The organism is Streptomyces sp. NPDC059788, from assembly GCF_042732265.1.
In the GTDB taxonomy this organism is placed as follows: Bacteria; Actinomycetota; Actinomycetes; order Streptomycetales; family Streptomycetaceae; genus Streptomyces.
The window spans coordinates 45,432-86,979 of record NZ_JBHWHY010000045.1 but is presented as its reverse complement, the minus strand read 5'-3'; the positions used below and the strand labels follow the sequence as shown (position 1 = coordinate 86,979).

Below are 41,548 nucleotides of genomic sequence, written 5' to 3'. Positions count from 1 at the left end.
GCCCTTCGCTGTGTCCTTGGACACAGGCACTGCCACAGGTCTGCGCCGCAGGTCAAGCGCGAGTTGACGGGCCCAGCGGACCGTGGTGGACTGCCGGAGCCATTCGGCGACAGATGAGGAAGTCCGGTGAGAATCCGGCGCGGTCCCGCCACTGTCACCGGGGAGCGCCCCTCCATCAAGGGCCACGGTCCGCGTCCGGGACGCAGGTCGCCGTAACGGGCTGGAAGGCCGGGGGAAGCGCCGATCCGGGGAGCCAGGAGACTCTCGTCGCCGTACCCGTCGAACCAGGGCGCGGACCCTGAGTGAGGACCTACCGCCATGTCCGGCCGCAGTTCGAGATCTCCTGGACGTACCCCTGTGCTGCCCCTCCGAGGCGCGACGGCGGTCTGATCCGATGCGTGCCGAACACGCCGGCTACGCGTGCGGCGCGGCCCTCGGCTTCCTCGGCGACCTGGCCCTGGGCGATCCCCGGCGCGGCCATCCCGTGGCCGCCTTCGGGCGGGCCGCTGCCGCCGCGGAGCGCCGCCTGTGGCGCGACGACCGTGGGCGCGGGGCCCTGCACACCGCGCTGTGCGCGGGCGGTACCGCCGTCGGCGCCGCGCTGCTGGACCGCGCCGTACGCCGCTCCCCCGCCGCCTTCCCCGCGTCCGTCGCGCTGACCGCCGCCGCCACCTGGGCCGTCCTGGGCGGCACGTCGCTGGGCCGCGAGGCGCGGGCCGTCGGCGGCGCGCTCGCGGCGGGCGACCTCGACGTGGCGCGCGAGCGGCTGCCGCACCTGTGCGGACGCGATCCGCAGGCCCTGGACGGGCAGCAGATGGCGCGCGCGGTGGTCGAGTCCGTCGCCGAGAACACCTCGGACGCGGTGGTCGGCGCCCTCGTGTGGGGCGCGGTCGCCGGGGTGCCGGGGCTGCTGGCCTTCCGGGCCGTCAACACTCTGGACGCGATGGTGGGTCACAAGTCGCCGCGCCACCGGCGCTTCGGCTGGTCCGCGGCCCGGCTCGACGACGTGGCCGGCTGGCCCGGCTCCCGGCTGACCGCCGCGCTGGCGGTCCTCGCCGGGCCGGACCGGCGGGGCGCCCGGCGCGCCTGGCGGCAGGACGGCCCGTCCCACCCGAGCCCCAACGCGGGCCCGGTGGAGGCGGCGTTCGCCGGGGCGCTGGGCGTACGGCTGGGCGGCACCCTGGCGTACGGCGGCCGGATCGAGCACCGGCCGGTGCTCAACGGCGCCGCCGGCCGGCCCGTCGCGGTGCCGGACATCGAGCGGGCCGTGACGCTGTCGCGCCGGGTGAGCGCGCTGGCGCTGGCGGCCACGGTCGCGGGCCGGCTGGCGGTCGGTGCCGCGCGGCGGTGCCGTACGGCCGGGAGGGCCAAGTGAGCAGCGTACGGCGGACGGCGAGGAGTGCCACGTGAACGGACCGGGTCAAGCGTCGCTCGGCGGCGGGCTGCTGGTGGCGGGCACCACGTCCGACGCGGGCAAGAGCGTGGTGACGGCGGGCATCTGCCGCTGGCTGGCCCGCAAGGGCGTCAAGGTGGCGCCCTTCAAGGCGCAGAACATGTCGCTGAACTCGTTCGTGACGCGCGAGGGCGCGGAGATCGGGCGGGCGCAGGCCATGCAGGCCGCCGCGGCGCGCGTCGAGCCGAGCGCGCTGATGAATCCCGTGCTGCTGAAGCCGGGCAGTGACCGCAGCAGCCAGGTCGTGCTGATGGGCAAGCCGGTGGGCGAGCTGAGCGCGCGCGGCTATCACGCGGGGCGCCAGGAGCAGTTGCTCGGTACGGTCACGGACTGCCTCCAGGAGCTGCGCCGTACGCACGACGCGGTGATCTGCGAGGGCGCCGGCAGCCCGGCGGAGATCAACCTGCGGCGTACCGACATCGTGAACATGGGCATCGCGCGGGCCGCCCGGATTCCGGCGGTGGTGGTCGGCGACATCGACCGGGGCGGCGTGTTCGCCTCGTTCTTCGGCACCACGGCGCTGCTGTCGCCGGAGGACCAGGCGCTGGTCGCGGGCTACCTGGTCAACAAGTTCCGCGGCGACGTGACGCTGCTGGAGCCCGGTCTGGAGATGCTGAAGGAGCTGACCGGGCGGCCCACCCTCGGGGTGCTGCCGTTCGCGCACGGCCTCGGCATCGACGAGGAGGACGGCCTGCGGGTGTCGCTGCGCGGCGCGGTCCGCGAGAGCGTCGTCGCGCCGCCGCACGGCGCCGACGTGCTGCGGGTCGCCGTGGCGGCCGTACCGCTGATGTCGAACTTCACGGACGTGGACGCGCTGGCCGCCGAACCGGGCGTCGTGGTGCGGTTCGTGGACCGCCCCGAGGAGCTGGCCGACGCCGACCTCGTCGTCCTGCCCGGCACCCGTGGCACCGTCCGCGCGCTCCAGTGGCTGCGCGAGCGCGGCATCGCCGACGCGGTGCGGCGGCGGGCCGCGGAAGGGCGCCCGGTGCTCGGCATCTGCGGCGGCTTCCAGATGCTGGGCGAACGCATCGAGGACGAGGTCGAGTCGAAGGCCGGGACGGTGGACGGGCTGGGCCTGCTGCCCGTACGCGTACGGTTCGCGGCGGAGAAGACCCTGGCCCGGCCGGCCGGGGAGGCGCTGGGCGAACCGGTCGAGGGATACGAGATCCATCACGGCGTGGCCGAGGTCGTCGGCGGGGAGCCCTTCCTGGAGGGCTGCCGGTCCGGGGCGGTCTGGGGCACGCACTGGCACGGCTCCCTGGAGAGCGACGGTTTCCGGCGGGCGTTCCTGCGGCGGGTGGCGGCCGACGCGGGCCGCGCGTTCGTCCCGGCGCCGGACACCAGCTTCGCCGGGCTGCGCGAGGAACAGCTCGACAAGCTGGGTGACCTGATCGAGGAGCACGCGGACACGGAGGCGCTGCTGCGGCTCATCGAGGACGGAGTGCCGGCGGGGCTGCCGTTCGTGCCTCCGGGAGCGCCGTCCATACCGCAGCCGTCCCGCACCCCGGCGGCAGCCGGCCCCGACGCACCACGCGCGGCCTCGCCCGCGCCCGCACACCGCACGTCCCTCGAAGGGGGTACTCCTTAATGGCATCGGTCCCTTATCCGTTCACCGCGGTCGTCGGCATGTCCGACATGCGGCTGAGCCTGCTGCTCAACGCCATCTCGCCGGCCATCGGCGGGGTGCTCGTCCGCGGCGAGAAGGGCACCGCGAAGTCGACGATCGTGCGGGGCCTGACGGCGCTGATGCCGGACGTCCCCGTCGTCACCGGCTGCCGCTTCTCCTGCGACCCGGCCGCGCCGGACCCGGCCTGCCCGGACGGCCCCCACGAGGCGGGCGGCTCGGAGGAGCGCCCGGCCCGCATGGTCGAACTGCCCGTGGGCGCCTCCGAGGACCGGCTCGTCGGCGCGCTGGACATCGAACGGGCCCTGTCGGAGGGCGTGAAGGCGTTCGAGCCCGGCCTGCTGGCGGACGCGCACCGCGGCATCCTGTACGTCGACGAGGTCAACCTCCTCCACGACCACCTCGTGGACCTGCTGCTGGACGCCGCCGCCATGGGCGCCTCCTACGTGGAGCGCGAGGGCGTCTCCGTACGGCACGCCGCGCGCTTCCTGCTCGTCGGCACCATGAACCCCGAAGAGGGGGAGCTGCGCCCGCAGTTGCTGGACCGTTTCGGGCTGACCGTGGAGGTCGCCGCGTCCCGCGAGCCGGACCAGCGGGTGGAGGTCGTGCGGCGGCGGCTGGCGTACGACGGGGACCCGGCGGGTTTCGCGGCGCGCTGGGCCGCCGAGGAGGGCGAGCTGCGGGAGCGGATCGCCGCCGCGCGGGCGCTGCTGCCGGACGTGGCCCTCGGGGACGCGGTGCTGCGGCAGATCGCCGCGGTGTGTGCCGCGTTCGAGGTGGACGGTATGCGCGCGGACATCGTGATGGCGCGCACCGCCTGCGCGCTGGCCGCCTGGGCGGGCCGTACGGACGTCCGCGAGGAGGACGTCCGGCAGGCCGCGCTCCTGGCGCTCCCCCACCGGCGCCGCCGCAACCCGTTCGACGCCCCCGGCCTGGACGAGGACAAGCTCGACCGGACGCTGGAGGAGTTCGCCGCGGACGAGGACGACGACCCGGAGCCCGACCCGGACCCGGACGGCGGCCCGGACGACGGCCCCGACGGACCGGGCGGCGGGCAGCCGCCACAGGACGGCGACGGCGGTACGGACGGGCCGCAGGGCGAGGACGCCCCGGCCCCGCACGACCAGCCGCAGCTGCCCGAGCAGTCGCAGGCGCCGGAGCAGGACCCGGCGCCCGCCGACCCGAAGGCGCAGGCCGAAGGCCCGGAGGAGGACGCTCCCGGCGGGGGCGGCGAGAAGGCCGCCGTCGGCGCGGGCGAGCCGTTCCGTACGCGGCGGCTGGATGTGCCGGGGCTCGGCGAGGGCGCGGACGGCCGCCGTTCGCGGGCCCGTACGGCCCACGGCCGTACCACCGGCGCCCGGCGCCCGCAGGGCACCCTGACCAAACTGCACCTGGCCGCGACCGTGCAGGCCGCCGCGCCGCACCAGGTGGCGCGCGGGCGCAGCGGCCCGGGGCTCGTCGTACGCCGGGACGATCTGCGCGAGGCGGTGCGCGAGGGCCGCGAGGGCAATCTCGTGCTCTTCGTGGTGGACGCGTCCGGTTCGATGGCGGCGCGCAAGCGGATGAGCGCGGTCAAGGGCGCGGTGCTGTCCCTGCTGCTCGACGCCTACCAGCGGCGCGACAAGATCGGCATGATCACTTTCCGTGGCGCGGAGGCCGAACTGGCGCTGCCGCCCACCTCGTCGGTGGAGGCGGGCGCGGCCCGGCTGGAGTCGCTGCCCACCGGCGGCCGGACCCCGCTGTCCGCGGGGCTGCTCAAGGCCCACGAGGTGCTGCGCGTGGAACGGCTGCGGGACGCCTCGCGCCGCCCGCTGCTGGTCGTCGTCACCGACGGCCGGTCCACCGGCGGCCCCGAGCCGCTGGTACGCACGTCCCGCGCGGCGCGGCTGCTGGGCGCTGAGGGCGTCGCCTCGGTGGTCGTGGACTGCGAGGCGGGTCCGGTACGGCTGGGACTGGCGGGCGAGCTGGCCCGGGATCTCCAGGGCACCGCCGTCACCCTTGACGAGCTGCGCGCGGACAGCGTCTCCGCGCTTGTCCGCGACGTGCGCGGACAAGGCACCAACCACACCATCAGGAGGGCCGCGTAATGCCACAGGGACAGCCGTCCGTCGTCCCGGACGACGGACTGACCACACGCCAGCGCCGCAACCGCCCGCTGGTGCTGGTGCACACCGGCCCCGGCAAGGGCAAGTCCACCGCCGCCTTCGGGCTGGCGCTGCGGGCCTGGAACCAGGGCTGGCCCGTCGGGGTGTTCCAGTTCGTGAAGTCGGCGAAGTGGAAGGTGGGCGAGGAGCGGGCGCTGCGGGTACTCGGCGAGACCGGCGAGGGCGGCACCGTCGCCTGGCACAAGATGGGCGAGGGCTGGTCGTGGGTCCAGCGCGACTCGCAGTTCAGCAACGAGGAGGCGGCCCGCGAGGGCTGGGAGCAGGTCAAGCGGGACCTGGCCGCCGAGACGTACAAGCTGTACGTGCTCGACGAGTTCGCGTACCCGATGCACTGGGGGTGGGTGGACCCCGCCGAGGTGGTCTCCGTCCTGCGCGACCGGCCGGGCACCCAGCACGTCGTCGTCACGGGCCGCAACGCGCCCCAGGAGCTGTGCGACTACGCGGACCTGGTGACCGAGATGACCAAGGTCAAGCACCCGATGGACGCGGGCCAGAAGGGCCAGCGGGGCATCGAGTGGTGACGGCGCCGCCGGACACCGCAGCGACGCGAGCAGCAGCACCAGGAGCATTCGAGCAGTGAGCATCATCCCCCGGCTCGTCATCGCCGCACCCGCCTCGGGCAGCGGCAAGACGACCGTCGCCACCGGCCTGATGGCGGCCTTCACCGAGGCCGGGCTGACGGTCTCCGCGCACAAGGTGGGCCCGGACTACATCGACCCGGGCTACCACGCGCTGGCGACCGGCCGGCCGGGCCGCAACCTGGACGCGTACCTGTGCGGCCCGGACCAGGTGGCGCCGCTGTTCCTGCACGGCGCCGCCGGTGCCGACCTGGCGGTGGTCGAGGGCGTGATGGGGCTGTACGACGGCGCCTCCGGGCTCGGCGAACTGGCCTCCACCGCGCACGTCGCCAAGCTGCTGCGGGCGCCGGTGGTACTGGTCGTGGACGCCTCGGCGCAGTCCAGGTCGGTGGCCGCGCTGGTGCACGGCTTCGCGTCCTGGGACCCCGGGGTGCGGCTGGCCGGAGTGATCCTGAACAAGGTCGGCTCGGACCGGCACGAGGAGCTGCTGCGCGCGGCGCTCGACGAGGTGGGCGTGCCGGTGCTGGGCGCGCTGCGCCGGGCGCCGCAGGTGCAGACGCCGTCACGGCACCTGGGGCTGATTCCGGTCGCCGAGCGGCAGACCGAGGCGGTGGAGTCCGTACGGGCGCAGGCCGCGCAGGTACGGGAGGGCTGCGACCTCAAGGCGCTGCTGGCGCTGGCGCACAGCGCGCCCGAACTGCCGGGCGAGGCCTGGGACCCGGCGCGGGCCGTCGCGCGAAGCGCCCGGGGCGACGGGGACGAGGCGGGCGCGGTGCCGGACGCCGCCGCCGGCACGGGCGCGGTGACCGGCAAGCCGGTGGTGGCCGTCGCGGGCGGCGCCGCCTTCACGTTCTCGTACGCCGAGCACGCCGAGCTGCTGACGGCGGCCGGCGCGGAGGTGGCCGTCTTCGACCCGCTGCGGGACGAGCGGCTGCCGGCCGGGACGCAGGCGCTGGTGATCGGCGGCGGCTTCCCCGAGATGTACGCGGCCGAGCTGTCCGCCAACGAGCCGCTGCGCCGGGCCGTGGTGGACCTGGCGGGCTCCGGCGCGCCGGTCGTCGCCGAGTGCGCGGGGCTGCTGTACCTGTCGCGGAGCCTGGACGGCAGGCCAATGTGCGGGGTGCTGCCCGCCGACGCGCGGATGTCGCAGCGGCTCACGCTCGGCTACCGGGAGGCGGTGGCGCTGGAGGACAACGCCCTTGCGGTGGCGGGCACACGGGTGCGCGGCCACGAGTTCCACCGTACGGTGCTGGAACCGGGCGCGGGCCCCTCCCCCGCCTGGGGCATGACCCACCCCGCGCGGCGGGTGGAGGGCCACGTCCAAGGCGGGGTGCACGCCTCGTACCTGCACGTCCACTGGGCGGCCGAGCCGTCGCTGGCCCGCCGCCTGGCCGCCAACGCCGCTGTCCGCCCGCCGCTGGAGGCACCCTGTGGCTGACGCCGTACTGGACCACCTGGTCCTCGCCACGCCCGATCTGGAGGGCACCGCCGCCGAGGTCGCCGCGCTGACCGGTGTCCGGCCGGTGCCGGGCGGCGGCCACCCGGGCCGGGGCACCCGCAACGCCCTGCTGGGCCTCGGCGGCGGCGCCTATCTGGAGATCATCGGCCCCGACCCCGCGCAGCCGGCCCCCGAGGCGCCGCGCTGGTTCGGCATCGACGTGCTGCGCGGGCCCCGGCTGGCGCACTGGGCGGTCCGGGTGCACGGCATCGCCGGGCACGTGGCGCGGGCCCGCGCGAGGGGCTACGACCCGGGCGAGCCGGTGGCGATGTCGCGCCGTACGCCGGACGGCGGCACCCTTTCCTGGACCCTGACGCCGCCGCGTACGGGCGGCGGGCTGGTGCCGTTCCTGCTGGACTGGGGCGATGCCCCGCACCCGGCAGCCGGGCAGGCGCTGCCGGTCGTACCACTGCGGGCGTTCTCCGGCACGCACCCCGACCCGGGGACGATCCGCGCCGAACTGGCCGCCCTGGGCGCCACGCTCACCGTCGAGGCAGGCGACGAGCCGGGGCTGTCGGCGGTCCTGGAGGGGCGCAACGGGCCGGTCTCCATAGGGGTGGGAGCCGGCGCGCCGTGACCGTCGTTTCCGGCGCCGGGCCGGCCGGCCGTGCGCTGCCCGTTCAGCCCGCGATGCCGACCACCAGCCAGATGAACGCCACCCCCGCCACGGTGCACAGCAGCGTGGACAGCGCGGGATGGTCGTGATGTGCCTCCGGGAGGATGTCGGAGGTCGCCAGGTAGAGCAGGACGCCGCCGAAGAAGCCCAGGTAAATTCCGAGCCACTGCTCCGGAAGGGTGAACAGCAGCGTGGCGGCGGCGCCGGCCAGCGGGGCGAGCGCGTCCGCGCCGAGCATCAGCAGCGCCCGGTTGCGGGCGTTCCCGTACAGGCTGGTGATCGTGTACGTGTTGAAGCCGTCCGCGAAGTCGTGGGCGATGACCGCGAGCGCCACGGCCACCGCCATCTCGCGGCCGACCTGGTAGGCCAGGCCGATCGCGAAGCCGTCCATGAAGCTGTGCACCACCATGGCCGCGGCGGCCGTCAGGCCCACCTGCGGCACCCGTTCCTCCGGGTCCATGCCGTGCGCCGCCTTGCGGACCGCCAGCAGCCGTTCCACCGCGTGCGCGGCGAGGAAGCCGAGGACGAAGCAGAGCAGCGCGGCCGGTACGCCGTGCACCTCGCCGCCCGCCGCCTCCAGCGCCTCGGGCAGCAGGTCGAGGCCGACCACGCCCAGCATCAGGCCGCCGGCCAGGCCCAGGACGAGGTGCCGGCGGTCGGTGACGCGGTGGGCGACCCAGCCGCCGACCAGGGTCATCAGGAACGCGCCCAGCGCGATGACCACCGGCACGGTCTCACCCCTTCCCCGGGGTTCCGGCACCCCTCACTCCTGCTTACTGACCGGCCGCGCATCCCGCATGTCCGGGCCGCCGGGCGGCCGCGGTGAACGCGGCACCGCTGGTCGTCGGCGTCGGCGCCCGCCGGGGCGTCCCGGCCGCCGAGGTGCTGGCGCTGGTCGCCGACAGTCTCGCCTCGGCGGGCCTGGCGCCGGACGCGGTCACCGCGCTCGCGACCGTGGACACCAAGGCGGCGGAGCCGGGGCTGACCGGGGCGGCGGAGCGGCTGGGCGTGCCGCTGCTGGTGTTCCCGGCGGCGGTGCTGGCCGCCGTGCCCGTCCCGCATCCGTCCTCCGCGCCGCTGGCCGCCACTGGTACGCCGAGCGTCGCGGAGGCCGCGGCGCTGGCCGGCGCGGGTGCGTGGCCGGGGGGCGCCGGGCCGGGGGGCGCCGGGCCGAATGGCGGGGCTGGGCTCCACCTCCTCGTGGGCAAGCGCAAGTCGGTACCGGGGGCGCGCGCCACCTGCGCCGTCGCGCGCGCCCGCACTTCACCCCCTCTGCTCCAAGGAGACCTCGTGACCACCCCGCCGACCGCCGGTCCCTCCGGCATACCCGGCCCCCACCTGCACGAACCGGACCTGCGCCACCACGGTGACGCCGAGGTGCGCGGCGCGGACGCCGGACTGACCGATCTCGCGGTCAACGTGCGCGCCGGTACCCCGCCGGCCTGGCTCAAGGCGCGCATCGCCGCCTCGCTGGACGGGCTCGCCGCGTACCCGGACGGCGGCCCGGCGCGCCGGGCGGTGGCGGCGCGGCACGGCCTGCCGCCGGAGCGGGTGCTGCTGACGGCGGGGGCGGCGGAGGCGTTCGTGCTGATCGCCCGTGCCGTACGGGCCCGCCGGCCGGTCGTCGTGCACCCGCAGTTCACCGAGCCGGAGGCGGCGCTGCGCGACGCCGGGCACACGGTGGAACGGCTGCTGCTCACCGAGCGGGACGGCTTCCGGCTGGCCGCGGACGCGGTGCCCGCGGAGGCCGACCTCGTCGTCGTCGGCAACCCCACCAACCCCACCTCCGTCCTGCACCCCGCCGAGGAGATCGCCCGGCTGGCGCGGCCCGGCCGGACCCTGGTCGTGGACGAGGCGTTCATGGACGCGGTCCCCGGCGAGCACGCGTCGCTGGCGTCCCGTACGGACGTTCCGGGGCTGGTGGTGCTGCGCAGCCTGACCAAGACGTGGGGCCTGGCGGGACTGCGGATCGGCTACGTACTGGCCGCCCCGGAGATCATCGCCGGCCTGGAGCGGGCGCAGCCGCTGTGGCCGGTGTCGGCGCCGGCCCTCGCCGCTGCCGAGGCATGCTGCGAGCCCGCGGCGCTGGCGGAGGCGGCGGAAGCGGCCCGGCGGATCGCGGCGGACCGGGACCATCTGCTGGCCCGGCTGGCCCAGGTGCGCGGGCCCGACGGCCAGGGGGTGCACACGGCGGCCCCGGCCGAGGGGCCCTTCGTACTGATCCGGCTGCCGGACGCCGCGGCCGTACGCGGCCGGCTGCGCACGCTCGGCTTCGCGGTGCGGCGCGGCGACACGTTCCCGGGGCTGGGCACCGAGTGGCTGCGGCTGGCGGTGCGGGACCGGGCGACGACGGACCGGTTCGCGGTGGCGCTGGAGAAGGCACTGACGGGCTGACCCGGCGGTTTCGCTTCTCGCTACCTCAGCGCATCAGCGCGCCGCCGTTCACGTCGTACGTGGCACCGGTGACGAACGTTTCCTGCGACGCCAGGAACACGGCGACGCGGGCGACCTCCTCCGGGGTGGCGATCCTGCCGAGCGGCACCTGCGCGGTGAGCGCGGCGAGTGCCTCGGGCGAAACGGACCGGACCATCGGTGTGTCGATCATCGCGGGCGCGACGGTGTTGACGGTGATGCCGTCACCGGCCAGTTCGGCGGCGAAGACCCGGCTCAGCGCGATCAGCCCGGCCTTGGAGGACCCGTAGGCGGCGCCGGTGGGACGGGGCGTCTGCCCGGCGATCGAGGCCATGTTGACGATGCGTCCGCGGCCGCGCTCGCGCATGTCCCCGGCGACGGCCCTGGTCAGGAAGAAGACGGCGCGCAGGTTGACCGCGAACACCTCGTCCCACTCCTCGGGGGTGATCTCCCACAGGGGCTTGGCCAGGGGCCGGGCCGCGTTGTTGACCAGGACGTCCACGGGGCGCCAGGCGCGGACCGCGCGGTGGGCGGCCTCGACGGCGGCGAGGTCGCCCAGGTCGGCGTGGACCGCGCGGACGCGGTCCCCGTCCGGGTCCAGGCTCGCGGCGAGCGCGCGGTTGGCCGCGTCGTCGACGTCCAGGGCGGCGATGTACGCGCCTTCGGCGTGGAAGGCGCGGACGAGGGCGGCGCCGAGGCCCTGGGCACTGCCGGTGATCAGTACGGTGCGGCCGGCGAGGCCGGTGTCGAGCACGGGGTGCTCCTTCCTGGGGGACGGGCGGGGGCCGGGGCGATCACTCGGTGCCGAAGAACAGCGGGCGGCCGGGGCGCGCCTCGACGCGCAGGTAGCGCCACAGGCGTACGCCCCCGTCGCCCACCTCCGTGTCGCGCACGATGCCGCAGATCCGGGACACGGTGTCCAGGTCGGGCACGTCGGCGAGGATGTACGAGGTCCAGGGCCAGGCGGTGGACGCGCCGACCATGAGCTGGTCGTCGTCGAGGGTACCGAGCACGCGGACGCCGAAGCGGTCGGCGAGCCGGTCGAAGGCGGGCGGGATGGCCGCGGCCACGGCGGCCCGTTCCTCGTCCCCGGCGTTGAAGAACTCCTGGGTGACGCCGATGCAGAAGAGCGTGCGCAGCGGGGCGTCGGGGGTGTGCGGTGCGGTGGCGGGCATGGCGGGACCTCGTCTCGTACAGCGGCGGGAGGGGCGCGCGGCGCATGGCGCGGCGACTTGCTTCGCACAAACACTTAGAGGATCGTCGAAGCATCGACCGTTCCGGACCGTATCACCCACTTAGAAGACTCTCGAACCATGCCTCTCACGGAGACCGCCACATGACCCCCGCGGAGACCGCCCCCACCAGCCACCCCGCCGGCTCCCCCGCGGCCGACCCCGACCAGCCGGACACCTCCGCCATCCGCCTCGGCCCGCTCCTCCAGGCGTTCGGGGACCCGCTGCGGCAGCGCATCGTGCGGCGGCTCGCGGCGGACGGCGAGGCGGGCTGCGGGGACATCGACCTGCCGGTGACGCGGGCCACCGGCTCGTACCACTTCCGCGTCCTGCGGCAGGCGGGCTGGACCCACACCCGCCGGATCGGCCGGGAGCGCTACATCTCGCTGCGCCGGGAGGACCTGGAGGCGCGGTTCCCGGGGCTGCTGGCGGCACTGCTCAAGGCCGCGGAGGCGGAGCACGCCGACTGACGGCGCACGCCGCCGCGTCGTACGGTGCCGCGTCGTACGGTGCCGCGTCCACCATCCGAAACCCGTTGTCCCGTACACGCAGCCCGGCGCTAAGGTGCCGCCGTGCCCACCGAACAGCTGCGCCAGCACCCCGCTCCCACCGGCGACCTGCCCGCCTCCGACCGGGCGGCGCGACGGGCCGTCACCGTCTTCCCGCTGCTGGTGATCGCGGCCGGCGCGGTCGGCCTGCTGTGGCCCGCGCCGTTCACCGGCTGGGCGCCCGCGGTGCCGTGGCTGCTCGGCGTGGTGATGTTCTCGATGGGCCTGACGCTGACGCCGCCGGACTTCACCGCGGTCGCCAAGCGCCCCTGGGCGGTGGGCCTGGGCCTGGTCGCCCACTACGTGATCATGCCGGGCCTGGGCTGGCTGATCGCGACCGTCCTGGACCTGCCGCCGCAGCTCGCGGCCGGCGTCATCCTGGTCGGCTGCGCGCCCAGCGGGACCGCCTCCAACGTCGTGACCTACCTCGCCCGCGGCGACGTCGCCCTGTCCGTCTCGGTCGCGACGGTCTCCACCGTCCTCGCGCCACTGATCACACCGCCGCTGACGCTGCTGCTCGCCGGGCAGTTCCTGGACGTGGACGCCGGGGTCATGGTGACCGACATCCTCAAGACGGTGCTGCTGCCGGTGCTCGGCGGCCTGCTGGTCCGGCTCGTCGCGGGCCGCTGGGTCGACCGGACGCTGCGCGCGCTGCCGTGGCTGTCCGCCGCGACGATCGCGGCGATCGTGCTCGTCGTGGTGTCCGGCAGCGCGGCGCTCATCAAGGACGCGGCGGCGCTGGTCATCGTGGCGGTCGTCCTGCACAACGGACTGGGGCTGGCCCTCGGCTACGCGGCCGGCCGGCTGGCCAGGCTGGGCCGACCGGCCGGGCGCGCGATGGCCTTCGAAGTCGGCATGCAGAACTCCGGCCTCGCGGCGTCCCTGGCCACCGCCCACTTCAGCCCGGCGGCGGCGCTCCCGGCAGCGGTCTTCTCCGTCTGGCACAACATCTCGGGCGCGCTGGTCGCCGCCTGGATGGCGCGCGGCGCGGTCAGGGGCGGAGGGCGGAGTTTCGACGGCCGGTGACCGGCCGAGCACCGTGGCCGACTCACGGCCCGTGCCGGGTGGCGCACCCCGCACCCGAGTACGGGGCCGGTCCTCCGGACTCCGTCCTGCGGCCCACCCCCTCCCGCCAGTACGGCGAACGACGGCCGGTGGGGGCAGACGTCCCCACCCACGTACGTGTCAGCCAACCGCGCACGGGAGGGCCCGGAACCGTAGGACGGAGTCCGTAGGGGCCGGACCCGCGCCACCCGCACCGGGCCGGGAGTTTCGACGGCCGGTGGCCAGCCAGACGCCGTGGCCGACTCGCTGCCCGTGCCGGGTGGCCCCCGCCGGGAGCCGGGTACGGGGCCGGTCCTCCGGACTCCGTCCTGCGGCCCACCCCCTCCCGCCAGTACGGCGAACGACGGCCGGTGGGGGCAGGCGTCCCCCACCCACGTACGTGTCAGCCAACCGCGCACGGGAGGGTCCGGAACCGTAGGACGGAGTCCGTAGGGGCCGGGCCCGCCACCGGCACCGGGGGAGCCACAAACGGCAAGGCGGGGAGGGGTCAGCCCACCACCCGCCCCCGTAGCACCACCCGTCGCGGCGCCGCCAGCACCCGTACGTCCGTGCGCGGATCGCCGTCGTAGACGACGAGGTCCGCCGGAGCTCCCTCCTCCAGGCCCGGCCGCCCCAGCCACCGCCGCGCCCCCCACGTCGTCGCCGCGAGCGCGTCCACCGCGGGGATGCCCGCCTTGGTCAGTTCGGCGACTTCCTGCGCGATCAGGCCGTGTGCGAGCGAGCCGCCCGCGTCGGTGCCGGCGAAGATGGGCACCCCGGCGTCGTATGCCGCGCGTACGGTGTCGTAGCGGCGCTCGTGCAGGCTCCTCATGTGGCTCGCCCAGGCGGGGAACTTCTTCTCACCCCCGTCCGCCAGGGTCGGGAACGTCGCGATGTTCACGAGCGTGGGGACGATCGCGACCCCGCGCTCGGCGAACAGCGGAATGGTCTCCTCGGTGAGGCCGGTGGCGTGTTCGATGCAGTCGATGCCCGCTTCGACCAGCGGGGCGAGGGTTTCCTCGGCGAAGCAGTGGGCCGTCACCCGGGCTCCGAGGCGGTGCGCCTCGGCGATGGCCGCCGCCACGGCGCCGCGCGGCCAGCAGGCCGACAGGTCTCCGGTCTCGCGGTCGATCCAGTCGCCGACCAGCTTGACCCAGCCGTCGCCGCGCCGCGCCTCCCGCGCGACGTACGCGACGAGGTCCTCGGGCTCGATCTCGTGGGCGTAGTTGCGGATGTAGCGGCGCGTACGGGCGATGTGCCGGCCCGCCCTGATGATCTTCGGCAGGTCCTCGCGGTCGTCGATCCAGCGGGTGTCGGACGGTGAACCGGCGTCCCTGAGCAGCAGTGTTCCCGCCTCCCGCTCGGTCAGCGCCTGTTTCTCGCTGGTCGCCTCGTCGACCGGGCCGTGGGCGTCGAGCCCGACGTGGCAGTGGGCGTCGACCAGTCCCGGCAGCGCCCAGCCCTCGACGGTCGTCACCTCCCGCGCGGCCGTCGGCCGTTCGTAGGTCACCCGGCCGCCGACGACCCAGAGTTCGTCGCGCACGTCGTCCGGCCCGGCCAGGACCCTCCCCTTGATGTGCAGCACCACGCTCTCACTCATGGCCGCACTGTATGACGCGCGGTACGCCGGACGGCACGGGGTCCGGGGGGCGGGGCCGCACAGGGGGGGCCGCCCGCCGGCCGACCCGCCCGTCACCCGTTGTCCGCACACGGTCCGTACGGCCGTACCGAGTCCCTTCCGTCCCATCCGGTGATCCGCTTCACGTAAACACCATGGACGTCCCGGCTTTTCTCGCGGTACACCTATTACCGGCGAATTCCCAATTCTTCAGTGCGCAGCTTCCCGTATTCTTCTGCCCGCTTTTTCGCAGCTCAAACGCCAAGATTTCGCTAGCGTCGGAGCAGGTAATTCCGTCGGGCCTCCAGGACGTTACGGAGCTGTGACCGACCACACAAGCTGTCTACTTCGCCCCATATTTTCCGGGCAAACCGGTACATCGTGCAGCCGTCTCGCGCGCTCGTGCGCTCCCGCGCGTTAACACAAGACCCCTTCTCCACGTAACCCCTCCTCGCGATGCATTTTCCTTTTTCCCTGGGTAAATTGAATTCGCATGACCGCCGCACAAGCAGACCATGCAGGTGCCCGAAGCGATATCAGAGAAATGCCGGAGGGTTTCAAGCTCGACACACCCCGCGTGGAGGACGGAGCCGCGATCTGGCGCATCGCCCGCGACTCCGGGACGCTCGACCTCAACTCCTCCTACAGCTACCTGCTGTGGTGTCGTGACTTCGCCGCCACCTCCGCCGTCGCCCGCGACGGCGAGGGCGAGCCGGCCGCCTTCGTCACCGGCTACCTCCGCCCCGAGTCCCCACAGACGCTCTTCATCTGGCAGATCGCCGTCGACGAGGCGCACCGCGGCCACGGCCTGGCCGCCGCCCTCCTGGACGGCCTGGTCGCCCGAACCGCCGGAGAGCTGGGCGTATGTCGCCTTGAGACCACCATCACCGAGGACAACGCGGCGTCCAACCGGCTCTTCGCCTCGTTCGCCGAACGCCACGGGGCGTCCGTGATACGCGAGGTGCTCCTCGACGCCGGGCTCTTCCCGGAGCAGGGGCACGAAGCAGAGGTGCTCCACCGCATCGGCCCGCTCGGTCCCCCTGCCGGGCACCGGCCCTGACCGCCCCCGCATCCCCCGCAGACTTCTCCCCGCTCACGCCACTCATCTCCCAGGAGCATGTTGTGACCATCACCCAGCCCGACCTGAGCGTCTTCGAGACCGTGGAGTCCGAGGTACGCAGCTACTGCCGCGGGTGGCCGACCGTCTTCGACCGCGCCCAGGGCAGCCACATGTACGACGAGGACGGCCACACCTACCTCGACTTCTTCGCCGGCGCCGGGTCGCTCAACTACGGGCACAACAACCCCGTACTCAAACGCGCCCTGATCGACTACATCGAGCGCGACGGCGTCACCCACGGCCTGGACATGTCCACCACGGCCAAGCGCGCGTTCCTGGAGACGTTCCAGAACACCATCCTGCGGCCCCGCGACCTGCCGTACAAGGTCATGTTCCCGGGCCCGACGGGCGCCAACGCCGTGGAGGCGGCGCTCAAGCTGGCCCGCAAGGTCAAGGGCCGCGAGTCGATCGTGTCCTTCACCAACGCCTTCCACGGCATGTCGCTGGGCGCCCTCGCGGTCACCGGCAACGCCTTCAAGCGCGCCGGTGCCGGCATCCCGCTGGTGCACGGCACCCCGATGCCGTTCGACAACTACCTCGACGGCACCTACCCGGACTTCCTCTGGTTCGAGCGCCTGCTGGAGGACAGCGGCTCGGGCCTGAACACGCCGGCCGCCGTGATCGTCGAGACGGTGCAGGGCGAGGGCGGCATCAACGTCGCCCGCGCCGAGTGGCTGCGCGCCCTGTCCGAGCTGTGCAAGCGCCGCGACATGCTGCTGATCGTCGACGACATCCAGATGGGCTGCGGCCGTACGGGTGCCTTCTTCTCCTTCGAGGAGGCGGGCATCGTGCCGGACATCGTCACCGTCTCGAAGTCCATCAGCGGCTACGGGCTGCCGCTCGCGCTCACCCTGTTCAAGCCGGAGCTGGACGTGTGGGAGCCGGGCGAGCACAACGGCACCTTCCGCGGCAACAACCCGGCCTTCGTCACCGCCGCCGCGGCCCTGGACACCTACTGGGCCGACGGCCAGATGGAGAAGCAGACGCTGGCCCGCGGCGAGATCATCGAGTCGCATCTGCGCGCCATCGTCGAGGAGCACCCCGACGCCATCGCCGAGTACCGCGGCCGCGGCATGGTCTGGGGCCTGGAGTGCTCCGACAAGCCGCTCGCCAACAAGATCGCCAAGCGCGCCTTCGAGCTGGGTCTGCTCATCGAGACCTCCGGCCCGGAGAGCGAGGTCGTCAAGCTGCTGCCGGCGCTGACGACCACCCCCGAGGAGCTGGACGAGGGTCTGCGCATCCTCGCCCGCGCGGTCCGCGACTGCGCCTGAGCGCGCCGCAGGACCGCACCCCTCCTTGTCCGCACCACAGAAAGGTACGAGAACACCGTGATCGTCCGATCCTTCAAGGACATCGAAGGCACCGACCGCCACGTCAAGGCGAAGTCGGGCACGTGGGAGAGCAAGCGCATCGTGCTCGCCAAGGAGCGCGTCGGCTTCTCGCTGCACGAGACCACCCTGTACGCGGGCACCGAGACGTCGATGTGGTACGCCAACCACATCGAGGCCGTGCTGTGCGTGGAGGGCGAGGCCGAGCTCACCAACGACGAGACCGGTGAGAAGCACACCATCACCCCGGGCACGATGTACCTGCTCGACGGGCACGAGAAGCACACCATGCGCATCAAGAAGGACTTCCGCTGCGTGTGTGTCTTCAACCCGCCGGTGACGGGCCGCGAGGACCACGACGAGAACGGCGTGTACCCGCTGCTCACCGAGCCCGAGCCCGAGACCGCCGGCCAGTCCGGCTGACGCGCTCGGCGCGAACCCCTGCCCCGTCCGGCAGCTGAGGAAGGCGCGAGAAGGAAAGCACGTACGAGAGGAGAGGAAGGCAACACCATGACCACCGCACCCGAGCGCACCGCCGACCTGTACCCGACCCGGGGAGCCACCGAGGTGATCACCCCGCGGCAGGACCCGGTGGTGTGGTCGCAGCCCGGCACGGAGGGACCCTTCCAGCCGGCCGAGCTGAGCGACTTCGAACGCGACGGTTTCTTCGCCATCGGGGAACTGCTGACGGCGGAAGAAGTCGCGGTGTACCGCGCCGAGCTGGACCGGCTCGTCAACGACCCGGCGATGCGGGCGGACGACCGCTCCATCGTCGAGCCGAAGTCCCAGGAGATCCGGTCCGTCTTCGAGGTGCACAAGATCAGCGAGGTGTTCGCCAAGCTGGTCTCCGACCCGCGCGTGGTGGGACGCGCCCGGCAGATCCTCGGCTCGGACGTCTACGTCCACCAGTCCAGGATCAACGTCAAGCCGGGCTTCGGCGCCTCCGGGTTCTACTGGCACTCCGACTTCGAGACCTGGCACGCCGAGGACGGTCTGGCCAACATGCGGACCGTGTCGGTCTCGATCGCGCTGACGGAGAACTTCGACACCAACGGCGGCCTGATGATCATGCCGGGTTCGCACCGGCACTTCCTCGGCTGCTCCGGTGAGACGCCGCGGGACAACTACAAGAAGTCGCTGCAGATGCAGGACGCGGGCACGCCGTCGGACGAGGCGCTGACCAAGCTGGCCGACGCGCACGGCATCAAGCTGTTCACCGGCAAGGCCGGCTCGGCCACCTGGTTCGACTGCAACTGCATGCACGGTTCCGGCGACAACATCACGCCGTACCCGCGCAGCAACGTCTTCGTCGTGTTCAACAGCGTGGCGAACACCGCGGTGGAACCCTTCGCGGCGCCGGTCCCGCGCCCGGAGTACATCGGCGCGCGTGACTTCACTCCCGTGAAGTAGCGCCCACGCCGTACGGTGCCGGCGGGGCACCACGGCACGGCGTCACAGCCAGGCCAGCGACGTGGCCGTCTCCAGCAGCCGCTGCGAGGCGGCCGCGTCGCCCGCCTGGCCCCGCGCGATCTCGTCCGGGTCCTGCCGCCCGCCGATGAGCAGCAGGAAGTCGGTGGCCTCCAGGACCAGTTCGGCGGCGATCGGCTCGGCGTCCGAGCCGAGTACCCAGTCGCCGCCGGCCTCGCCCTCCACCGACAGCAGCACCGGCCGGGCGTCCGGGCCCAGTGCCAGGTCCAGGATGCGCACCGCCAGCCCGAGGAACCTTTGCAGGTGCACCGGCAGTGGTGACGGTACGGTCCGGCCCAGCGCCCGCCCGATGTCCCGGGTGTGCACCCAGGTCTCGAACGCGCGGATCACGTAGTGGTCGGCGACCGGCAGCCGCAGGCCCATCAGGGTGGTGGCCAGGGCCGCCAGCTGCTCGTCGCCCGCCTCGGGCAGCGCCAGCAGCCCGTGTGCCTGGGTCCGCCACGCCTCCCGGGTCTCGGCGGGCGGCCGGGTGTGCTCGTAGGCCACCACCTCGTGCGTACGGGCCGCCCAGCGCAGCTCCCAGGGCGCGCCCGCACCGGCCGCCCGTCCCGCGGCCGGCCCGCCCGGCCCCGTACCGGCCGATGGCCCGAAGCCCTCCGGCCCCGCCCCGGACACCGGCCCCAGCCCCGTGCCCGCCTCGGTCACCGGTGCCAGGCCCAGCCGCTCGGCCAGCACTTCGTCGGCCGCGACCAAGTGCGCGACCGTGCCCTGGACGTCCCAGTCGTGCACGACTGGCGTACCCCAGCGGGCCGGGTCGCCGTCCAGCTCCCGCAGCAGCGCGTCCAGGCCGGCCACCGCGCCCGCGTACGGGGCGGCGTGCGCGGCCGGCAGGCCCTGGCCCGGTCGCGCGGCGCGGGCCGCGGCCATCAGCCGGCCGCGCGCCATGCCCGCGTTCGCCTTGCGCCCGGTGCCGCCGGGCGCGGGCTCGTCCAGCAGCCGTACGGTCTCCCGCAGCCGCCGTGCCTCGGCCGCGCACGGGGCGCAGTCGTGCAGGTGGCCACGGACCCGCGCGTCGTCGCCCGGCATGTCGGCGCCGAGCGCCCACGCCGCGAGCAGGGCGCTGACCTCCTCGTGCGCGGCGGACGGGCCGTCCGCCGCGCCGGGCCCGCCGAGGCTCTCGGGTCCGGCCGGGCCGCCGGGGTCCTCCGGCCCGCCGCCGCCCGGATCGCCCGTACCGCCCCCGCCGTTCATGCCGCCCGCAGCCATCGCACGCCCCTTCCCGCTGTCCCGCCGCCCGGCCGGGCCGCGCGCCCGCCGTGTCGCTTCCCTTGCTGCCCGCGGCCGCCGCCCGGCATTCAGCACTCGTCCCGTGCTTCGTCGGCCGGGCTGCCGGAACCGGTGGGCGGCCCGGCCAGCCGGTCGGCCAGCCCGTCGAGGGCGTTGCGCAGCCGGGCGGTGGCCGCCGCCTCCGGAATGCCCAGCTCCACCGCGACCTGACGGTACGTCCGCCCGGCGAAGCACGCCAGGTGCAGGGCCTCCCGCTCGGGCAGGGGCAGTTCGGTGAGCGCGGTGTGCAGCGCCGTCCGCGCCTCCTCGGCGGGGTCCGGCACCGCCGCCTGCGGGTCCGTACCGGCCGCCGCGGCCTCCCGCGCCCGGACCACCGCGCCGTGGTGCCCGCGGATGCTCAGCCAGGCGCGCAGCGAGCCGTGTCCGGGCTCGAAGGCGTACGGGCACGTCCACAGTTCGGTGAAGACGCGCTGCGTCACTTCGTCGGCGACCGCCGCGCTGCCGGTCACCCGCCGGGCCACCGCCCGTACCAACGCGCCGTAGGCGTCGTACGCCTCGCCCAGCGCGGATTCGTCTCCGTACACCAGCCGCCGGTGCAGCTCCCGGTCGCGCGGCGGGTACCTGGTTGTCCCGTCCACCGGCACCACCTCGTGAGTGTGTGGTGACATTCCTAGCCTTTCGCCCTCCTTCGCGGTAGCCGTCCGTCCGGCCGAATTGCGCGGCGCCCGGCGGGTGCCGCACGATCCGGAGGGCGTCCGAGGGGCGCGGGGTTCGAGAAGAGCGAGGAGCGTACATGAGCGTCGAGCGACTGCCCGGTGTCGTGCTGACCGATCACTTCCTGGACGTGCCGCTGGACCACGGCGCGCCGGACGGCGAACGGCTGACGGTGTACGGGCGCGAGGCCGTCGCCCCCGGCCGGGAGCACGAGGCGCTGCCCTGGCTGGTCTACCTCCAGGGCGGTCCCGGCAGCGCGTCGCCGCGCCCGCTGGGCCGGGACTCGTGGCTGGTGCGTGCGCTGGACCACTACCGGGTGCTGCTGCTGGACCAGCGCGGCACCGGCCGCTCCGCGCCGGCCAACCGGCAGACCCTCGCGCTGCGCGGCGGCCCCCGCGAACAGGCCGCCTACCTGGCGCATTTCCGCGCCGACGCGATCGTGCGGGACGCCGAGCTGTTCCGCCGCGAGCTGGCCGGCCCCGGTGAGCGGTGGAGCGTCCTGGGGCAGAGTTTCGGCGGTTTCTGCGCCACGACCTACCTCTCGTACGCGCCCGAGGGCCTGCGCGAAGTCATGATCACGGGTGGTCTGCCGGGGCTGCGGAGCAGCGCGGAGGACGTCTACCGGGCCGCGTACCCACGGGTGGCCCGCAAGAACGCCGCGCACTACGCGCGCTACCCGCAGGACATCGAGCGCGCCCGCCGGATCGCCGCGCACCTGCGCGAGCACCCGGCCCGGCTGCCCGGCGGCGGGCAGCTGACGGCGGAGGCGTTCCAGGCGCTGGGTCAGATGCTGGGCAGCGGCACCGGCTCGTACGTCCTGCACTACCTGCTGGAGGGCGCGTGGGTGACCGGCCCCGCCGGGCCCGAACTGGCGGATTCCTTCCTCCAGGCCGTGCAGGGCCATCTCTCCTACACCGCCAATCCGCTGTACGCCGTCCTCCACGAAGCGATCTACGCGCAGCGGTCGGTGTCCCCGAAGGGCACCGGCTGGGCAGCCCAGCAGGTGCGCGCCGAGTTCCCCGAGTTCGACGTGGACACGGCGCTGGACGGCGGGCGTCCGGTGTACTTCACGGGCGAGATGGTTTACCCGTGGCTGTTCGACACCGACCCGTCGCTGCGCCCCCTCGGGGAGACGGCACGGGAACTGGCCGAACACGCCGACTGGCCCGATCTGTACGACGCCGGCCGGCTGGCGGCCAACGAGGTCCCGGCGGCCGCCGCCGTCTACGCCGACGACATGTACGTCGACGTCACCCACTCCCTGGAGACCGCGCGGGAGATCCGCGGTCTGCGCACCTGGGTCACCAACGAGTGGGAGCACGACGGCCTGCGGGTCAGCGACGGCGCGGTGCTGGACCGGCTGACCCGGATGGTCCGCGGAGAGCTCTGACGCGCGGCCCCCTGACCGGCCCGACGAGCCGCACCTGCCCGGCCGGCCGCGCCGGCCCCACCGGCCGCACCCGCCCGGTCAGCCGCACCTGCCCGACGGGCCTCACCCGCCGATCACCTCCAGCAACCGGTCCACGTCGTCCGACGAGTTGTAGAGGTGGAAGGCGGCCCGCAGGTTGCCCGCGCGCACGGCGACCCGTACGCCCGCCGCCTCCAGCCGCTCCGCCGCGTCCGCGAGCCCCGGTACGGACACGATCGCCGAACCGGGCGCGGGCAGCGGGGTGCGGCCGAGCGCCGCGATGCCCGCGCGGTAGCGGTCGGCCAGCGCGGCGTTGTGGGCGTACACGGTCTCGACGCCGATCTCGTTCAGCAGGGCGAGGGAGTGCCGGGCGGCGGCGTACGCGTAGTTGGCGTGCGGCTCGTCGTAGCGGCGGGCGCCGGCCGCGAGGTCCCGGATCGGCCCGTAGTTGGCCTCCATCGGGTCGGCTCCGGCCACCCACCCCGCGTGCAGCGCTTCGAGCCCGCCGCCCGCCGTCCCGTCGTCCGCGCAGACCAGGAAGGAGGTACCGCGCGGGCTCAGCAGCCACTTGAACCCCCCGCACACCACGTAGTCGAAGTCACCGGCCCGCAGCGGCAGCCAGCCCGCGGCCTGGGTGACGTCCAGGAGGGTGCGCGCGCCGTGGGCCCCGGCGGCGGCCCGTACGGCGTCCATGTCGGCGATCCGCCCGTCCCTGGCCTGCACGGCGCTGAACGCGACGAGCGCCGTACCGGGCCGCACGGCGTCGGCCAGCTCCGCGAGCGGCGCGGTCCGCAGCCGCAGCCCGGACCGGGCGGCGAACGGGTTGACCAGCGAACTGAACTCCCCCTCGGGTACGAGCACTTCGGCCCCCGCCGGGAGCGACCCGGCGATCAGCGCGGTGTGCACCGCGACCGCGCCACCGATCGCGACCCGCTCCGGCGGTACCTGCACCAGTTGGGCGAAGGCCTCCCGGGAGGCGTCCGACGGCCCGAAGTAGTCCCGGCCCATGCTCCCGTAGGAGAGGGACTCCTCGACGGCCGCACGCAGGGCGGCGGCCGAACGGGCCGGGAGCAGGCCGCTGGACGCGGTGTTCAGGTACGTGGTCGAGGGGGCGAACTCGTCCCCGCCGAGTGGCTCGATTCGCTGCATGGCCCCACTCTGGCGGCCCGGCCGTCCGCCGTCCATGGCGAATCTCTTTGGAGCGCCGGCAAGCACTCCTTATTCACGCAGGTCAGCTGCGTGCCACGGCGGCGGGGCCGTCGGCCTCAGCTCCCGGGCCCGGGCACACAGACCCCGTCGCCGCACCCGTCCGCGTCCCCGGCCGCCACCGGGGCCTCCTCGGCCCGCTCCTCCCGCGCCCGCTCCAGCGCCTGCCGGAACACCTCGGCGGGCTGCCCGCCGGAGATCCCGTAGCGCCGGTCGATGACGAAGAACGGCACGCCCTGCGCCCCCAGCTCCGCCGCCTCCCGCTCGTCGGCCCGCACGGCCTCGGCGTACGCGGTGCCGTCCGCCAGCACCCGGCGCACGTCCTCTGCCGCCAGCCCCGCCGCGACCGCGACGCCGGTCAGCTCCGCCACGTCCCCGAGCGGCCGGGCCTCCGCGAAGTTCGCCCGGTACAGCGCGCCGAGCAGCGCGTCCTGCACGCCGCGCTCCTTGGCCAGGTGCAGCAGCCGGTGCAGGTCGAAGGTGTTCCCGTGAATCCGGTCGGACCGGTACCCCAGCCCCTCCCCCGCCGCCGCCTCGGCAACCCGGGCCTCCATCGCCTCGGCCTGCTCCCGCGACACCCCGTACTTGCCCGCGAGCATCTCCAGCACCGGCACACCCGCGGCCGGCGCGGCCTGCGGGTCGAGCTCGAACGACCGGTGCACCACCTCCACCTCGTCCCGGTGGGCGAACGCGGCCAGGCCCTTCTCGAAGCGTGCCTTTCCGATGTAGCACCAGGGGCAGGCGATATCGGCCCAGATCTCGACGCGCATGACAGGTGTTTCCTCTGAAGTTTCGGTGCGAAGGGGGACAGGAGCGGACAACCGTGCGCGGCCGGTGGCTATTCCCGGGCACGGTGACAGGTGCGGGTGTGCGGCATCACATGGCGGCACGGACGCTCCGCAGGACATGGAGAAGCCCCGCCGCCCCGTTACGGGGACGGCGGGGCCTTTGGGCCGGTCGGCCAAGGTCAGACAGCGGCCTGCCGGGCGAACCGGATCAGCCCACTGAATTCGTCACCAGTGAACTTCAGGCACGGCCCGTCCGGAAACGCGCTGTCCCGGACCAGATACTCACCAGTGGCCACGGCGTGCTCCGGCGCCCACTCGATGCACTGGCCGCCTTCGCCACCGCTGTGACTGCTCTTGACCCACTGCGTAGCGCGCATGGGGCGTGGGGTGCTGCTCATCTGGTGTATTCCTCCGCAACGCTGGGAACGGCGGGGTTTCTGGGCCGGTCGGCCGGGTCAGACTGCAGACTGCCGGGCGAACCGGATCAGCCCGGTGAAGGCCTCACCGGTAAGCGTCAGGTGAGGGCCACCCGGAACCTTGCTGTCCCGGACCAGAAACTCCCCGGTGGCCACCGCGTGCCCCGGCGCCCACTCGACGCATTGGCCTCCGTCCCCGCTGCTGTAGGTGCTCTTGACCCAACGGACGGACTTCGTTTGCTTCATCACGCGTACTCCTTGATCGCTTCGCGTAGTGCGCGGAGTGACTGCTCCGGGGACAGCGCGTCCGCGCGCAGCCGTTCGAACCTGCTCGTACCCGTGGCCACCACGGACGCCGAATCGATGACGCGCCCCAGTCCCTGAGCTTCCGAGTAGAGCACCGGTGGCGAGCCATCATCGAACGTCAGCAGCGTAAAGGTCTGCAGAACGCCTATGACCAGGAACGGCGAGAAGTCGAGAACTTGCGCCGCCTTCTCCTCCATCAGCAGGTACGGCACGAACCACTCGGGGTGCCCGTGCTGCGAGATCCGGGTACGCATACGAGCGAAGTACCCGGAGGTGTTGAAAAACCGGTCGCATCCTTCGGCGAAATGCGGGCTGGCAAGAGCCTTCCCCTGCTTCACCTTCGTCACGTACGGAGCCTTGTAGCCTGTCGCGTGGGCCAGTTGCCGCTGTGCGGCGCCGTGATGACGAAGGGCCTCCTCCAGCTCTCGCCCGAACCACTCAAGGCCGTTGCGCGGTTCGGGTCGTGGCGCGGAGGGGATTTCGCTCATGCGTACAACTCCCTGTTTTTCCAGCCGTCTTGGAAACTCTCCGGCCCTGTTGATCCTACGCCCGGCACGGCAGCCTGTGCGCAGACAGTCGCGCACCGGATGAAGGGCTCAGCAGCACATGCCGAACGGTCCACCGGAACACGTACCGCCGGTTCAACCCGATCACCACCGCCCACCCGGCATCGTCCACCGACGCGCTTCCAGAAACGGTGAACCCACGTGACCAGCCCCGGGCCGGGAGCACTTCTCCCGTCTCATGCGCTCACACGGACACGCAGGCGTGCTCCATCTGCGTACCAGTGATGGCAGTGCCGCTGCTCTCGACAACCCACAACCCGAAGGCCGGACCATGGCAACACCCGCCCCCACTCCGACGCGCATGGCAATCCAGATCACCGGCATTCGGAAACACGTCGCCGAATGCGTGACCGAAACCGGCGGTGAGACGTGCGGTATCCGCTCCAGCGCCTGGGACACCCCGGCACAGTTGAACACTTGGATTCGTGCGCACGCGGACGAGACCGGACACACGAAGTACAAGAAGCACACGGAAGAGCCCGTCAACACCTTCTCGAAGCGCGCCACAGCAGCAGATCGCTGATCAAGGCGGGGTCACTTCAAAAATCCAATGCGGAGCTTGAGCAAATAATTACTACGCGGGAACGCTATCTGCACCAGCGCCCAGCGCCCTTCATTGGTCCGTACACATAGACTTTCATCATGCTTGAGTGACGCTGCACGCAACAGACCCGCGAAAAACTCCGCCCGCGTCGAACAGTACGGTATGTCGGCGTCGTTGATGACGCCGATCTTCGATCCCGTGTCGCTCCCGCTCTTCAGCGGGTGCTTCGACACGAGGCCCGCGAGGTGGGTGATGTCGGTATCTTTGTTCGCGTAGGCCGTTACGGCCCTTCCGTCAACGTCCAGCGCCCCTTGGTGCGGCAGGGATACGTTGTAGATGTCCGTCATGAAGTCATCGTTCGCCCGAATGTCGGCAGTCGGACTCGGAGAGCCGGCCGACGACTCGCCGCTGCCCGGCGACCTGCCGGACGCAGAACCGGGTGATGTTCCTGCGGGGGACGGGCCGGAAGGTCCTGGTTCCGAGTCGTTACCCGTGATGAGCAGCGGAATGACTATCGCGACCACGGCCACTGCATTGGCCACCCAGCCGATGAACGTCGGCGAGCGGAACAGTCTCCTCCGCGGCGCCCCGCTTTCCCTCTGATCGCTGACCGCGGCGCCGTGATCGCTGGAATCGCCACCACCCACCTCCATTGACCACCCCCAGACCTTCCGCACATCAATGTGCCCATCGTGACGATGCGCCAACGCCGCCCACCGGACTTTGCGGGACTGTTACTTGGGGCGTGCCGCGATCAGTGCCCCCGGATGCGGCACGTCGCGGAAATGAGCGGCTGCCCGCCCCTTCCGGGGTAACTTCCGTTCATGGAGATGCGCCAGGAGGCACGGGAGTTCTGGGAGGGCGCGGGGGCCGCCAAGACGTTCACGCATCCGCTGGATGCGGGGCTGCTCGACACGTACGTGCCGCGTGATGTGCCGGTGCTGGACCACGGCTGCGGGTACGGGCGGCTGACCGCCGAGCTGGTGGCGGCCGGGTACGCGGACGTGCGTGGGGCGGACGTGTCGCGGGCGCTCGTCGAGCGGGGCCGGCGGGAGCATCCGCAGGCGCGGCTCGCGCACTGTCCGGCGCTGCCGCTGCCGTTCGCGGACGGGAGTTTCGGGGCGGCGCTGCTGTTCGCCGTGCTGACGTGTGTGCCCGGGTCCGGGGCGCAGCGGGAGATCGTCGCGGAGCTGGGGCGGCTGGTGCGGCCGGGCGGGGTGCTGTACCTGAGCGACATGCCGTTGCAGAGCGACCGGCGGCACGTGGCGCGGTACGAGGAGTTCGCGGGCCGGTACGGGACGTACGGGGTGTTCGAGACGCCGGACGGCGGGGTGTTCCGGCACCACGAGCCGGACCACCTGCACGGCCTGGTCCGGGCGCACGGTTTCGTGGTGGAGGCCGAGCGCAGGGACACGGTCGCGACGCTGGACGGGCACACCGCCGAGCGGCTTCAGCTCATCGGGCGGCGGCAGGGGTGAGCGGCAGCACGAGGTCGAGGTGGGTGGCGTCCGGTGCGGGGCGGCGGGCGGTGTCCGGCTGCCAGCCGTGCCGGGTGTAGAAGGCGCGGGCCGGCCGGTTGTGCCAGTAGACCTCCAGATGGGCGGTGGCGGCGCCGGCCGACCGCCAGCCGGCCTCGCAGGCGCGGTGCAGGGCGGTGCCGATGCCGGCGCGCCACCGGTCGGGGTCGACGTGGAGCTGGAGGAGCTCGACGGTGCCGGCGGGGGCGCCGCCCTCGCGGCGGTAGGAGGCGACGCCGACGACGGCGCCGTCCCGCTCCGCGCACAGCACGGTGGCGTCCGTACGGGCGAGCGTGTGTGCCCAGCCGTCGCGCCAGCGGGCGCGGCCTGCCGGGTCGTCGAGCTGCGCTTCGGGGACGCGGCCGCGGTAGTACCTCGCGCGGGCGCGTACGTGCAGGTCGGTGATGGCTTCGAGGTCGGCGGCCGTCGCGTTGCGGATGTCCGTGGCCGCCGGGGTCCCGGGAGCCACAGGGGTCCCGGGAGCCACAGGGGTCCCGGGTGCCGGGATCTGCGGGAGCGTTCGGGGTGCGGGGGCGTCCGGTGCGTGGGCCATGGGTGCGTACGTCATCCTTCGGGGCGGCCGTCGACGCGGCGGGGCAGGCGCAGCGGGTTGTCCTCGCGCAGTTCCGGCGGGAGCAGGGCGGGCGGGGTGTCCTGGTAGACGACCGGGCGCAGCCAGCGTTCGACGGCCGTGCCGCCGACGGAGGTGCTGGTGGAGGTCGTGGCCGGGTAGGGGCCGCCGTGGTGCTGGGCGGGGGCGACGGCGACGCCGGTCGGCCAGCCGTTGACGAGGACCCGGCCGGCCAGTGGGGTCAGCGCGGCCAGCAGCCGCGCGCCGCGCCCCGTGGCGTCATCGTCTCCGCCCGCGTCCGCGTTCCCGGCCCCGTTCCCGTCCCCGCCTGCGTTCCCGTCCGCGCCGGGCAGCGCGTCCCCGTCCGCCCCGGGCCCCGCGCACTCCGCCGCGCCGAGCTGGAGCGTGGCGGTGAGGTTGCCGGGCAGCCGGGCCAGTACGGCGCCGATCTCGGCGTCGTCGGTGTAGCGCACGAGGACGGTGACCGGCCCGAAGCACTCCTCCAGCAGCAGGTCGTGGGTGCCGCCGTCCTCGGCGAGCCGGGCCGCCGGGACGGTGAGGAAGCCCGCGCTGACGGTGTGCTCGCCGCCCGCGCCGGGTGTCACCGGCGCCTGCACGTCCGGCAGCGCGGCGCGCTCCCGTACGCCGTCGATGAAGGCGTCCCGCATCCGGTGGTCCAGGAGGACTCCGGCCTCGGTGTTGCCGACGGCGTCCGTCAGGGAGCGCACCAGGCGGTCGCCGGCCGGGCCGGCCGGCGCGAGGACCAGTCCGGGTTTGACGCAGAACTGACCGGTGCCGAGGGTCATCGACCCGGCGAGGCCGGTGCCGATCTGCTCGGCGCGCTCCTCGGCGGCGGCCTCGGTGACCACGACCGGGTTGAGGCTGCCGAGTTCGCCGTGGAAGGGGATCGGGCGGGGGCGGGCGGCGGCCTCGTCGTACAGGGCGCGTCCGCCGCGTACCGATCCGGTGAAGCCCGCGGCGGCGACGAGCGGGTGCCGGACCAGTTCGATGCCCGCCTCGAAGCCGTGCACCAGGCCGATCACGCCTTCCGGTACGCCTACTTCGGCGGCGGCGCGGCGCAGCAGGGCGGCGCTCAGTTCGGAGGTGGCCGGGTGGTCGGGGTGGGCCTTGACGACGACCGGGCAGCCCGCGGCGAGCGCGCTGGCGGTGTCGCCGCCGGGCACGGAGAAGGCGAGCGGGAAGTTGCCGGCCGCGTAGACGGCGACGACACCGAGCGGGATCTTGTGGCGGCGCAGGTCGGGGCGGGGCGGGGTGAGCGCGGGGTCGGCGTGGTCGATCCGTACGTCGAGGAAGGCGCCGTCCTCGACCACCTCGGCGAACGCGCGCAACTGGTACGTCGTGCGGGCGAGTTCGCCGGTGAGCCGCCCGGGTCCGAGCGCGGTCTCCGCGTCGGCGGCCTCGACGATCCGCTCCCCGGCGCCGTCCAGCAGATCGGCGGCGCGGCGCAGCAGGGCGGCCCGTACGCCGCGGTCGGCGAGCGCGCCGCGGGCGTCGTGCGCGGCCCGTACGGCGGCGTCGACCCCGGCGGCCGTGGCCTCCACCGCAACCTGCTCGCGCCGCTTCCCGGTTCGGGGGTCGGCACTCCAGACTGGTGCTGCTGCCACCGCGCATTCCTCCCAGCGAACTGTTGCCGCGCCCAGGATGCCGTTCGGTATGCTGAACGCTGTCCCAGGTGGTGAATGTGATGTCCGCTGGGACTCTATGGCTGTCCGAACTGAGGGGTCAAGGCCGATGTCCGCTGCCGAGACCACCGGAGCGCAGGTCAAGTCCGCTGTGCGCACGGTGGAGTTGCTGGAGTACTTCGCGGGCCGCCCCGGTATGCACAGCCTCGCCTCCGTACAGGAGGCCGTGGGCTACCCGAAGTCCAGCCTCTACATGCTGCTGCGCACCCTCGTCGAACTGGGCTGGGTGGAGACCGACGCCACCGGCACCCGGTACGGGATCGGTGTGCGCGCCCTGCTGGTCGGCACCTCGTACATCGACGGCGACGAGGTCGTGGCCGCCGCCCGCCCCACCCTGGACCGGCTCTCCGACGACACCACCGAGACCATCCACCTGGCCCGGCTGGACGGCACCAACGTCGTCTATCTCGCCACCCGCCAGTCCCAGCACTACCTGCGCCCGTTCACCCGCGTCGGCCGCCGGCTGCCCGCCCACTCCACGTCCCTGGGCAAGGCGCTGCTCGCGACCTACACCGACGAGCAGGTCCGGGCGCTCCTCCCGGAGAAGCTGGACGCCCTGACCGAGCACACCATCACCGACCGCGAGCAGCTCATCGGGGAACTGCGCCTGGTGCGCGAACAGGGCTACGCCGTGGACCGCGAGGAGAACACGCTGGGCCTGCGCTGCTTCGGCGTGGCGATCCCGTACCGCACCCCGGCGCGGGACGCGGTCAGCTGCTCGGTGCCGGTCGCCCGGCTGACCCCGGGGCACGAGCAGCTGATCAAGGACGCGCTGTTCGACGCCCGCGACCGGCTGACCCTGGCCACGCGACGCCTCTGAGGCCGGACGGGACGCGAAGCCGGGCCGCACGCCCGGGCCGTACGCCGTACACCCGGCGCCGTGCGCCCGGGGCTTCGCGCCCGGCAGACGGCGGCAACGGCGGCCCGCCTCCCCCGCGCGGCGGAGGCGGATCGTCGTCAGGGCCGAGGCCCCGGCGTACGGAGGCCGCGATCCTGGGGGCATGACCGACCACCGCCCGTCCCGCGCGGCACCCGCCCGGAAGCCGTCCGCGCCGCCGACGGGCCTGGCCTACGCTGTGCGGATGATCGTCGGGATGCTCCCCGCCCGCACCGGCGCCACCCCGCGGGCGGCGCGATGCGGGTGACCCTCCGCCGCTGGGTGCACCTCATCCTCGGCGGCGCCCTGCTGATGCCGTACTTCCTGCTGATGACGGTCCTCGTGCCGCTGCTCTTCGACGGCGTGGACCCGTTCTCCGACTTTCCGTGGCAGTTCATCGCGTTCGGCGCGGCGCTGCCGCTCGTCGCGCTCAGCGCGCTGCTCTTCCCGCTGCTGCGCACGCTGGAGTCGACCGCGACGCGGTCGCTGTGCGGCCTGCCGCCGGACGTGGCGGCCGAACTGGCCGAGGAGCCCGCCGACTCGTGGGCCGCCCGACGCCGTACGGCCCTGTGGTTCGTGGCGCACCTGACCGCCGGCGGCATCGTCAGCGGCATGACGCTGGCGGCGCCGCCCGCCGCCGTGATGCTGCTCCTCCTGCCGTTCGCGGACCCGCTGCGGCACGAGGAAATCGGCTGGCCGGCACTGGCGGGCGGCGTACTCGCCCCGCTCCTCGGCCTCGCGCTGCTCGCCCTGGTGGCGGGCACCTCCTGGGCGGCCGGGGCGCTGCTGGCCCGCCTGGCGCCCGTACTGCTGGGCCGTACGCCCGCCGACCGGCTGGCCGCCGCCGAACGCCGGGCCGCCGACCTCGCCTCCCGCAACCGGCTCGCCCGCGAACTGCACGACTCCGTGGGGCACGCGCTGAGCGCGGTGACCCTCCAGGCAGGCGCGGCCCGCCGGGTGCTGGACTTTGACCCGGAGTTCGCGCGGCAGGCGCTCGCCGCCATCGAGGAGACCACCCGCGGCGCGGTCGCCGAACTCGACACCGTTCTGGGCCTGTTGCGGGAGGACGGCGACGGCCGCCGCACCGCGCCCGCGCCGACGCTGGACGGCCTGGACGGGCTGCTGGACCGTTCCCGCGCCGCCGGGCTGCGGATCGGCGCGGACGTCGACAACGGGTGCGGGCGGCTGCCGCCGCTGGTCTCACGGGAGGCGTACCGAATGGTGCAGGAAGGTCTCAGCAACGCGCTGCGGCACGCCGGTGCCGTACCGGTCCGGCTGCGGATCGCCCTGGAAGCGGACGAGTTGAGGATCACGATGGAGAACCCGATGGGGGACGTAGTGGGCGATGCGATGGGGGACGCAGTGGATGATGTGGTGGAGAGCGCGCGGGTGGAGGCGCCAAGCGGTACGGGCGCGGGCGCGCCCCGCTCCGGCGGCGGTCGCGGCCTGCACGGCATCGCCGAACGCGCCCGTCTGCTGGGCGGCGAGGCGCGGGCCACGGGCCGGGACGGCGTATGGCGGCTGGCCGTACGGCTCCCGCTGGGGGCGGCCCGGTGAGCGGCCCGGACGAGGGGCGCCCGGCCGCCCGTACCGGCGACACCTCAGGGGCCCCCGCTCCCCCGCTGCGTATCGTCCTCGCCGACGACGAGCGGATGGTGCGTACGGCGCTGCGCGCGATCCTCGGCGCCGAGCCGGACATGGAGGTCGTCGGCGAGGCGGCCACCGGCGCCGAGGCCGTGCCGATGATCCGCGAACTGCGCCCGGACATCGTGCTGATGGACGTGCGGATGCCGGAGATCGACGGTATCCGCGCGACCGGGCAGGTACTGGCGGGCATGGCGGACCCGCCCCGCGTCATCGTGGTGACGACCTTCGAGAACGACGCGTACGTGTACGACGCGCTGCGCGCCGGCGCCAGCGGCTTCCTGCTGAAGCGGGCCGGAGTGGAGGACCTGGTGCAGGCGGTACGGATGGTGGCGCGCAGCGACTCGCTGCTGTTCCCGGCGGCGGTACGGGAGCTGGCCGCCCGGTACGCGGGGGCGCGGACCGCGCGGGAGACGGCGCGGGCCCTGCGGGCGCGCCTGTCCGACCGCGAGGCGGACGTGCTGCGGCTGATGACCAAGGGCCTGACGAACGCGGAGATCGCGGAGCGGCTGGGGGTCGGCCCGGCGACGGTCAAGACGCATGTCGCGGGGGTGCTGGCCAAGCTGGGGGTGCGGGACCGCACCCAGGCGGTGATCGCCGCGTACGAGAGCGGGTTCGTCCGGGCGGGCTGACGCGGCGGGGCGCGGGGCCGGGTTCCGGCTCCGGGCGCCGCCCGTGCCCCCGTACAGGCGTACCGAGCGCCGGACGTTCACCCGTCCGGACACCCTGCGTCACACCCGATCGCGCAGCGTCACCAGCACATTCCGCGGGAAAAATCCGTCACCCGTTCAACCCAATGCGCCACGTCACCGAACGTCACCACCACCTCCCGCCTGACCTGCTGAAACGTAACCGATCATGCGCGACACGCCGAAGAGGTACGGGAGTTCTGACATCGCGTCAACAGGCTCCCGGCGCGCCCGGCCGCTTACCTCGGAATCAGGAAGCGCGGAACTCCCCCAACTTCCTTGCGGCGCACTGGTGTGCCGCGGCCGCGCTTCGTGGAGGTTCGTGACATGCGTTCCACTCGCGTTCTCACCGGTGCCGCCCTGTCCGTCGCCGCCCTCGGCCTGACCGCGTGCCCGGTGTTCGCCGGTGACTTCGGCAAGATCGAGATATCGCCCAACCCGGTCCAGGCCGGCAAGTCGGTCAACCTCAACAGCAGCGACTGCGGCAAGAACGGCTCGGCCAGCGTCGACGCCAGCACGCTGGGCGCCGGCACGGTCACGCTGACCTCGAAGGGCCAGACCCACACCGAAAACGTGCAGGGCTCCCTGCGGGTGCCCGCCAGTACCAAGCCGGGCAACTACGGCATCGGCGGCAAGTGCGCCAACGGCCGGGAGATCACCGGTACGGTGCAGGTCACCGCGGGCACCACCCCGCACGGCAAGACCAAGACGGGCCTGGGTGCCACCAGCGAGGACGCCAACACCACGGAGATCCTCGCGGGTGCGGGCGTGCTGCTGGCAGCCGCTGCCGGTGGCGTGTGGATGGTGCGCCGCCGGCGCGCGGACGGGTCGGCCTGATCCGGTACGCCCCACGGCCCCGGCCGGCACCGGCACAGCCCGGTCCGCCGGCCGGCGGCCCCGGCCTCCCGGACGCGCCTGCCGTACCCGGGACGCCGGGGGGCCGGGAGCAAGCGCCCGGCCGCGGCCCCGGCCCGCGTGCCGTGCGCCGCGTCCCGCCCCCGCAGCCCGCACCCGCGGTCCGCAGCCCACGGCACGCGGTCCGCAGAAGACCCGGAGGCACGACAGCCATGGGACACACCTCCCGCTCCCGCGGCGACCAAGGCGTCATAGCCCTGCTCACCGCGGGCGCGATGGGCACCGGCATCTGGCTGATCGGCCACGGCGCCCAGGCCCAGGCGCCGCCGCCGCAGCCCTCCGCCGACCAGGGGTTCGCCGCCGGCCCGCCGGGCTCCCGGCCGTCCGCGACGCCCGCCCCGCCGCCCCCGCCGATGCCGGCCTCGCGGCCCCTGCGCGTACGCATCCCCTCGATCGGGGTGGACGCGCCGCTGACGGGCCTCGGCCTCGACGAAAGCGGCGGCCTGGCGACCCCGCCGGAGGAGGACAAGAACCTCGCCGGCTGGTACAAGGGCGGCAACACCCCGGGCACGACCGGCACTTCGCTGATCGCCGGGCATGTCGACAACCACGCGGGGCCCGCGGCCTTCTACAATCTCGGCTCCCTGAAGAAGAACCACAGGGTGGAGGTCGTCCGCGCGGACGGCCGGACCGCGGTCTTCTCCGTCGATGCCGTCGAGGTCTACGACGGCGACGACTTCCCGGACAAGAAGGTCTACGATCCGGCCTCCCGCCCCGAACTACGGCTGATCACCTGCGGCGGCGGCTTCAACAAGTCCCGTCAGGAGTACCTGGGCAACGTGGTGGTCTTCGCCCACCTCACCGCCACGAAGCGGGAGCCGGCCCCGCGCCGCGGCGGCTGAACCGCCCGGCGAAAGGCCCCGGCCCCGGCACCTCAGCCCGGAATGCGGTTGCCGCGCCCGTTGAGCGCCATCCGGTTCCAGGTGTGCCGCCGGCCCCGGACCGCCACGGAGTAGGCGTAGAGCAGTTCCGGATCGCACATGCCCGGCAGGAATGCGTCCCCGAAGTGGTGCGCGTCCACACCGATCTCCTTCGCGGTCAGCGCCAGTCGGGGCACGATGTCGGTGTGCGCGCCCTCCTGGCTCGTACCGATCGCGCCCATCACCACCGCGCCCGCGTCCTGGACGGCGGCGACCGCCTCGGCGGCCCGCTCCTTGGTGAGGCCGGGCATGGTGCCGGGCAGCGGCAGCACGACGCCGTCGGCGCCCGCGTCCACCAGCGCCGTCAGCCGCCCGGTGGTGATCCGCTCGGGGTGTCCGGCGTGGTGCATCTTGCCGGACCACAGCGCCACGTCGTCGCCGAGGCCCCGGCGCAGCTCGTCGGTGACGCGGGCCAGGCCCTCGAAACTGCCGCCGGTGCCGGGGTTGGCGGTCAGACAGAGCAGGGCGGCGCCCATGTCGACCAGGCGGCGGGCCTGCTCGGGACCGGCCCGGCGGATCTCCGGTACGTCGCCCGGTTCGAGGTTGACGCCGATCGGGCGGCCCACGTACGAGGCGAGGTCGGCGAAACTGGTGAACGTGCCCAGACCGGGCAGCCGCAGCCGCTCCCCGTCCCAGGCCCGCTCGATGAGGTTGAGGATCACGATGTCCGCGCCGAAGGCGGAGACCAGCTCGATGTTGTGCACGCCCGCGTCGCCGTCGGGGTGGGGGGAGAGCGCCGCGCGCTCGGCGAAGACCTCGGCGATCATCGTGCGGCCCTCGGCGGCCGCGACCGCCTCGGTCAGCTCCCGGCCCCGCAGCGAGGCCAGTTCCTCCCGGTCGAGGTCGAGAATGCGCTGTGTCATGACGTTCCTTCCAGGGTCTTCTCGGGTCGTGCTCGCAGGTGTGCGCGCGGTGCCCGCACGGGTGCACGCGGCGGCGAGCACGTGGACGTTTCCGGTACGCGGCCCCGGATGTACCGTGAGAACCGCGGCCGCGAAACGGAATGCGTTGTAGTAGATCACCGCGCGGCGCGGGCGCATCGGAATGGGCCGGACGGATTTCGCCCCAGCACCTGAACCCCCGCACCTGAATTCGAAACACCGTGGGGTCCGGACGGTCCGCCGAGAGGCCCGGACGGCCCGCCGAGCAGCCGCCCAGAGGGCCGTACGCTGCCGAAACCGGCGCGGTTCGGGTGGTGGAGCCGGGGCCCGCCAACGCCCGGCCGCGGAAAGGGAATCGATATCCGGAGCCGATACGGGTGATTGCGGCGGCGGGTTTTCACGCTTTCGCCGCCGTTCGGCGGGAATTTCAGACCGCGGAATTCCGGGCTCCGCCGTGTTCCCGGCGCGCGGTCGCCGACTCGCGCCGTACGGCCGCTGTCCCGCTCCGTACGGACGCCAGCCCGCTCCGTACGGCTGCCAGGTCGCCGTCGCCCGCCAGGCCCGCGTGATAGAGCCGCAGTTCGTCGGCGCCGAGAGCCGCGGCGTGCGCGGCGTCGACGGCGAGAGTGCCGGGGCTGCCGCCCAGGGCGGTGACGACGGTGAGGTTGGCGGCGACGACGGGGGCGGCGAGTGGGCGCGGGCGCGCCCCGGCTGCCGTCCGCACGTCCGCGAACGGCGCCAGCGCATCCGTACGGGCCGCGTCGTCACCCGTGCACGGCACCACCACCCCGTCGGTGTGCGCAAGGACGTCCGCCGGGTCGACGCCCGCGTTGGCGCCGCAGCGGTGCGCGGCCGGGTCGGCGTGCAGCAGCACGCGGAACCCGTCGTCGGCGGCAGCCCGTACGGCGGCCACAACCTCCCGCCGGAGCGTGCGCGCGGCGTCGTCGCGCCAGCTCCGTACGAGCTCCGCCAGCTCGCCGCCGAGCAGCTTCCCGACGCCGCGCCACTCCCCCGCCCGGCCCCCGCCCGATTCTGCGCCTCCGCCGTCCGCGCCTCTCCACACCGGCTCCAGCGCCCGTACGACCGCGCGCCGCACCTCCTCCCCCGGCACACCCAGCTCCGCGTACCCCGCCCCGCACACCTCGCAGAAGCACAGCGACATCAGGTACTGGGCGGCGCCGGAGAGCGGCACGCCGCCGGTCTTGTCGTGCGCGTGCAGATGCGCCAGCCCGTACCAGCCGCAGGATTCCAGCTCGGTGCCGCGCGCGCCGGGACGCGCCGCCGCCTCCGCCGCCAGGTCGCGGAGGTAGGCGCGGACCTCGGGGCGGGCAATGCAGGGCGCCCACGGGTACCGGTCGCCGTAGGCGTTGCGTACGGCGATGGCGGGGTGCTCGGCGCCCAGGAGGCCGTTGTGTGCCAGCACGACCCAGCTGTGCACCTCAAGGCCCGCGTCCGCCAGCGCGCGCGCCGCCTCGCCGAAGGGGTCCGGGCCCGCCACCCAGTCCTGCGGGTACGGGCGCAGGGCACGGCCTGCCCAGCGTGCGGTGTCCGGCGGGTACAGGACGGCCGAGTGCCGGGCGGTGACGACGCGGTGGTGGGGGTGGCGCGGGGTCAGTGCACGGGTGGAGTGGTAGGCGGCGGCCAGGGTGACCTGCTGGACGCCGAGGTCCGCGACACGGCGGGCGGCGTACGGGTCGCCGGCCACGTCCCACGGGTAGAGGAACGCGGCGGCGCGCATCACCGGCCGCCCGCCGCCGCCTGCGCGCCGACCAGTGCCAGGCCCTGCTGGATCAGCGCGGCCAGCGCCTCGACGTGCTCCGGGGCCGGTTCGCTGAGCGGCGGCCGGACCGGGCCGACGTCCGTCCCGCGCAGCCGTACACCGGCCTTGACCAGCGAGACCGCGTAGCCCCTGCCCTGGTTGCGCAGCTCGACCAGCGGCCGGTAGAAGCCGTCCAGCAGCCGGGCGACCAGCTTGTCGTCGCCGTCGGCGAGGGCGCGGTGGAAGGCGGTGGCGATCTCCGGCGCGAAGGCGAAGACGGCGGAGGAGTACCGGCGCACGCCGAGGCCGCGGTAGGCGAGGCCGGTGAGTTCGGCGGTCGGCAGCCCGTTGAAGTACAGGAACTCCTTCCCCTCCGCCTCCGTCCGTACGGCGCTGATGATCCGCTGGAGGAGATCCAGATCGCCGAGGCCGTCCTTGAGGCCGATGACGCCGGGGGTGCGGGCGAGGGCGGCGACGGTGGCCGGGGTGAAGACGGCGTTGTCGCGCTGGTAGACGATGACGGGCAGCGCGGTGGCGGCGGCGAGTTCCGTGTAGTGGCGCAGCAGGCCCGCCTGGTCGGCGACGACGAGGTACGGCGGCATGGCCAGCAGTCCGTCGGCGCCCGCCTCCTCGGCGAGCCGGGCGTACCGCGCGGCGAGCGCCGTGCCGTACCCGGCGCCGGCCAGCACCGGGACCCGCCCCGCGGCCTCCTGGACGGCCGCCGCCACACAGTCCCGGAACTCCTCGGGGGTCAGCGCGTGGAACTCGCCCGTACCGCAGCAGGCGAAGACGGCGGCCGCGCCCGCGTCGATGCCGCCGCGTACGTGGGCACGGAAGGCGGCGAGGTCGGGGGCGCCGTCGGGCCCGTACGCGGTCACGGGGAAGAACAGCAGTCCGTCGAGGCGCTCGGCGAGCGGCGGGGCTGAGGTCACGGGCTCTCCCTGACATGCTCGTACAGGACGCACACGACACGTCGCGCGCACTTCGCACCGCCGCGCAGTACGCACCATCGCGCGCACTGCGCACCCATGTCACCGCGAAGCCACTACGCGTACACGTCCCTGACTGGTGTCCATACTCATGAACGCGCTCACGCTAGGGCAGCGCTCCCGGGCCGGTCAAGGGCGCGAAACCGCCGTCGGCGGCCCGAAAATCGCACCGCGCAAACGGATTTGACCGGTCCGCCCAGCGTCTTGACCCCGTCCGGCGCGCCTTCCTACGGTGACTCCGTTCGTCCATCCACCTGAACGCCATCCGCGGATGAAGCCGTACGCCACCGGGCCCGGCCGGCCCCACCCCGGTCGCCCCCGCCCCGGCCGGGCGCACCTGCGGCCACACCGCCGATGGCCCGGCCGGAGGAGTCCCGCGCCATGCCCGCACCCCGCACCGTCCTGCTCACCGGCGCCGCCGGCGGCCTCGGCACCCTGATGCGCGAACTGCTGCCCCCGTACGGCTACCGCCTGCGCCTCCTCGACCAGCGGGCGATCGAGGACGCGCCGGACGCCATCACCGCCGACCTGGCCGACAAGGAAGCCCTCCGCCAGGCCGTACGCGGCGTGGACGCGATCATCCACCTCGCCGGAATCTCCCTCGAAGCCCCCTTCGAGAAGATCCTGCGCGCCAACATCGAAGGCACGTACAACCTCTACGAGGCGGCGCGCGAAGCGGGCGTACGCCGCGTCGTCTTCGCCTCCTCCAACCACGCCGTCGGCTTCACCCCGCGCCCCGCCGACGGCTCCGGCGCGATCCCGGTGGACGCCCCGCACCGCCCCGACACGTACTACGGACTGTCCAAGGGCTTCGGCGAGGACCTCGCCTCCCTCTACTGGGACCTGCACGGCATCGAGACGGTCTCCGTCCGCATCGGCTCCTGCTTCCCGCGGCCCACCACCGTCCGGATGCTCTCGATCTGGCTGAGCCCGCCCGACTGCGCGCGCCTGCTGCACGCGGCGCTCACCGCCGAGGGCGTCGGCCACACCGTCGTCCACGGCTCCTCCGCCAACACCCGCCTGTGGTGGGACCTGACCACGGCCCGCTCGCTCGGCTACGCGCCGCAGGACGACTCCGAGCGGTACGCCGCCGAACTCGTCGCCGCGCACGGCGAACTCGACCCCGCCAACCCGGAACACGCACACCTGGGCGGCGCCTTCTGCGTCGATCCGCCCATCTGGCCGTACTGAGCGGCCGTGGCCCCGGCCACGCCGGGCCGGCCGACGCAACCCTCGGCCGCCGCACGGCGTCCTTGTGTGCGTATCAATCATTTGCGCAACTGCGCAGGAACGAGGAACGCATTCATGGGCATCGTCAGCTGGCTCGTACTGGGACTGATCGCGGGCGTCATCGCCAAGGTCCTGCTGCCCGGACGGGACCCGGGCGGACTCGTCGGCACCACCCTCATCGGCATCGTCGGCTCCTTCATCGGCGGCTGGCTCTCCACGAGGATCCTGGACAAGCCGATCCCGAAGGACTTCTACGACCCGTCGATGTGGATCGCCGCCATCGCCGGTTCCCTGGTCCTGCTCATCGCCTACCGCCTGCTGTTCGGCAACAGCCGCGAACGGCGCTGACCGCTGCCGGACCGTCAGGCCGCGAGGCCGCGAGGCCGCGAGGCCGCGAGGCCGCGAGGCCGCGAGGCCGCGAACGGAAACCGCGGCCCCGTCCGGCCCTCGGTAATGGAACCGCAAAGGAAGGCCACTCGTTATCCCCGGCATGACCGCTATGACTCCTGGCTCGAACCTCCCGCTCACCGCCTCGCGGGTGGCGGTGGACGTCACCGCGCCCGTGCGGCTCGATGTGTCGGGCCTGCTGCTCACCGCCGACGGCAAGGTGCGCTCCGACGACGACTTCGTCTTCTACAACCAGCCGGCCGGCCCGGGCGTGACCCACACGTCCGGCGCGGGCGGCGCGGGCGACACGATCACGGTGGACACCGCGGCGGTGCCCGCCGACATCGAGAAGATCGTCGTGACCGCCAGCCTGGACGCGCCCGGCGCCACCTTCGCCGGCACCGAACCGACCGGCACGGTCCGCGACGCCGCCGGCGGCAGCGTCATCGCCTCCTTCACCCCGCCGCAGCTCGGCGCGGAGACCGCCCTCGTGGTCGTCGAGATCTACCGGCGCAACGGCGCCTGGAAGGTCCGCGCCGTCGGCCAGGGCTACGCGAACGGCCTGGCCGGCATCGCCACGGACTTCGGCGTCAGCGTCGAGGAGCCCGCCGCACCGGCCCCGCAGGCACCCCCGGCCGCACCCGCCGCGGCCCCGCAGGCACCCCCGGCCCCGCCGGCCGCGGCCCCTGCCGCTCCGCCCGCCGCCCAGTGGGGCCCGCCCACCGGCGCCCCGGCGCCCATGGCCCCGCCGCCCGCCGCACCGGCCCCCGCGCCCGGCACCGGCAAGATCAACCTCGACAAGGGCCGCGTCAGCCTCCAGAAGAACCAGACCGTCTCCCTGGTCAAGGGCGGCCGCCCGCTCCTGTCCTCGGTCCGCATGGGCCTCGGCTGGGAGCCCGCCTACCGCGGCAAGGACATCGACCTCGACGCCTCCGTGATCGCCTACGGCCCGGACCGCAAGAAGGTCGACAACTGCTTCTTCGGCAAACTCCAGATCCTGAACGGCGCGATCCAGCACTCCGGCGACAACCTCACCGGCGAGGGCGCGGGCGACGACGAGTCCATCACCGTCCACCTCGGCGGCATCCCCCCGCAGGTCACCGGCCTGGTCTTCACGGTGAACTCCTTCTCCGGCCAGAAGTTCTCCGACGTCGCCAAGGCCTACTGCCGCCTGCTCGACGCCCAGACCGGCGAAGAGCTGGTCCGCTTCGACCTCACCCAGTCCGAGCCGCGCACGGGCGTCATGATGGCCAAACTCATCCGCCAGTTCTCCGGCGAATGGGAAATGACCGCCATGGGCGAATTCGTCGACTCCCGCACCGTCCGCGGCATGGTCAAACCGGGCGGCGCGGCACTCTGACCCACCAGGGGCGGCATCCGGTCCACCGGCCAAAGATCGTGGGCGACGACCGGATCTCCATGCCGAAGTCGGCATGGAGCACCCCCTCGGCCAGGAAAATGATTGTGGTGGGGGGCCCCCAAAGGCGCCCCCCCCACCCCAGGCCCCGCCCATTAACACCCCCCGCAGCCCCCCACCGCGCAGCGCGCCGGCCGCCCCCGGCCGGGC

42 protein-coding genes and 1 riboswitch are annotated in these 41,548 nt (G+C 73.8%); of the genes, 25 read left to right on the top strand and 17 right to left on the bottom strand.

The window, feature by feature from the left end:
* The first annotated feature begins 113 nt into the window (after window positions 1–113).
* A riboswitch (cobalamin riboswitch) is annotated at window positions 114–264 on the top strand.
* A 130-nt stretch (window positions 265–394) separates the two neighbouring features.
* Genes ACFV57_RS32325 through ACFV57_RS32300 form a run of 6 tightly spaced genes read left to right on the top strand, consistent with a single transcriptional unit; the run spans window position 395 to window position 7,895 of the window.
* The gene (locus ACFV57_RS32325; RefSeq protein WP_385239495.1) at window positions 395–1,375 is read left to right on the top strand and encodes a cobalamin biosynthesis protein; all 981 of its coding nucleotides are present in this window, start codon (window positions 395–397) and stop codon (window positions 1,373–1,375) included.
* 31 nt (window positions 1,376–1,406) lie between these two features.
* On the top strand, window positions 1,407–3,041 hold the full coding sequence (locus ACFV57_RS32320) for a cobyric acid synthase (RefSeq protein ID WP_385239493.1): 1,635 nt from the start codon (window positions 1,407–1,409) through the stop codon (window positions 3,039–3,041).
* Window positions 3,041–5,164, top strand: a complete 2,124-nt coding sequence (locus tag ACFV57_RS32315; protein ID WP_385239491.1) for a putative cobaltochelatase — start codon at window positions 3,041–3,043, stop codon at window positions 5,162–5,164. Before ACFV57_RS32320 ends, ACFV57_RS32315 begins: the two co-directional genes overlap by 1 nt.
* Window positions 5,164–5,763 (top strand): cob(I)yrinic acid a,c-diamide adenosyltransferase, encoded by a 600-nt coding sequence (gene cobO / locus ACFV57_RS32310; protein ID WP_385239489.1) that lies wholly within the window; start codon window positions 5,164–5,166, stop codon window positions 5,761–5,763. The genes ACFV57_RS32315 and cobO overlap by 1 nt, the downstream gene beginning before the upstream one ends.
* A 55-nt stretch (window positions 5,764–5,818) precedes the next feature.
* Entirely contained in the window at window positions 5,819–7,258 is a 1,440-nt protein-coding gene (locus ACFV57_RS32305; RefSeq protein ID WP_385239487.1) for a cobyrinate a,c-diamide synthase, read from the top strand.
* A complete protein-coding gene (locus ACFV57_RS32300) occupies window positions 7,251–7,895 on the top strand; it encodes a VOC family protein (RefSeq protein ID WP_385239485.1) in 645 nt (214 codons plus the stop codon). The genes ACFV57_RS32305 and ACFV57_RS32300 overlap by 8 nt, the downstream gene beginning before the upstream one ends.
* 43 nt (window positions 7,896–7,938) lie before the next feature.
* Here the strand turns inward: ACFV57_RS32300 and ACFV57_RS32295 are convergent, their stop codons facing one another.
* A complete protein-coding gene (locus ACFV57_RS32295) occupies window positions 7,939–8,664 on the bottom strand; it encodes a ZIP family metal transporter (protein WP_385239483.1) in 726 nt (241 codons plus the stop codon).
* Between the two features lie 92 nt (window positions 8,665–8,756).
* Between ACFV57_RS32295 and cobC the strand changes: the two genes are divergently transcribed.
* Complete coding sequence (gene cobC / locus ACFV57_RS32290; protein ID WP_385239481.1) at window positions 8,757–10,328, top strand: Rv2231c family pyridoxal phosphate-dependent protein CobC; 1,572 nt, start codon at window positions 8,757–8,759, stop codon at window positions 10,326–10,328.
* Window positions 10,329–10,353: 25 nt separating this feature from the next.
* On the opposite strand, the gene ACFV57_RS32285 is transcribed toward cobC, so the two are convergent.
* The gene (locus ACFV57_RS32285) at window positions 10,354–11,100 is read right to left on the bottom strand and encodes an SDR family NAD(P)-dependent oxidoreductase (protein ID WP_385239479.1); all 747 of its coding nucleotides are present in this window, start codon (window positions 11,098–11,100) and stop codon (window positions 10,354–10,356) included.
* 40 nt (window positions 11,101–11,140) lie between these two features.
* Complete coding sequence (locus tag ACFV57_RS32280) at window positions 11,141–11,521, bottom strand: hypothetical protein (RefSeq protein WP_385239477.1); 381 nt, start codon at window positions 11,519–11,521, stop codon at window positions 11,141–11,143.
* A gap of 161 nt (window positions 11,522–11,682) precedes the next feature.
* Between ACFV57_RS32280 and ACFV57_RS32275 the strand changes: the two genes are divergently transcribed.
* Both ACFV57_RS32275 and ACFV57_RS32270 read left to right on the top strand, forming a co-directional pair.
* The gene (locus ACFV57_RS32275; RefSeq protein ID WP_385239475.1) at window positions 11,683–12,048 is read left to right on the top strand and encodes an ArsR/SmtB family transcription factor; all 366 of its coding nucleotides are present in this window, start codon (window positions 11,683–11,685) and stop codon (window positions 12,046–12,048) included.
* A gap of 102 nt (window positions 12,049–12,150) precedes the next feature.
* Complete coding sequence (locus ACFV57_RS32270) at window positions 12,151–13,152, top strand: bile acid:sodium symporter family protein (protein ID WP_385239473.1); 1,002 nt, start codon at window positions 12,151–12,153, stop codon at window positions 13,150–13,152.
* 526 nt (window positions 13,153–13,678) lie between these two features.
* Here the strand turns inward: ACFV57_RS32270 and ACFV57_RS32265 are convergent.
* Window positions 13,679–14,770 carry an amidohydrolase family protein gene (locus tag ACFV57_RS32265; RefSeq protein WP_385239471.1) on the bottom strand — a complete coding sequence of 364 codons (1,092 nt, stop codon included), beginning with the start codon at window positions 14,768–14,770 and terminating at the stop codon, window positions 13,679–13,681.
* A 562-nt stretch (window positions 14,771–15,332) separates the two neighbouring features.
* Between ACFV57_RS32265 and ectA the strand changes: the two genes are divergently transcribed.
* The 4 genes from ectA to thpD all read left to right on the top strand — a co-directional run bounded on the left by ectA (window position 15,333) and on the right by thpD (window position 18,646).
* Window positions 15,333–15,848, top strand: coding sequence for a diaminobutyrate acetyltransferase (gene ectA, locus ACFV57_RS32260; RefSeq protein WP_385239469.1), 516 nt, complete (start codon window positions 15,333–15,335; stop codon window positions 15,846–15,848).
* Window positions 15,849–15,910: 62 nt separating this feature from the next.
* Entirely contained in the window at window positions 15,911–17,179 is a 1,269-nt protein-coding gene (gene ectB, locus ACFV57_RS32255) for a diaminobutyrate--2-oxoglutarate transaminase (RefSeq protein WP_385239467.1), read from the top strand.
* Between the two features lie 57 nt (window positions 17,180–17,236).
* Entirely contained in the window at window positions 17,237–17,659 is a 423-nt protein-coding gene (locus tag ACFV57_RS32250; protein ID WP_385239465.1) for an ectoine synthase, read from the top strand.
* Between the two features lie 87 nt (window positions 17,660–17,746).
* Window positions 17,747–18,646 carry an ectoine hydroxylase gene (gene thpD / locus ACFV57_RS32245; RefSeq protein ID WP_385239463.1) on the top strand — a complete coding sequence of 300 codons (900 nt, stop codon included), beginning with the start codon at window positions 17,747–17,749 and terminating at the stop codon, window positions 18,644–18,646.
* Between the two features lie 42 nt (window positions 18,647–18,688).
* Here the strand turns inward: thpD and ACFV57_RS32240 are convergent, their stop codons facing one another.
* Window positions 18,689–19,930, bottom strand: coding sequence for a maleylpyruvate isomerase family mycothiol-dependent enzyme (locus ACFV57_RS32240; RefSeq protein ID WP_385239461.1), 1,242 nt, complete (start codon window positions 19,928–19,930; stop codon window positions 18,689–18,691).
* A gap of 89 nt (window positions 19,931–20,019) precedes the next feature.
* Window positions 20,020–20,589 carry an RNA polymerase sigma factor gene (locus ACFV57_RS32235; RefSeq protein WP_385239459.1) on the bottom strand — a complete coding sequence of 190 codons (570 nt, stop codon included), beginning with the start codon at window positions 20,587–20,589 and terminating at the stop codon, window positions 20,020–20,022.
* Window positions 20,590–20,744: 155 nt separating this feature from the next.
* Here ACFV57_RS32235 and ACFV57_RS32230 point away from each other — a divergent pair, with 155 nt between their 5' ends.
* Entirely contained in the window at window positions 20,745–22,055 is a 1,311-nt protein-coding gene (locus ACFV57_RS32230) for an alpha/beta fold hydrolase (protein ID WP_385239457.1), read from the top strand.
* Between the two features lie 102 nt (window positions 22,056–22,157).
* On the opposite strand, the gene ACFV57_RS32225 is transcribed toward ACFV57_RS32230, so the two are convergent.
* The 5 genes from ACFV57_RS32225 to ACFV57_RS32205 all read right to left on the bottom strand — a co-directional run bounded on the left by ACFV57_RS32225 (window position 22,158) and on the right by ACFV57_RS32205 (window position 25,277).
* Window positions 22,158–23,222 carry an aminotransferase class V-fold PLP-dependent enzyme gene (locus tag ACFV57_RS32225; protein ID WP_385239455.1) on the bottom strand — a complete coding sequence of 355 codons (1,065 nt, stop codon included), beginning with the start codon at window positions 23,220–23,222 and terminating at the stop codon, window positions 22,158–22,160.
* A 116-nt stretch (window positions 23,223–23,338) separates the two neighbouring features.
* Window positions 23,339–24,049: a DsbA family oxidoreductase gene (locus tag ACFV57_RS32220; protein WP_385239453.1), complete on the bottom strand. Its 711-nt coding sequence runs from the start codon at window positions 24,047–24,049 to the stop codon at window positions 23,339–23,341.
* 197 nt (window positions 24,050–24,246) lie between these two features.
* Window positions 24,247–24,465 carry a DUF397 domain-containing protein gene (locus ACFV57_RS32215; protein WP_385239451.1) on the bottom strand — a complete coding sequence of 73 codons (219 nt, stop codon included), beginning with the start codon at window positions 24,463–24,465 and terminating at the stop codon, window positions 24,247–24,249.
* Window positions 24,466–24,522: 57 nt separating this feature from the next.
* The gene (locus ACFV57_RS32210; protein WP_385239449.1) at window positions 24,523–24,729 is read right to left on the bottom strand and encodes a DUF397 domain-containing protein; all 207 of its coding nucleotides are present in this window, start codon (window positions 24,727–24,729) and stop codon (window positions 24,523–24,525) included.
* On the bottom strand, window positions 24,729–25,277 hold the full coding sequence (locus ACFV57_RS32205; protein WP_385239447.1) for a Scr1 family TA system antitoxin-like transcriptional regulator: 549 nt from the start codon (window positions 25,275–25,277) through the stop codon (window positions 24,729–24,731). The genes ACFV57_RS32210 and ACFV57_RS32205 overlap by 1 nt, the downstream gene beginning before the upstream one ends.
* Before the next feature lie 379 nt (window positions 25,278–25,656).
* Here ACFV57_RS32205 and ACFV57_RS32200 point away from each other — a divergent pair, with 379 nt between their 5' ends.
* Window positions 25,657–25,878: a hypothetical protein gene (locus ACFV57_RS32200; RefSeq protein ID WP_385239445.1), complete on the top strand. Its 222-nt coding sequence runs from the start codon at window positions 25,657–25,659 to the stop codon at window positions 25,876–25,878.
* An 11-nt stretch (window positions 25,879–25,889) separates the two neighbouring features.
* Here ACFV57_RS32200 and ACFV57_RS32195 read toward each other — a convergent pair whose 3' ends face one another.
* Entirely contained in the window at window positions 25,890–26,246 is a 357-nt protein-coding gene (locus ACFV57_RS32195; RefSeq protein ID WP_385239443.1) for a hypothetical protein, read from the bottom strand.
* A 477-nt stretch (window positions 26,247–26,723) separates the two neighbouring features.
* Between ACFV57_RS32195 and ACFV57_RS32190 the strand changes: the two genes are divergently transcribed.
* The gene (locus tag ACFV57_RS32190) at window positions 26,724–27,377 is read left to right on the top strand and encodes a class I SAM-dependent methyltransferase (RefSeq protein WP_385239441.1); all 654 of its coding nucleotides are present in this window, start codon (window positions 26,724–26,726) and stop codon (window positions 27,375–27,377) included.
* On the opposite strand, the gene ACFV57_RS32185 is transcribed toward ACFV57_RS32190, so the two are convergent.
* Both ACFV57_RS32185 and ACFV57_RS32180 read right to left on the bottom strand, forming a co-directional pair.
* The gene (locus ACFV57_RS32185; protein WP_385239439.1) at window positions 27,355–27,885 is read right to left on the bottom strand and encodes a GNAT family N-acetyltransferase; all 531 of its coding nucleotides are present in this window, start codon (window positions 27,883–27,885) and stop codon (window positions 27,355–27,357) included. The two genes, ACFV57_RS32190 and ACFV57_RS32185, sit on opposite strands and share 23 nt — an antisense overlap.
* Before the next feature lie 95 nt (window positions 27,886–27,980).
* Entirely contained in the window at window positions 27,981–29,612 is a 1,632-nt protein-coding gene (locus tag ACFV57_RS32180) for an aldehyde dehydrogenase (NADP(+)) (protein ID WP_385239437.1), read from the bottom strand.
* A 127-nt stretch (window positions 29,613–29,739) separates the two neighbouring features.
* Here ACFV57_RS32180 and ACFV57_RS32175 point away from each other — a divergent pair, with 127 nt between their 5' ends.
* The 6 genes from ACFV57_RS32175 to ACFV57_RS32150 all read left to right on the top strand — a co-directional run bounded on the left by ACFV57_RS32175 (window position 29,740) and on the right by ACFV57_RS32150 (window position 34,657).
* Window positions 29,740–30,510, top strand: a complete 771-nt coding sequence (locus tag ACFV57_RS32175; protein WP_385239435.1) for an IclR family transcriptional regulator — start codon at window positions 29,740–29,742, stop codon at window positions 30,508–30,510.
* A gap of 181 nt (window positions 30,511–30,691) precedes the next feature.
* A complete protein-coding gene (locus ACFV57_RS32170; RefSeq protein ID WP_385239433.1) occupies window positions 30,692–30,835 on the top strand; it encodes a hypothetical protein in 144 nt (47 codons plus the stop codon).
* On the top strand, window positions 30,826–32,124 hold the full coding sequence (locus tag ACFV57_RS32165) for a sensor histidine kinase (RefSeq protein WP_385239431.1): 1,299 nt from the start codon (window positions 30,826–30,828) through the stop codon (window positions 32,122–32,124). The genes ACFV57_RS32170 and ACFV57_RS32165 overlap by 10 nt, the downstream gene beginning before the upstream one ends.
* A complete protein-coding gene (locus tag ACFV57_RS32160) occupies window positions 32,082–32,843 on the top strand; it encodes a response regulator (RefSeq protein ID WP_385239429.1) in 762 nt (253 codons plus the stop codon). Before ACFV57_RS32165 ends, ACFV57_RS32160 begins: the two co-directional genes overlap by 43 nt.
* A 384-nt stretch (window positions 32,844–33,227) precedes the next feature.
* Window positions 33,228–33,737, top strand: coding sequence for a hypothetical protein (locus ACFV57_RS32155; protein WP_385239427.1), 510 nt, complete (start codon window positions 33,228–33,230; stop codon window positions 33,735–33,737).
* A 230-nt stretch (window positions 33,738–33,967) separates the two neighbouring features.
* The gene (locus ACFV57_RS32150; protein ID WP_385239425.1) at window positions 33,968–34,657 is read left to right on the top strand and encodes a class F sortase; all 690 of its coding nucleotides are present in this window, start codon (window positions 33,968–33,970) and stop codon (window positions 34,655–34,657) included.
* Window positions 34,658–34,689: 32 nt separating this feature from the next.
* Here ACFV57_RS32150 and ACFV57_RS32145 read toward each other — a convergent pair whose 3' ends face one another.
* From ACFV57_RS32145 to ACFV57_RS32135, 3 genes are all read right to left on the bottom strand, one after another.
* Window positions 34,690–35,598 (bottom strand): hypothetical protein, encoded by a 909-nt coding sequence (locus ACFV57_RS32145; protein ID WP_385239423.1) that lies wholly within the window; start codon window positions 35,596–35,598, stop codon window positions 34,690–34,692.
* A 445-nt stretch (window positions 35,599–36,043) separates the two neighbouring features.
* Entirely contained in the window at window positions 36,044–37,354 is a 1,311-nt protein-coding gene (locus tag ACFV57_RS32140) for a hypothetical protein (protein WP_385239421.1), read from the bottom strand.
* Window positions 37,354–38,307 (bottom strand): 5-dehydro-4-deoxyglucarate dehydratase, encoded by a 954-nt coding sequence (locus ACFV57_RS32135; protein WP_385239419.1) that lies wholly within the window; start codon window positions 38,305–38,307, stop codon window positions 37,354–37,356. Before ACFV57_RS32135 ends, ACFV57_RS32140 begins: the two co-directional genes overlap by 1 nt.
* Window positions 38,308–38,745: 438 nt before the next feature.
* Here ACFV57_RS32135 and ACFV57_RS32130 point away from each other — a divergent pair, with 438 nt between their 5' ends.
* The 3 genes from ACFV57_RS32130 (at window position 38,746) to ACFV57_RS32120 (ending at window position 41,341) form a co-directional block, all read left to right on the top strand.
* On the top strand, window positions 38,746–39,555 hold the full coding sequence (locus tag ACFV57_RS32130) for an NAD-dependent epimerase/dehydratase family protein (protein ID WP_385239417.1): 810 nt from the start codon (window positions 38,746–38,748) through the stop codon (window positions 39,553–39,555).
* 114 nt (window positions 39,556–39,669) lie between these two features.
* On the top strand, window positions 39,670–39,942 hold the full coding sequence (locus tag ACFV57_RS32125; RefSeq protein WP_385239415.1) for a GlsB/YeaQ/YmgE family stress response membrane protein: 273 nt from the start codon (window positions 39,670–39,672) through the stop codon (window positions 39,940–39,942).
* A 151-nt stretch (window positions 39,943–40,093) separates the two neighbouring features.
* A complete protein-coding gene (locus ACFV57_RS32120; RefSeq protein WP_385239499.1) occupies window positions 40,094–41,341 on the top strand; it encodes a TerD family protein in 1,248 nt (415 codons plus the stop codon).
* Window positions 41,342–41,548 lie beyond the last annotated feature (207 nt).

What these genes read in the sequence shown, in the direction of transcription:
- ACFV57_RS32145 (WP_385239423.1), bottom strand. Translation starts at nt 35,598, where the DNA reads ATGACACAGCGCATTCTCGACCTCGACCGGGAGGAACTGGCCTCGCTG.
- ACFV57_RS32170 (WP_385239433.1), top strand. Translation starts at nt 30,692, where the DNA reads ATGACCGACCACCGCCCGTCCCGCGCGGCACCCGCCCGGAAGCCGTCC.
- ACFV57_RS32215 (WP_385239451.1), bottom strand. Translation starts at nt 24,465, where the DNA reads ATGAGCAGCACCCCACGCCCCATGCGCGCTACGCAGTGGGTCAAGAGC.
- ACFV57_RS32220 (WP_385239453.1), bottom strand. Translation starts at nt 24,049, where the DNA reads ATGCGCGTCGAGATCTGGGCCGATATCGCCTGCCCCTGGTGCTACATC.
- ACFV57_RS32275 (WP_385239475.1), top strand. Translation starts at nt 11,683, where the DNA reads ATGACCCCCGCGGAGACCGCCCCCACCAGCCACCCCGCCGGCTCCCCC.
- ACFV57_RS32165 (WP_385239431.1), top strand. Translation starts at nt 30,826, where the DNA reads ATGCGGGTGACCCTCCGCCGCTGGGTGCACCTCATCCTCGGCGGCGCC.
- ACFV57_RS32195 (WP_385239443.1), bottom strand. Translation starts at nt 26,246, where the DNA reads ATGACGGACATCTACAACGTATCCCTGCCGCACCAAGGGGCGCTGGAC.
- ACFV57_RS32200 (WP_385239445.1), top strand. Translation starts at nt 25,657, where the DNA reads ATGGCAATCCAGATCACCGGCATTCGGAAACACGTCGCCGAATGCGTG.
- ACFV57_RS32120 (WP_385239499.1), top strand. Translation starts at nt 40,094, where the DNA reads ATGACTCCTGGCTCGAACCTCCCGCTCACCGCCTCGCGGGTGGCGGTG.
- ACFV57_RS32225 (WP_385239455.1), bottom strand. Translation starts at nt 23,222, where the DNA reads ATGCAGCGAATCGAGCCACTCGGCGGGGACGAGTTCGCCCCCTCGACC.
- cobO (WP_385239489.1), top strand. Translation starts at nt 5,164, where the DNA reads ATGCCACAGGGACAGCCGTCCGTCGTCCCGGACGACGGACTGACCACA.
- ACFV57_RS32125 (WP_385239415.1), top strand. Translation starts at nt 39,670, where the DNA reads ATGGGCATCGTCAGCTGGCTCGTACTGGGACTGATCGCGGGCGTCATC.
- ectA (WP_385239469.1), top strand. Translation starts at nt 15,333, where the DNA reads ATGCCGGAGGGTTTCAAGCTCGACACACCCCGCGTGGAGGACGGAGCC.
- ACFV57_RS32140 (WP_385239421.1), bottom strand. Translation starts at nt 37,354, where the DNA reads ATGCGCGCCGCCGCGTTCCTCTACCCGTGGGACGTGGCCGGCGACCCG.
- ACFV57_RS32205 (WP_385239447.1), bottom strand. Translation starts at nt 25,277, where the DNA reads ATGAGCGAAATCCCCTCCGCGCCACGACCCGAACCGCGCAACGGCCTT.
- ACFV57_RS32160 (WP_385239429.1), top strand. Translation starts at nt 32,082, where the DNA reads ATGGCGGCTGGCCGTACGGCTCCCGCTGGGGGCGGCCCGGTGAGCGGC.
- ACFV57_RS32265 (WP_385239471.1), bottom strand. Translation starts at nt 14,770, where the DNA reads ATGAGTGAGAGCGTGGTGCTGCACATCAAGGGGAGGGTCCTGGCCGGG.
- ACFV57_RS32315 (WP_385239491.1), top strand. Translation starts at nt 3,041, where the DNA reads ATGGCATCGGTCCCTTATCCGTTCACCGCGGTCGTCGGCATGTCCGAC.
- ACFV57_RS32130 (WP_385239417.1), top strand. Translation starts at nt 38,746, where the DNA reads ATGCCCGCACCCCGCACCGTCCTGCTCACCGGCGCCGCCGGCGGCCTC.
- ACFV57_RS32150 (WP_385239425.1), top strand. Translation starts at nt 33,968, where the DNA reads ATGGGACACACCTCCCGCTCCCGCGGCGACCAAGGCGTCATAGCCCTG.
- thpD (WP_385239463.1), top strand. Translation starts at nt 17,747, where the DNA reads ATGACCACCGCACCCGAGCGCACCGCCGACCTGTACCCGACCCGGGGA.
- ACFV57_RS32210 (WP_385239449.1), bottom strand. Translation starts at nt 24,729, where the DNA reads ATGAAGCAAACGAAGTCCGTCCGTTGGGTCAAGAGCACCTACAGCAGC.
- ACFV57_RS32175 (WP_385239435.1), top strand. Translation starts at nt 29,740, where the DNA reads ATGTCCGCTGCCGAGACCACCGGAGCGCAGGTCAAGTCCGCTGTGCGC.
- ACFV57_RS32325 (WP_385239495.1), top strand. Translation starts at nt 395, where the DNA reads ATGCGTGCCGAACACGCCGGCTACGCGTGCGGCGCGGCCCTCGGCTTC.
- ACFV57_RS32230 (WP_385239457.1), top strand. Translation starts at nt 20,745, where the DNA reads ATGAGCGTCGAGCGACTGCCCGGTGTCGTGCTGACCGATCACTTCCTG.
- ACFV57_RS32240 (WP_385239461.1), bottom strand. Translation starts at nt 19,930, where the DNA reads ATGGCTGCGGGCGGCATGAACGGCGGGGGCGGTACGGGCGATCCGGGC.
- ACFV57_RS32155 (WP_385239427.1), top strand. Translation starts at nt 33,228, where the DNA reads ATGCGTTCCACTCGCGTTCTCACCGGTGCCGCCCTGTCCGTCGCCGCC.
- ACFV57_RS32280 (WP_385239477.1), bottom strand. Translation starts at nt 11,521, where the DNA reads ATGCCCGCCACCGCACCGCACACCCCCGACGCCCCGCTGCGCACGCTC.
- ACFV57_RS32190 (WP_385239441.1), top strand. Translation starts at nt 26,724, where the DNA reads ATGGAGATGCGCCAGGAGGCACGGGAGTTCTGGGAGGGCGCGGGGGCC.